The organism is Sphingobacterium sp. UBA2480 (assembly GCF_002341965.1).
Lineage (GTDB): Bacteria > Bacteroidota > Bacteroidia > Sphingobacteriales > Sphingobacteriaceae > Sphingobacterium > Sphingobacterium multivorum.
The window spans coordinates 173,014-230,684 of record NZ_DDPA01000010.1; the positions used below are offsets into that span (position 1 = coordinate 173,014).

The following is a 57,671-nucleotide window of genomic DNA, read 5'->3' on the forward strand; positions in this document are numbered from 1 at the left end:
GCGCAGGCAAGAAATTCGATTCAGTCCTATCTTCCTTATTTGCCATATCCCAATAAATTATTGTTGGTTCATAATACCTATACTTCTCTTAAAGATCTGGATTTTGTAGAGCGCATGGATCGTGATGTGATGTGGTGTCTTTGTCCAAAAGCCAACCTTTATATTGAAGGAACATTACCAAAGGTTCAGAATTTTATGAATGCCGGACAGCGTTTAGTAATCGGAACGGACAGTTTAGCTTCAAATGATACATTATCCATTTTGGAGGAGCTAAAGGTATTGCATGCGCACTTTGAGGATCTCGATTTCTTGCAAACTATTCAATGGGCTACGATTAATGGTGCTATCGCGTTGAACATTGAGGATGAATTTGGCTCACTTGAAGTGGGTAAAAAGCCTGGGATTGTATTGTTGCAAGGTATGGAACACATGCGCCTACATGAAGATGTTAAGGTAAAACGTTTAGCGTAGTATTTAATTCCCCAAAACTTCTGTACTTTTGCTCTTATTGAACCGTCCATGACTATAATAACGGAACTATAGTCATGGTAAGTTCCATCTGACCGATGGAAGAAAAAATAAGTTACAGATGAAACATTTGAATATTTCAATAAGAGGTAAAGTACAGGGAGTCTTTTTTAGATTGACAACCAAGGCGGTTGCAGATCAAGTTGGTGTTAGGGGCTTTGTTGTCAATTTAAAAGATGGTTCTGTCTATATTGAGGGCGAGGGCGACGAGTTTGCACTAGATTCACTGTTGGAGTTCTGCCAAGAAGGGCCCGAGGGTGCAATTGTTGAAAGTGTTGAAGTAAAGGAAGGCGAAATGAAGGGCTTTTCCAATTTTGAAGTAGTTAAAAGAGTTCAATCTTAAGTCTTTTCACCTTGTCAGTACTTAAAAAATTCGCTGGACAGACCATGATTTATGGCCTGAGTACGATTATAGCACGTATGCTGTATTTCGTTATGACGCCACTCTATGTCCTCAAATATCCACCTGCGTCCTACGGAATATTTACCAATATGTACGCCTGGGCGTCCATGATCAATGCCGTTTTGGCATTTGGTATGGAAACTACTTTTTTTAGGTTTCTCCAAAAAGTCGAAGAAAAGGATAAGAAGCAGGTTTTCAATAATAGTTTTATCGTCATTGCCACTCTGGCAACATTATTTTTTATAACGGCCATTGTCTTTGCTGGCACTATTGGTGGTTGGTTGAATAAGGGAACTTACAATGCCGATTACGAGAGCTATGTGAAGTATTTTGCCCTCATATTGGCATTGGATGCTTTAGCTATTGTTCCTTTTGCGAAATTGAGATCGGAGGGAAGGCCTATCCGATTTGGTGCTATTAAATTGGCCAATATCGGTATTATGGTTGTTCTTAACCTATTCTTTATTGCTCTGGTTCCCTATTTGATAAAAGATGGAGGTGCATTGGGCTCTTGGTGTTCCGGTTGGTACAGAAATGAATGGATAGGTTATGTATTTATTTCCAATATTGTGGCAAGTGCAGCAACCTTTCTATTTCTTCTGCCTGAAATGAGAGGTTTTTATTTTAAACCCGAAAAGCAGCTAATCTTAAAGATGCTATCCTATAGCTTTCCGATTTTAATAGCCAATATTTCTTATATCATCAACGAAAATTTAGATAAAATTGTATTGCCAATCTACCTGCCTAAGGATATTGGTGATCGCGATTTGGGGATCTATGGAGCCGTTGGAAAATTGGCGATGTTTCTGAGTATTTTTGTTCAGGCTTTTCGATTGGGGGCAGAGCCATTTTTCTTTTCTTATGCAAAAAATGCAAATGCGAAAAAGACCTATGCGTTAATTATGGAATATTTCGTCATTGCCATGATGTTAGTTATGTTGGGGATTACAGCGAATATTGACTGGCTGAAGTATTTTATTAAAGGAAATGTGGAAACACGTGACTTATATTGGTCTGGACTTTTCATTGTTCCTTTGTTGCTGTTCAATTATGTGCTGCTGGGCATCTATATGAATCTTTCGGTATGGTATAAGCTTTCTGATCAAACGCGGTACGCTTTGTATATTTCATTGGTAGGCGCAGGAATAACCATCGTGGCAAATTATTATCTGATTCCGAGATACAGCTATGTGGGAGCATCAATAGTCACATTTTTAGCCTACTTTGCTATGGTTGTGCTATCTTATGTATGGGGGCAAAAACATTACCCTATACCTTATAAATTGGGAAAGATCCTGATGTATATATTTGCGGGAATATGTTTCTCCTACCTTTCTTACTTTGTATTTCATCATAATGTTTTTATTGGTAATGGACTTTTAATCGCTTACCTGGGAGGTGTATTTTTGATGGAACGAAATCAGCTCAAGCGATTTATCAAGAAAGATGCTTAAAAGAAAAAAGGTCGTGCTAATGTTAACTTAGCACGACCTTTTTCTTTATAAATTGTAGACTTCAGGATTATACCATTTCTGCCGAAAAATTGTGTTCAATTTCATGAAGTACCTCAAGAATCTCTGCCTGGCTTTGTAAGCTGACTAATTTCATGCGGTGTTCTTTAAAGTTGGGGATTCCTTTAAAGTAATTCGCATAATGCCTACGCATTTCAAAAATACCCAATTTATCACCTTTCCATTCGATGGATTTGTTGAGATGTGTTCGGCAAACCTCGACACGTTCGGCAATGGTAGGTCCTTCTAAACGTTCACCAGTATTGAAAAAATGTTTTATTTCTCTAAAGATCCAAGGGTATCCGATTGCTGCACGGCCAATCATAATGCCATCCACTTCAAACTCCTGGCGCCATGCTGCAGCTTTTTCGACAGAGTCTACATCGCCATTGCCAAAAATTGGGATTTTGATACGCGGATTACGTTTGATATCCCGAATCATGGACCAGTCCGCCTGACCCTTGTACAATTGCGCGCGCGTACGTCCATGAATAGCCAGTGCTTTGATCCCCACATCTTGTAGTCTTTCAGCAACTTCGTATACATTTTTTGTGTTGTCATCCCAGCCAAGACGTGTTTTCACCGTTACGGGTAAATCCGTAGCCTCAACGACAGCTTTTGTCATTGCAACCATTTTATCGATGTCCTGTAGCAGGGATGAACCAGCTCCTTTACAGACTACTTTTTTAACTGGGCAGCCGTAATTGATGTCGATTAAATTAGGTCCTGCTTTTGTGCAGATTTCAGCAGACTGACGCATACTTTCAATATCTCCACCGAAGATCTGAATGCCAATAGGACGTTCATACTCAAAAATATCCAATTTTTGAATTGACTTTGCAGCATCCCGAATTAACCCTTCCGAAGAAATAAATTCAGTATACATTAAATCAACACCATTCTGTTTGCACACATAGCGAAACGGAGGATCACTTACATCCTCCATCGGAGCTAATAACAACGGGAATTTACCCAAATCAATATTTTCACCAATCTTGACCGACATCTTCGATAATTTTTTACAAAGGTACAAAATTTGGCATTAGTATAAAGTTAGCTAACTGTCACGAGTTTAGAGCCGATTTTTGATCTCTTCAGACCCTGTCGAACGTTGACTGTTCAAATCGCTAAGCCCGCCAAATCGATAATTAAAGGAGAGGATAGCCGTCCTGCTGTCGGGATTCGATTTCCCTACGAGCCTTATTGTTGAGGAAACGGTCTCATAACGCCGATTGTTGGTTCTCAAAATATCATTCACCACTAGTTTGACAGATGCTCTTTTATTGAGTATATTTTTTTGGATGCCAGTATATATTTGACCGTAACTCTTGATCTGACTTAACCCTATAGTCAGCCCGGATACATAGTTCCCACCTAGTTCTATCGACCAATCTTTAGGCAATTTGAATGTGTTCTGACTATTTAGTGTAAGCGTATTGCCTTTTCGGCTGATCAAGCCATCCTCTTGTGGAATATCATATTCATTCCGGTAATAATTTGCGAAGTGCGTAGCTGACCACCAAGCTGTCAATTGGGTAGGGGCGATAATGGACAACCCGTAATTTCTAAACGAACCAATATTCTCGGGTCGTTCGTAGGTAATGTATGGATTGGCTGGATCCGTTCCAATGATCTCGTTAACGACATTGGTTCTCTTCGCATAGTTTAAGGTAAAAATATATTTGCTGACAAATGTATAACCAAGTTCAAGAGAATGCTCATAAGCAGGATTAAGCTGAGCATTGCCTTCCGAATAGGAAAAAGGATCTGTATATACACGAAATGGATTGAGATCCCAAAATGATGGCCTTTGCACACGGTAGCTGTAGCTTGTCTGCAATTTGTTTTTTTCATTGAGGGTATAGGTTAGAAATGCCGAAGGAAATAGTTTGAAATATGATTTTACAAATTGCTCATTGAGGGTGATTTGATTACCTAAAGTATGGGTATGTTCTCCTCTAAAACCAACCTGAGCCGAAATTTTATTCCAGCTTTTGGATAGATTGATATAACCCGCTTGTATCGTTTCTTTGTAAATGAAGTGGTTGCTAGTTGTCAGGTCAGGGACGTATTGACCATTTTGTAAGGTGTCATAATGCAGGTCATTTTCTGTACGTACATGACTGGCTTTCCAGCCTGTCTCCAGTTTATACCCTTGGGCAAGGGGGAGCGTATAATCTAACTTGGCGACGTACACTTTATTGTCTGAAGGAATGTCTCCTCGACGTGAGGACGGTTGGTTGAGCGGGGTACCATCTGCTTTCGTATAATTCGTGTTCAGCTGCTGATCCATTTTGGAATAATGGTCGACAAGATCGAGGTCGATTTTTAGTTCGTGCCCTTTATCGTTAAATTTGAGCGTGTAGTTGATATTGTAGAGCATATCCCGCCAGCGTTCTTTCCCTTCCGTTATCGTAGATGAAGACCATACTAATTGATTATCGTCAAAGTTTCTGAAGTTATTTGTCGTCGGTTCATACTTCGGATATTTGCCAAATCCACCATTGATAAGCACGCCAAGTGTCTGTTTGGAATCTATGTTATAATCTATACCAGCCCTAAAGTTATTAGACCGTAGTTTGGGCCGTATGTTATTTTCCTGTTGAGCATAAGATTCTGGAACCTTGTGCTGATCCGGATAAAAATACCGCGTGAGGGAATTGAAATATTTGAGGTTCTGATGATATTGGTTGTAAATTCCAAATACATTAAGCTTCTCCGTGCGGTAATTTAAATTGAGACTACCGCCAAGATGCATGCCTCTGCCTGCTCCTCCATTGAGCGAGATGGAACCATTCCATCCTTGTTTTATTCCTTTTTTTAAAACGATATTGATAATTCCTGCTGAACCAGCCGCATCTTGTTTTGCACTAGGGTTGGACATAACCTCAATTTTGTTGATATCAATGGAAGATGTGCTCCGTAGTAAATTGGCCAATTGATCGCCTGAAAGATAGGTCATCTTTCCATTAATCATCAGGGTTGCTCCCGATTTCCCTTTCATGCTTAATACTCCGCTGTCATCTACAGCTATTCCTGGGATCTTATTCAGTAGTTCAAGTCCATTATTGCCGTCAGCAAGCATCGAGTTTTCTACATTGAATACAAGCTTATCCTGTTGTTGTTCGATGAATTGCTTTTTGCGTTGCACCAGTACTTCTGCTAAGTACGTATTATTCGTTAAGAGAATAATCTGACCGAGGTTAAATTCACCGAGTTGCTCAGTCAGACTGAAATGTGGGCTAAAAGTCTCTTGATGTGTGATATTTTTTATCTTTACAAAATAGCGACCTGCTTTTTCATTGGCGAATGTAAAATGGCCTAAGCTATCCGAAAGGATCGTGTGGGATAGTGTACTATCTTTAGCGTTATGAAGGCTTATAGTTACATAAGGAATAGCTTGTTTATCTTCACCTACAATTTGTCCCTTAATAGGATTGGTTTTTTGTGCATAGCAATTGAACGTTGTACAAATGAATAGAAAACTTACGATATAATGCAGGATATGACGCATAGTACTATGATTAAGAGATTACTAAAATTTAAGGAGCTACTAGCTGTGTACTTTTTGTTTTTTTTACCGTTTTTCTTTTCTTGCCCCACCAGATATAGCATCCTGTGATAGGCAGGGTCGCGCAGATCAATGAGGCCACGAAGTAGATGATTTTTGTTGTCATTCCTCCAATAAAACCCGTATGAAGTGCATAGTTGGATCGCATCAACCATTCTGTGGTATTTGCTTCATCAATAGGACCTTGTTTTCTGCCAGCTAGCTCAAGTGTATATCGGTCGAAATTGAGATCGCGCCAGGTACCACCTTCCATATCGGTACAAGCATACACTGTTTTGTCTTCCGGTTCAGGATAATGTACAATGACAGCCTCTTTGTTATACTTGGCATATTCATGACGTACCTTATACCAAATCTGATCAGCAACAACTAAAGCATCGTTTAAAGGTTGTTCAATCTGTTCTTCTTTAGTTGATTTCTCTATCTTAGGTTTACTGGGATACCCTCCAGTCAACGAGACCACTGCACTTCGGATCCATGGAAAGCTCATAATGAGTCCAGTAAAACACATAATCAGCGCTATTGTTAGTGAATAGAAACCGAGCACATTGTGAAGGTCGTAATTCACTCTTTTAAATTTCGCTTTCCATTTGATTGAAAAGCTTTGTTCTCTGGATCTCTTGTTCCATTTTTTTGGCCACCAAAGTATAAGCCCAGTGATCAACAATATAAAAAAGATGAATGTACTCCAGCCGACTACCTGTCGCCCTATTTTTACGGGCATCCAAAGGTGACGATGCCCTTCATCCATGAAATGAAAGAAATCTTCATGATCTACAATGGCGAGGATTTCTGCGGTGTAGGGATTTACGTACACTAGACTATCGGAATGGTCCAAACTCACTTTGACGGATTTGTCTAATCCATTATACCAGGAACTTGCGATTTTTTTATCAGGAAGAATATGGTTTACAGCTTTGTAAATGGCGGAAGGAGGAAGTTGTTCTTCGGCACTCCTGGGTTCGATGTGAATGTAATTTGTAGTCAATTCTTTGATGTCATGTTCAAAGACGAGTACACAACCTGTGATTGCTAAGATAATAACGGGAATACCGGCGGCAAGCCCTAACCAAAGATGCAGCCAGGCGTTGATTTTACTGAACATAATTTAATAATGATAATGGATCGTATGTAATCGAAGGGGCGACAATAGGCCGCCCCGGTTTAATAAGAGATTAATCTAAATTATAGAGCATTGGTGTATCTGCGTCACCACCAAGTATTTTGGCGCCTTTTGTTAATTTGTCAGTTGTTGGGTTATACTCCCAAATGTAGATGGCGTCTGCTTTTGGATCATTTACCGCTATGTATGCATTCCCATTGATGACAACTGCCGAACGGGAATTGCTGACCAATGGAAAGTCTAATTTTTTAACTACTTTTTGCGAGTTTACGTCAACGATCAAGTATTCCCACATAGCAGCATACCACCAATCGTTCCATTCTTTAACGTTATTGTTTGTGTCATGTGCACTGATCAGTAAAGCTTTACCGTTACCCAGGTAAGAAACACCTAGCTGGTTATCTCCGCCTTGATATTGACTGATATTGAAGAAGTAATTTGGATCAAGCTTGTCATCTCCATCTTTAATTCGGTAGAATCCAGTAGGTAAGTTTTTGCCCCCACCTAATGCAGGCATTGTATACGTTTGCAAATATGTATAACCATTTTCCTTGAATTTATGGAAATAGCCGTTTCTAACTGGACCGACAGGTGCTGAACGGTTGTCTTCACCTGTTTTTTTAAAGTTCTTAAACGATGGATAGTCAACCGAACCTGTATACGTAACGTCGTAGCTTACTTTTGTTATATTGTTATATAAGCAATAACCTAAGACAATTTTATTCCCTTGAGGAAGAAAAGCATAAATCCGCATATTATGGTCTTTCGGGATATCGGTATCTGATGTTATTGTACCACTTGCCTCTACAAGCATCGTATTTGTGTTGATTACAGCGTATTCGTTGCTATTGCGTGGACCGACGGCCAAGCGATCGTCATCAAGCCAACTATGCCATCCTATATATAAAGTGGTTAATTTGGTGAAAGGAATGACTTTAATAGCCTTTAATACACCATTTTCAAAGCTATATTTTCCGAACTGCGCTGCATTTGGATCAATCGAGTAGAAATATTTACCTTTTTGAATTACATTCTCTTCCCAAGGGAACATACTTGTCACATCAGTACCGGCGCCTACTGGAGAAATCGTACCCGACATGAGATCCTTTACAGGAAGCATAAATGAGCCATTGTCTGTACTGAACTTTATCGCAAAATTTCCACCAACTTCTTCCGTTGGATTTGTTGGCGTACTGTTGTCAGGCGTGGACTTGCTACAGCCTATTAACGAAATGCCTGCCAAAGCAATTAAACTAACGTTTTTTGTAATTGATTTTAACATGATATTATAGTATTAAATAATTTTTAATGTGAAGAGCGGATGAGGTACCGCAATTTTAGATAGACAGAACGACCGGGACGCTGTTGTTTGAAAATATCGTAAGCAATTTGATCAGTCATGTTTTTCCCCTCGACGGTGATGTTATAAGTATTGTTCTTGAAAGAATAGGTAGCGGCAATATTGTGTAGCCATTGGGCTGGAATATAATCTTTTGTTGATTTTTCCGCTAATTTGGACCAGCTTAACGAATAGTTATTGACAAACTGCAAGTAATAATTTAGCTGTATACGATTGTCTTTGGCGCTAAAAAGGTTATTTCGGCCATAACTGATGTCTAAGTTTCCAAATAGCCAAGGTTCATTGGGTGTACGATTTTTGTAGGTTATCTTTTCTCTATTATTTTTATCATACTTTTCGCGATCGACTGCATTATAATAGCTCATGTTTAATACGGCCATGAAATTGGATTTGTACCCATATTTAACTTCGAAATCAAGACCATTGACCTTCACGCCACCTTCGTTATCCGCTAGTTGTTTTTGCCCCTGCGGGGTATCGTAAGATTTCTGAATGATATAGTCCTTAACATTCCTATAATAGGTAGAAGCGTCAACATTTAGATAGTGGTTTCCAAAGGTTGTTCCATAGTAGAAATTCAGGTTATAGTTGTCGCTATTTGCAGGATTTAATTTTTCATTAGCCATCACGTTTAAACCATCTCCAAAGAGCTCTGTAAAAGTTGGTAGCTGATAGGCATGTTCATACGATAGTTTTATGCCGTAAGTCGCATCTAATTTAATGTTCGTCACAGCGCCATAACCAACGTAATTTTTGGAGGTTTTACCAGCTGTGTTGGTTTTGCCGGATAAGCCATACTCTTTGATGAAAAATGAATTATTTAGTCGCTCTTTCCAAAGAATCTGTTGATAATTGAGCCCAATAGTCGTTCTATAGATCTGATTTGTTATATTATAAAAATCATTGTAAGGATCTATTTCATTATAATTTTCGCGTTTATTGGTGTTTAAATTATAGTTGAAATTGAAAAGGTGCGATGCCGATAGCTTGTAATTTAAATTTGCCTGCGAAAAGCTGTTGTTAATCTTTTGATGGGTGATGGATTTGTAGCTATTCAGCTCCCCTGCATTAGGACTATATTCTGTCGCTATACCGTTCCAAAAGTAATATGTCCTCGAGCTCGTGTCGGTAATAATATTTTCGCCGCGTGAATAATTTGCATATACTGTCGCTGATAGATTCTCAAAAAGAAACTTGTCTTTTCTATAGCGCAAGCTTGGTGTAAACGTATGACTTTTACTGAATACATGCCCTAGCACACGTTCTTGTGTCGCTGCGGTTTGTTGTTGGTCATACACGTCATTATAAGTCAAGCCTAAGACAGCGATATCGGCCCATTTTTTATTACTTATACCCACTTCAACCTGTGTCATAAATGAGCGATAGTCATCATGAAAACGTCTTGCGGATTGAAGGGTGTCAAATAATTCATTTTTCGGAGGCATAGGTGCCTTTAGGTATACACCTGCTTTCGGATTGGTTCTCATGAGATAGTTATTATTTGAGTAATTGTAATAACTATTCAAATTGATCATCAAGCCATTTTTTGGATGTTTATAACCGGCGCTCATCGCAGCACGGTGTGTATTAAACGAACCAATACTATAACTGACGTCTAAAGATTTTTTATAATCACGATTGGTGACGATGTTGATCGCTCCACCCAAAGCATCTGATCCTAGGTGCGCCGGCACCACACCTTTATACACCTCGATGCGCTCAGCGATGTTGACCGGCATATTATTAAGACTCATGCCACTACCGAAAGACTCGATTGGTACCCCGTCGATGAAAAATTTAATGTTATTGCCAGATAAGCCATTTAGCGAAAAGGAATATCGGGAACCTAAGCCGCCTTGTTCTCGAATCTTTACGCCTGTACTTCGATTGAGTATTTGATTGATATCGGAATTGGTATTGGCATACTGTTTGGTTTCGATTACATTAACGTTGAAACCAGATTCTTTGATCTTTTTGCTGACAGTTTTTCCTTCAACTTGTACTTCATCCAATGAATTGCTTTCTGTACTTAATGTGATCTCTTTTAGAATTTCGGTTGATTTATTGACTTCGAGTTTCAGCGTTAAAGTTTTATAGCCGAGTGCTGAAATAATAAATTCATGATTTCCAAAGGGTACATGTTTTAGTATAAATGTACCGGTTCTATTTGCTTGTGCGCCTTTCTTGGTGCCTTTTTGTAAAATTGTAGCGCCTTCAATCGGTTCCTTTGCGCTATTTTTGATGCTACCTTCGATTTGAGCAAGTTGCTGAGAAAACGAGGGAAAAGATAGGGTTAAAAATAATAGTAACCATATCACTTTAAATTTGGACATTGTTTTATTTAGATTAATTACACACAAAGTAGTTGCGTAACTCTAAATTTACCGAAGGTCCTAAGGTGAAAAAAAAGGATAATTTTTGTAATGATCTGTTTTACAGGTGGAATTAATTTAGTCGGTCGATTCTTACAATGAAATCGGTCTCTTGGTCTAATTGAAGCCCTGGGGTAATTTGACCTGATTTGATATCATAGATCCAAACCTGATGCTTGTCTGAGTTATCATCAATGGTGATATATGCTTTACCATTTTCAACAAGTACAGATTCTTTACGGGTACCTTTGTCAAAGGGTAGGTTGAGTTTGCGTGTGGTTTTGGTACTGAGGTCAACAAGAAAATATTCAAATTGATAAGTAGAGTGGTGGTCACTGAAATCGGTATAGCGATCTTTACGTTCGCTCCGTACAATTGCTTGATGGTTTCCCAAATACCACATACCATAAGCGTGGTTATGAGTCTGTGCTGTTAAATCAAAGAAATAATTCGGGTCAATTTGAGTTGATTTCTGACCAATTTTAAAGATTGCAGTTGGCTTTGAGGGAATGTTTCCTAAAGCTATACCTGGACAAGCCATAAAATAATAGTTTCCTTCTTCATCATTGAAACTATAGGATTGTACCGTATTTATCCCTCCGGGATAAGTGGATCGGGTATCTTTTTGAATTCCCTTTAAATGTAATGTCGTTTTATCGAATGTTGCTACATAGAGGGTATCTATTGTGGTGAAGTCTGTTTCATTGATAATTTTATTGAAGGTATATCCAACGAGTAGTTGTTGCTGGTGTATGGTACTAAAGCCGATGGAAATAATATTGAAATTGGGTGCTGCGGAAGGTAAGATTACCTCTTGTTGCTGAATGATGTTAAACGCATTGACAGCGATCTTCGTGTACCATAAGCGACGGTTAGTTTTGTTGTCTGATGTGAAAAGGAGCAAGGTGTCATTGTTGAGCCAATTGATATTTTCAATATGTTGGTCAGGCATAGACAACTGAGCAATTTCTTTTAGGCCTGTTTTTTCAAGTGTATATTTTCTAAATTTCCCTTCTCTGAGGAAATAAAATCTACCATTTTTAACAATGATACTACGATCGAACTCTTGTGTTGGGATATCAACTCCACTTTGTCGAATCGTCAATTTTCCGCTATCAATGCTGTTGGTCGTGATGATGGTGTTTCCTAAATCCTTATCCATGGTATAGAAGCTATATTTTCCAGCTAAGTTTCTCTCAGCATGTTCTGATCGGCAACTTATCGTAAAGCTAAGAAGCAAGAGCGGTAAGAATAAGATAAGACGGCTTGTTAGCATGGTCATATAGGATGGGGGAATTGGGAACGATTAAATGATGTTAAATTGTAATTTAAGTTCGTGCTGTAATGTTGGTGCAAGGAAAGTCAGTTCGGATTTGGCAATGATAACCTGATTTCCGTTTTTTTGTGGTTGCAATACAAAATAGGTCTCACCGGTTTTTAGTTCTTTCTTTTTATCTCCCGAAAGGCTGAATGCAATGTTCTTTTTGGGTATAAAGAGCATATTTCCTGTCGTTTTGATTTCCCCGGTATCGGTATTGATCTGAGCAGTTGCATTCTTGCCTAAGACTATTTTATAATTATCCTGATTGATATATTTTAGACTAGCATTCGTTCTGTTGTCGAATGTAGCATCAGTCTTCTCCTGCATGTTATTGAACTGATGGAACCCAAAGCCAAGCAGGACTAGGAGGGAGGCTGCAATACCAACATATTTAAGTGGGTATTTTTTGCTCCTGATTTGTACTGGGGTTTCTGATTTTTCAATATAGGTGTTGATATCGGCCCAGATATCACTTTCTAATTTGTTTTTTTGAGCTGTAGAAATAGGCAATGGCTTAGTTTCGAAGGTGTCATCCAGCAACCATTGTTCTACCAGCAGTCTTTCTGTTGGCGAGCATTGGCCTAAATGATATTTCTCTATTAACTTCTGGTCTATGTTCATCCGTATATTCAACTTGCTAACAAAAATAAGAGATTTCTTTTTTTATGGATCAACTTACGATATATATTCTGTTAATTCTGTTTTTAAAGTTTTAAGCGCCCGCGAAATATGGTATTCTACAGCTCTTTCAGAGATCACCAGTTCCTGAGCGATTTGTTTGTTGGTAAGTCCCTGTTCCCTGCTCATCCGAAATACTTTTCGACATTGGTTAGGCAGTGTATTGACCAGACGAGAGATTTTATTTGCGAGTTCCTCGGCAATCAACGTATTATCCGTATAGTGGGATTCGGTGATGTTTGAAATATTGTTTAGGTGCTGCTGACGGGCGACCTTATTGCGAATGTATTCAAAAGCTTTGAGTTTTACCGAGCGGATCAGATAACGTTCAACTTCTTTCAGTCGAAGTTCATTCCGTCTTTCCCAAAGTGATTTGAAAACATCTTGAACGATTTCTTTTGCATGCTCTTCATCTTGGATATTACTAAGACAGAAAGCAAACATACCTTCCCAATGGCGAAGATATATTTGCTCAAAACTCTCTCGATCTATAATAAAAAAATCCGTTTCCAAAATACACTGACCTTAGCTTATACCTTGGCAAATATAACCTTATTTAGATCGATTTTAAATAACTTTCTATATTTCTTTTACAAAGTCTTTGATGGCTTGTCCAGGATCGGCTGTCTTCATGAAATTTTCACCAATTAGAAAACCTTGGAATCCAGCTTTTTTTAAGGCTTTAATTGTCGAAGGATCAGCTATGCCGCTCTCAGATACTTTAATATATTCTGTTGGTATTTTGTCTAGGAGATCATAGGAATGCTGAATGTCGACTGAAAAATCTTTCAGATTTCTATTATTAACACCGATTGCGTCAATGTCATCAAAAAGATTATCCAACAGTTCCTGTTCGTTATGCACCTCAAGTAAGACATTTAAGCCCAATTGATGTGCATAGGCTGCAAATTCCTGAACTTCCTCCTTTTTCAGACATGCTGCAATTAAAAGAATGATGTCTGCGCCATACGCTTTTGCTTCGGCGATCTGATACTTATCGACGATGAATTCTTTTCTTAAGATAGGAATGCTAATAGCCTTACGTGCTTTCGATAGATCTTCTAAATTGCCTTTGAAAAATTCCCCATCCGTCAGAACAGACACCGCTGAAGCACCTGCCTCCTCGTATGTCTTTACAACATCTTCCACTGCTGAAGTGCTATTGATGTCTCCTTTTGATGGCGATGCTCTTTTGTATTCAGCTATAATTCCTGTTTTTTCAGGATCAAGAATAGATTCTCTCAACGATAGACAAGCCACATTGAAATAGGGATAGTTTAATAATTCCTCCAAAGGAACTAAAGCTTTTGCCTGTTCTACTTCTATTTTTTTTCGTTCAATGATTTTATCAAGTATAGTCATTTTTCTAGATGTTAGATTCCCAACCAGTTTTCAATTAATTTCTTACCATTTGTGGTCAATACCGACTCTGGGTGGAACTGCATTCCCCTTACATCGTATTCAGTATGGGTTAAGGCCATAATGATGCCATTCTCGTCGATCGCCGTTACCTTGAGGCTAGCCGGTAAGGTGTCTTTGTTTACGGCCCAAGAATGATAGCGTCCTATTTTGGAATCTTTTGGGAAGTCGCGAAACAATTTTTCTGACTCATCAACAACGGTAATATTTGTTGCTACGCCATGCAAAGGTTTTTCCATATTGAATAGCGTACCACCAAAAACCTCTGCGATCGCCTGTTGGCCCAAACAAATGCCCAATATACTTTTATGTGGAGCGTAGGTACGGATAACATCAAGCAATAATCCAGCTTCTTCCGGAATGCCTGGTCCGGGCGAAAGAAGTATTTTATCGAAAGCATCAATATCTTCCAGTTTGAATTTATCATTTCTCCATACAACATACTCTTGATCTAATTCCTGTAACAAATGGACCAAGTTGTAAGTGAACGAATCGTAGTTGTCTATAACGACTATTTTATTGTTGCTCATAACCTTTTGCTATAAAATCTTGATTAATATAATTTTCAATTTCCTGAAATATGGATTGAATAAATTCGGTTGGTAAATTAAATCTTTTTGCCAGCACTCCATAATTACTGCCCAGGTTCCGAATAATACGCTGCTCTTCGTTTTGCTCATCCTTGAAGGCCTTACCTTTACCGATATAGGCTTTTCGTAATGCCAATAGCTCAACGATGCGGTTGTCAATAGTGTCTACCGAATCATGGATATGTTGCTTGTTGACACAGTATTCCAATGGTCTGATCATAATGTTTCTGCTAATTGTAATGCTTTTCGTAGCGCAGCAATTTTGTTATTTACTTCTTGTAGCTCCATTTCAGGATCTGAATCTAGTACAATACCACCGCCGGCCTGATAGTGTAGGGTGTTTTGTTTACTTAGGAAGGAACGAATCATAATGGCATGATTAAAGTCGCCGTTAAAACCCATGAATCCAATTGCACCAGAATAAAATGAGCGTTGTAATCCTTCGTAACGATCAATCAGTGTCAACGCCATATGTTTTGGAGCACCTGAAAGTGTACCCGCTGGATACGTATCGCCTACGATGTCAAATGGATTGATATTATCTTTTAATGTGCCCGTTACTTTAGAGACCAAGTGGATAATATGGGAGTAATATTGTGGTTCCATGTAGGACTCAACTTTAACTTGGGTACAATGTCTACTTAAGTCATTGCGGGCAAGATCTACGAGCATAACATGTTCTGAAGTCTCTTTTGGATCTTCTTTGAGTTTGGTGGCTATTTTTTGATCTTCTTCCATGTTGCCTGTCCGTTTAAATGTTCCTGCAATAGGGAAAATCGTCGCTTGTTTTCCGTGAATACGCAGTTGAGCCTCAGGCGAAGATCCGAAAAGTTTAAAGTCACCGTAGTCAAAATAGAAAAGATAAGGTGATGGGTTGATGGAGCGGAGTGCACGATAGACATTGAATTCATCACCAGAGAATGGTGTCTTAAAGCCTCTGGATGGAACAATCTGGAATACATCGCCACGTTGGATATGCTCTTTCATCTTCTTGACCAGCTGACGGTGTTCTTCATCGGTACGATTGGAGCTTTCCTCACCAGCTAGTTTGAAGGTATATTCAGGGAAGTTTTTGTTCTGAATAAGGAACTGCATTCTTTCAAGTTCTGATTCTTCGTCGTCCAGCAGATGTTCAAAAATATAGAGTTGATTACGGAAGTGGTCGATGGCAATGACATATTTGTAAACATGATATTGCATAAACGGTATTTTCCGTGCTGGATCTACCGTTGTTGTGAGTTTGATGTCCTCAAAGTGTTCAATACAATCGAAGGTGAAGTAACCAAATAGGCCATTGGAGATCAAGTTAAGTTCAGCAATTGTATGATCTTCGAACGAATTTCTAAAATCGGAAACTTCTTGACGTAATTCGATTTCGTGTGCACTTTTTGCGATACGTTCTCTACCCGGATAAGTGAGCGTCAGCTCTTCCTCATCGAGCTGGATTCCAGCTATTGGTTGACAACAGATATAACTTATGTTGTTGTCGCGACTATGGTAGTCGGAGCTTTCCAGTAACAAGGAGTTTGGAAAGATATCTCTTAGACGAAGATAGATGCTCACGGGGGTAGTTGTATCCGCAAGCAACTTTCTGGTTTGTGTTTTGAATGTATACTTCATTTTTTGTGTCTTATCTTCTTGTTGTAAATTATGTATAAAAAAACCCCGATACTGGTCAGCATCGGGGTTGGAATTTCCATAAATGGTTTTGGTTGATTATGAAATATTATGACAATACCAATTAGTTCCCGATGCTTATTGCTTCAGGCCACCACCAATTTGTATTTGTATATCTTCGTGTCATTATTACACAAATTTATAAAAAAAAATAAATAAGCAAACTTTTTGTGACAAAAAAACAAAAATTCACCTTATTTCTTAATCATTTAATAAATCAGGACGTCTTTCTTGTGTTCTTTTTAACTGTTGTTCATCTTTCCATGCAGCGATTTTTGCCTCATGACCACTAAGGAGAATATCAGGCACTTTGTGGCCTTTCCAGTCTGCAGGGCGTGTATAGATAGGTGCATCAAGTAATCCATCCTGAAAAGAATCTGAAAGCGCGGATGTTTCATCCGACAAAACTCCGGGAATCAGACGGATCACAGCATCTGTAACAATCGCCGCTGGAAGTTCACCTCCAGACAATACATAATCACCTACAGAAATCTCCTTTGTTACATAAATATCACGGATACGTTGATCTATTCCCTTGTAATGCCCACAGAGAATCATCATATTTCCTTTTGTCGATAATCCGTTCGCAATATCCTGATTGAATGTTTCACCATCGGGAGTCATGTAAATGATCTCATCGTATTCCCGTTCAGACTGCAATTCCTCAATACACTTGGCAAAGGGTTCTATTTGAAGGACCATGCCCGATCCGCCCCCGTACGGATAATCATCGACACTTTTGTGTTTATTTGTTGAATAGTCTCTTAAATTATGGACATATATTTCAGCCAAGCCTTTGTTCTTTGCTCGTTGCAAAATAGAGTGTGCAAATGGACTTTCCAAGAGGTCAGGTAAGACCGTAATAATATCAAAACGCATGGGGCAAAGATACACAAAAATGCACCATTGTCTATTTATAAGATTGATTCGCTTATCTTTGTGCCAAAATTAAGTGTATATACAGTGATTGACGTAAATAATATTTCTGTTTCCTTTGGGGGAACAACTCTTTTTTCAGATGTATCCTTCTCCATCAATGAGAATGATAAGATCGCATTGATGGGTAAAAATGGCGCCGGTAAATCGACTTTATTGAAAATTATCGCTGGAGTGGGTAAACCTACTACAGGTAATGTTGCTGGTCCGAAAGATGCCATTATAGCCTATTTACCGCAACATTTGCTAACAGAGGATAACGTGACTGTTTTTGAGGAAACGTCAAAGGCTTTCGAAGAAGTCTATGGTATGCGTGATGAGTTGGAAAACCTGAATGAGCAATTAAATATCCGTACAGACTATGAGTCTGATGATTATATGCAATTGATCGAACGTGTATCCGAATTAAGCGAAAAGTTCTATTCAATTGAGGAAGTTAATTATGATGCAGAAGTTGAAAAGGTCTTGAAGGGACTCGGTTTTGAGCGTTCTGATTTTACAAGACAGACTTCTGAGTTTTCGGGTGGTTGGCGGATGCGTATCGAATTAGCTAAAATATTATTGAAGAAGCCGGATTTGATTTTATTGGATGAGCCAACCAACCACATGGATATCGAGAGTATTCAATGGCTGGAAGATTTCTTGGTCAATTCGGCTAAAGCAGTTATCGTTATTTCGCACGATAGGGCATTTGTCGACAATATCACCAATAGGACCATTGAGGTGACGATGGGACGGATTTATGATTATCGTGCCAAGTATAGTCATTACCTGGAATTACGTCAGGAGCGTCGCCAGCATCAGCTAAAAGCATATGAAGAGCAACAACGCTTTATTGCGGACAATCAGGAGTTTATTGATCGTTTCAGAGGAACCTATTCTAAAACATTGCAGGTACAATCACGTGTAAAGATGTTGGAGAAATTGGAAATCATCGAGATTGACGAAGTGGATACTTCCGCATTGCGTCTTAAGTTCCCACCATCTCCGCGTTCGGGTCAATATCCTGTTATTGTTGAGGATCTAACCAAAGCTTATGATGAACATGTTGTGTTTCAAAAAGCAAATATGGTTATCGAACGTGGTGAAAAGGTTGCTTTTGTCGGAAAGAACGGTGAGGGTAAATCTACCATGATCAAAGCAATTATGGGTGAGATCGATTTCGAAGGTACGTTAAAAGTTGGCCACAATGCAAAAATTGGCTATTTCGCACAGAATCAGGCAGCCTTACTTGATGGTGAAATGACTGTTTTTGATACCATTGATCAAATCGCAGTAGGCGATGTACGTGTTAAGATGAAAGATCTTTTGGGGGCTTTCATGTTTAGCGGCGATGATACAACTAAAAAGGTGAAAGTATTATCTGGAGGGGAGAGAACGCGTTTGGCGATGATAAAATTGTTGTTGGAACCGGTCAATGTATTGATTCTTGATGAGCCCACAAACCATTTGGATATGAAGACAAAGGACATTATCAAAGATGCTTTAAAAGATTTCGATGGTACATTGATCCTTGTTTCGCACGACCGTGACTTTTTGGATGGTTTGGCAGAGAAAGTCTTTGAATTCGGAAATAAACGTGTACGGGAGCATTTTGAAGATATTAAAGGTTTCTTGGAATACAAGAAGATGAGTAGCTTGAAAGATATTGAACGTTAGCATCTAGATAAACGTCGTGTAAAACCCGATAGGGGCTCAGTTATAAAAAGCGGCTTTTTGATATAAAAGCCGCTTTTTTGTGTTTTAAAAGAATATTAATCGAGCCTTCAAGCTTTTTTTCCTTAATCCCAAAGTGTGTGAAAGACACCTTCCCGATCAATACCATTACGCCGAGTCCAACTATTCCAAAATCGTAGTTATTCTTTTTGTCTATACTCATCGTTTAATACCATTTTTCTAAGTTGAAATTTACCATTTATGTTGATACTACGAAAGACAATTATCAGCAGATCGGTATGCGGCGATTTTCTCGCTCCAATTACTTTGCTGGTATTGAGCCTTTTGTTGTAAGCTAACAGATATTCCGTATATTGAACTTTCCTAAACATCAATTTTATTTATGATCATTGGATTAGACATTGGGACATCATCTGCGAAAGCTGTTGCATTTGACCACGCAGGTAACATCTTATCCCAGCATAGTATACCTTATCCTATAATAAACCCGTTGGAAGGGTGGTATGAGCAAGATCCGGAGATTGTTTATGGCGCATGTATTGATTCTATTATGCATGTCATGATTAGCTTAAGGCAATCTAGTGGGGAGATACCGAAACCTGTATGTATTTCGGTGAGCAGTGCTATGCACGGACTCATCGCTGTTGACTCGGCAGGACAGCCACTTAGCAATTGCATTATATGGGCAGATCGCAGAAGTGAGCATATTGCGGTTGCCTTGGAGGCAAGTGAGGCGGGCAGGTTGCTTTATCAGCAGACGGGTACACCAATACATCCCATGTCTTTGCTTTGCAAATTAATGTGGATAGGGGCCAATGATCAAAAATTATTTGCTCAATCGTACAAGTTTATCGGTATCAAAGAATTTCTTTTTTACCGGCTCTTTGGCGTGTATGTGGTCGATCATTCCATTGCATCTGCAACAGGGCTTTTCGACATACATCACCTAAGATGGTCTGATCAGGCGTTAAGCTTGGCGGGCATATCGGAAGAACAGCTAGCATCTCCAGTTCCGGTCAATTATATTTTAAATATGCCTAGCCGAGAAATTGCGGCCTTGATGCATATCCCTGAAGATACCCCTTTTGTTATAGGTGGTAGCGATGGTTGTTTGGCTAATCTCGGAGTAGGAGCTATACGTCCTGGAGTGGCTTCGGTAACTGTAGGTACCAGTGGAGCTATTCGCGTAGCAAGCTCGCAGGCAAATCAAGAAAAAAAACAAAGACTATTTACCTACCTACTGAGATCAAATGAATATATAATTGGTGGTGCGGTTAATAATGGCGGTGTATTACGCAACTGGTTTCGAGACAACTTTTTGAACGAATATACCCAAATGGAAGCAGATGGAGATCTTTCGACGTCGTTAGATGCTTTGATCGGCTCCGTCGTTCCGGGGGCAGAGGGTTTGATATTCTTGCCCTATTTAACTGGTGAACGGGCACCACATTGGAATTCCAATGCTAAAGGTGTTTATTTTGGAATACAGTTGCATCATGGCAGGGCGCACTTTGCACGTGCCATGATGGAAGGGATGTTGTTTGCAATTTACAGTGTAGGAATCGCGTTAGAGGAGAACACCGGTCCCATTCATACGATCTTTGCAAGCGGCGGCTTGGCGCGGTCATCGTTGTTCGTGCAGATGCTTGCAGACATTTTCAATAAACCTGTATTCACCAAAAATACAGTAGAAAGCTCTGCATGGGGAGCAGCATTGATAGGCTTGGAAGCCTTGGGTATTCAGGGATGTGAGCCTACTATAAAAAACAAACAAGCGGAAGGAGAGCAAGAGACCGAGCATTATTATAAACCGAGTGCGGAGAATCACGCTGTATATATGAAAAACTTCCGGAAATTTGAACGCCTGTACCATATATTGGAAGGTGAGTTTTAAGTAAATATAAATTATTATGCCTCTAATCATCGTTATTTTGGGAGTAGCTTTACTACTTCTTTTAGTTACCGTCGTCAGGTTAAACACGATCTTTTCATTACTGATAACCTCTGTTGCGGTCGGTTTTGCTATGAATATGAGTGCCGTCGACATCCTTAAATCTGTTGAAAACGGAGTGAGTACCACTATGGGCCAGTTGGCACTATTGTTGGCTTTCGGGTCTTTACTGGGAAAATTGATGGCGGAGGGTGGTGCTGCAGAAAAGATTACAACGGTACTAACGGCTGTATTTGGCAAAAAGAACTTACCTTGGGCAATGGTTCTCACGGGCTTTTTAGTAGGAATTCCCTTATTTTACAATGTCGGTTTTATCGTCTTAGTACCATTCGTTTTCATGGTATGTGTTTCCAATAAAATGCCTTTGCTTTACATAGCCATTCCGTTGCTGGCAGCGCTGTCCGTGACACATGGTTATTTGCCACCACATCCGGGAGCTACGGCCATAGCGCTTACCTACAAAGCGGATATCGGTTTAACAATGGTCTATGGGATTATTGTGGCAATTCCTGCCATCATTATCGGTGGACCGCTCTTTGGAAGGATGCTTAAGCATATTCCGACCAACCCACCGACCGAGTTTTTTCCTGAACACAATCAAGCGGATAGGAAAGAGCTTCCCGGATTTGCAATTAGCATATTTACGGGGCTTTTTCCAATAATTTTAATTGCTTTTGGTTCATTTTCACATCTAATATTTCCAGAAGGCTCCTCTTGGCTGAAGGCACTACGTTTCTTGGGTGACCCGGTTGTGGCTTTAATGATTGCATCGCTAATGGCGATGTACACAATGGGTATCCGCCAAGGTAAAAGTTTGCGGGAGCAATCAGAAAGTGTGGAGGAAGCAATCCGCGGGATAATGATGATCCTTTTTATCATTGCGGCATCAGGCGCCTTTAAACAAATTTTGGTAGACAGTGGTGTAGCGAACTACATCGCTGACCTAACCGCAGACCTGAGCTTGTCGCCTCTTGTGCTTGCATGGTTAATAGCCGGTATCATTCGCCTAGTTATCGGTTCGGCTAGTGTTGCTGGGCTCACGGCAGCGGGCATTATGCTTCCCATTGTGCAGGCAGGAAAGGTTACTCCTGAATTAATGGTGCTAGCGACGGGAGCGGGTAGTCTTATGTTCTCACACGTCAACGATCCTGGGTTTTGGATGTTTAAATCTTATTTTGGAGTGAGCATGAAGGATACGTTTCGCTCATGGACGGTGATGGAAACGCTCGTTTCTGTTGTTGGATTGATTGGCGTCTTGATTTTACATTGGTTTGGTCATTGACAGCGAATGGGAAAGTTTCCTATTGTCATACATCTTTAGTTAATACTCTTGGCTTTCTAAGCATTGCTTTTTTATAAACAACATAAACACGATCGTGTACTGTCACGGTAGCTCAACAAAATGATGATATGAAGTAATCGTAAGGATGTATAGTAATAGCTCAAACGAATATTGAATTATACAGGCCCATAATCGGTTGATTATGGGCTTTTTTTTGACGGAAACCTTTGTTTGATTTTTTTTTCTTAATATCGTGACAATGAACCAAATTTTTGTTGTTCTAAAATTATGTGGAGATTACACCGATTTTATATACTTTGCTCAATCCTGTTGGTAAGCTGCCTATCTGGGTTACCGTCTTTTGGACAATCAATTGCTTATACAGTAGACAATTTGCCCAGTCCAAAAATAAAGGGGCAGGATTATTTTGTGTCCAATCCTGATGGGATTCTATCCTCAGGTACAGTGGCTGAATTAGATGGTTTATCGACGCAGATTGAGGCTACTACAAAAAGTGAATTTGCCATCGTTGTTGTGAACGATTACGTTGGCGACAGTGATTTCGAATTTGCTTTAAAATTATTCAATGCCTGGGGGATCGGTAAGAAGGAAAGTAACAATGGGCTTTTGTTGTTTATTGCTAAAGACCGCCATGAATACCGTTTTATCACTGGGTATGGTATGGAAAGTATTTTGCCCGATGCTTATTTAAAGCGCATTGGCGAAAAATATCTCGTACCTAATTTTAGGAATGAGGATTACGACCGGGGTGTTATGGAGGCTTCAGAATTTATAAAGACCATTCTCACCTCACCGGATAGTAAAGCCGAGCTGGAACGCTTAATGCCAGAGGCAACACCTGTCTGGAGCTTTAAAAGTCCAATCCTGCGAAATTCACTGTTGGTTTTAGGTTTGTTTGCAATCTGTTATATCTGGTTGGGTGAAGTGACCCGAGCGATCAAAGGGAAGTTGACCAAAAAAAGTAAATATTTCCCGCCTTTAGTCAGTGGATGCGGCTGTATGGGGATAGTAATGTTTATCTCGGTGTTTATCTGTGCATTTGCCCTCAATAATTTTGAGGAGGTCTATCAGTGGAAAAATTTACCTTATTTTATTGGTGTTTTTGGTAGTATCACCTTGGCGATGAAGTATAATGCAAGCCGCACGCAAATTGTCAATTCTTATCAGGACGAAGAAAATATACAAAAAGCTTTGCGCAAATTTCGTGTCTGGGGCTTAGTTCCGCTATTGCTTAGTCCATTGGCGCTATTTGATCTCATTGGATTGAATAAACGCATTCGGAAGAATCAACTTCGATTGGCTCCTCCAGATCAATCTGGACGTTGGTTGCGCATGAATAAGGATGATGTGTCTACCCGAGAAAGTGCATACCTGGATAAGGGGCAGCTTTTGGAGGAAAAAATCGGTAGTCGTTCGTACGAAATATGGATAGATCAGACGACCAATGAAACAAAGCTGGTTCCCTGGGATGAAAATGTTGGGTTCAGTGAATGTCCTGCATGTCATTATAGAACTTTTGAGACCGGGCGTACCAAGACAATACGTGCAGCAACGTATAGTTCGCAGGGAGTGGAAGAACGCTTTGACTTATGCAAGAACTGTGGCCATCGGGTATCCCATGGTGAACATTCAACTCCAGTTAAAGTGCGCTCAACATCGAGTAGCTCTGGCGGAGGATCGAGTAGTAGTGGCGGTGGTGGTAGTTTTGGTGGCGGATCTTCTGGTGGCGGTGGTGCAGGCGGAAGATGGTAATCCGTAATTTAGGGCAAAAAAAAGGTTTCCAAACGGGGAGAATGAAAACCTTAAATAACCAATTATAAACCTAAATTATGATGACACAAATATAGTGTATTTATTACACTATGCAAATTTTTTTTTAAAAAAATAAAAAATAAGTTACAGCTAGCGCTATATGATTTCTGTTTATAAATTGAAACCAAAATTTCAGCAGTTGCTGATGCCGATCTTGAACTTTTTGCATCAAAGGAAGATAACGGCCAATCAAATTACAATTGGATCGATCGTATTCTCGTTGATCATTGCTTTGTTTTTTTGGTATGCTGATCGTTTCCCGATTTTCTTTTTGGTCCTGCCAATCGGATTGTTATTACGCATGGCCTTGAATGCCTTAGACGGTATGATGGCGAGGCTTTTTAATCAGACAAGCAAGACCGGAGAGGTTTTGAACGAAGTCGGAGATATTGTTTCGGATGTCGTGCTATTTTTTCCTTTGTTGAAGTTTCATCCGGAAAGCGTGTATCCAATCGTCGCTTTTATTGTCTTGAGTGTTGTGAATGAATTTTGTGGATTGATAGGGAAGGTAATTGCCAATGATCGTCGTTACGATGGGCCGATGGGCAAAAGTGATCGTGCTTTGCTGTTGGGCGTATATGGAATTTTAGCATTATTGCATATTTCTATCGTTGCTATTTCGGGCTATATTTTTGGCGTTTTGTGCTTACTCTTACTTTTGAGTTCGGTAACTCGATTGAGAAAGGCTTTGGCGCATGGCTGATGCCAATGGCAAGTTTGCAGATGTTCCTGTTCGTGTTAGAAGCTGGGGTTATATTGTCTTGGTGCTGGCGGTTGCTTTCGTCCCACCAACATTATCACCTTTGTTTGTTGCCTGGATAACCTTTCAAGGGATGTGCGAGTTTGCGCGTATGTTTATCCCTGAATGGAAGGCGAATCCATTCGTATTTCTTTCCATGGCAATGTTGCAAGCGTTGCTCCTTTACTTTTGTTCCTATCAAGAATATTTAGTGTTGGCCAGCTTCATGTGTTTGGGGACTGCTTTATTTTTCAACTATGGTTTAAAGGTTAAGAAGGGAGCTGTATTTGGACTGTTTTTTGGAGCAGTAGCTTGTTTGCTTGCCTTTAGTCATTTAGCTTTTATCCGATCCATTAAAATGGATGGCAACGCGTTCCTAGGACTAAAATTAATCGGATATATCGTTGTGTTAACGGAACTGAATGACGTCTTTCAATACCTGATGGGCAAGTTTTTCGGCAAACGTAAAATCGTTCCGCGTATTAGCCCAAATAAGACAATTGCGGGATGTGTGGGCGGTATCGGCTTAACAATTATACTGAGTAATTTATTGGGGTATTTTCTACTGCCTTTTCAGAATTTTCTATACTTTTCGTTGTTCGGTTTGTTCTTCGGTATTTTGGGATTCTGGGGAGATGTTCTTTTTTCCTATCTGAAAAGAAAGGCAGGAGTGAAAGATACTGGATCATTGATTCCCGGGCATGGTGGCTTATTGGACCGTATCGATAGTCTGATCTTCAATGCACCACTGTTTTATGCTTTGATTATCCTGTTGTTGGGGAATTAATAAAATTTGACGAATGTAGTGGAGAGAAGGTTAATTAAAATTTCAATGTGATGGCTTATCAACGTGCTGTTTTATTTTCAGGGGGTGGAACGCGGTTCAGTCTATATCTGGGCATGTACGCTGCGTTAGATGAGCTGGGCTTAAAACCAGATCTGCTTATAGCGAGCTGCGGCGGTTCAATGGCAGTCGCTGTTATACAGGCCTTTGCTACACATGAAGCCCGTAAGTGCTATCTACAATCTGAAGAATTTTATCGGTTTTTCTTGCATCATCGGCTCACTGAACAGCGTCGTTTGGGGAAGCTGGGTGTGTATGTTTTGAAAAAACAGCTGAACAAAAAACGAGCGCCCTTTATCGAGGATGTTCTTAGTCGCTACCTGGTCGAGATGGAGCAGGACATCTCTTCTTTATTGCCTGCATTGGATAGACCATTCTCGGCAGCAATACCGGCACTGGTGGTCGGCGCTAAAATGCTGTTCAGCCCGTCTGAAGTAGGGCAGCGGCGTGGAGATCGGAAACTCTATCAAAAAATGCTGATGGGAACTAAGGATGTATTGGCCAATGTGCCTGTTGAGGCAATAGGTATTGCGGATGAGAATTATGTGCACAGTGCAGTGGCTGAAGAAGTTCATTTGAGCGCTGAATTTTCTGTGCTACAGGCGGCCCGTATTTCAATGTCCGATATGTTTTATATTGAACCTGTATGTTCCAATAATACCCATTACGCTGGTGGAGCAATTGATCTCGTTCCAATGGAGCTAGCAAATGTGCTTGCTGAAAACATTATATGTGAGCGAAAACAATCTTACAAACCACAAGAAGAAGCGTTGGTACGGGCAGTATTGGGCTTTAGTGGAAATAAACGGTTAGCAGATTTGGAACAACATTTTCCGTATGCACATTGGATAGATACACAGGATGCCGCGAAACAATTAGCTGGGAAATACTGTAAAAAAGGAATTGATTGGCGTAAATTTGAAGTTACGCTTTCTTTCCCGAGAGATCTGGAAGAATTTGCTGAAGCGATGGAAGCGCAATGGAGTTATGGTTATCAGGTGACTTTAAATTCGTTTAAGAAGTAATTGGATGAAAGTATTTATTGCCGGTGGTACAAGTGGAATAGGCCTTGCTTTGGCCAAGCGTTATCTTGATCAAGGAGCAGAGGTAGCGGTATGTGGACGTGATCTGCCGAAAATGTCAGCATATTCCTGGACGCATAGCCTTAAAAGTTTTGAAGTAGACGTATGTCAATTAAACAGTCTGCAGGATGCGGTCAGCACATTTTGTGCACATTCATCTTTGGACCTCTTTATCAATTGTACCGGGAGTTACGCAGATGACGTTGCTCAACAGATAAGTTATCAGGAGGCGGTTGCCATGCTACAGGTGAATATGATGGGTACGATAAATTGTTTCGAAGCGGCAAGAATGGTTATGCAGGGTCAGTCGGAAGGACAGATTGCAATCGTCGCATCGGTATCGGGAACGCTTCATTTTCCCAATTCAAGCCTATATAGTAAGACCAAGCGTGCTGCAATCCAAGTGGCTGATGCATATCGGAGGGCACTCCAGCCGTATGGAATTGCGGTTACTGTTATCGCCCCGGGCTATGTTGATACGGATAAACTGAGAGCGCTCAATAAGCAAGATTTGTCTAAAAAGCCATTTTTAATCCCCGTAGGCGATGCGGCACAGCGTATAATGGCAGCTATCGAACAGAAGAAGAAGCAAGTAGTGTTTCCGAAGCGTATGAAGTGGTTAATGGCATCGCTGGGACTACTTCCAAATATCGTATTGAATAAAATTATGTCGAGGAAGGCCAAATGGATGAAAAACGACTGAAAAATGGGGGACTGCAATTTGCTGTTTTCCTTTATTGTGCGCTATTTTTCCAGGTGACTTATTCTGCTGCTGCGGTCCATGCTGCAAATCAGACTACTGTATCTTCGTTTGTGTTTCCTTTTGAACACTTTATGCCGTTCGTTTCTTGGATGATTATCCCCTACATGAGCAGTGGTTTGTTCTTCGCTGTGGTTCCTTTCTGTTGTCGAAGTCGAGAAGAGCTTTGGGTCTATACGAAGCGTTTCAGTTTCATTACCATCTTCTCTATTTGTTGTTTTTTTATTTTTCCCTTGCGATTTTCTTTTGATAGGCCTAGCGTTGAGCATTCAGTTTTTGAATTTTTCTTCGCCTTTTTAGGGAAGTACGATTCCCCATTTAATCAAGCACCTTCGTTGCATGTGGCCTATGCATGTCTGTTTTGGTCGGTGCTCGGTAAGCAGCTAAAAGGCTGGAAACGCTGGGTAGTGGGAATTTGGCTACTACTCATGGGCATTGCTACACTCACCGTTTATCAGCACCATCTGGTGGATGTGCTGACCGCATTGATTTTGGTTCATATGGGATTCGTTCTATTCCCATCTCCATCGGGACTGCTTCATGACAGTGCATTATCTATGTTAAAGGCTGGGAATTTTCCCTTTTTGGCTGGTACCGAAAAGGCAAATTTATACGAAAAGACGAAATTAGACCTCGAAACGGAGATTTGTCGTAGAAACCAAAGAATTGGTAACGTTTACTATGCCATTGGCTGGAGTTTATTGTTACTGGCATTGTGGGGCGGAGCTCATGCTTTTGGATTATATCTTCTGTGTTGGCCATCCCTGGTCTGCATTGCGGTAGGAAGGAATTATGTTATCAATAATCCAAGGTTTTTAAAAAATGAAAAAGGTTGGATACCTAGATTTAAAAAATGGTTTTATTGTCCATATCAATGCATATATTGGTTACTGTGGCGTTTTGTCAGACGCAGCAATAATCCGCCTTTATTTGAAATTTTACCAGGTTGTTATGTGGGGCCGAGGATGACTGCAGGAGATCTCCGTGTGCTTGGTCTGAATAAGCATCTGGTTGTTTTTGATCTGGCTGCTGAATTGGAAGAAATACCTATTCTACATTTAGAGAAAAACTATCATTCGTTTCCATTGTTGGATATAGCAGCAATTAAATTGTCGGATGCCGAAAGGATATTGGCAGCGCTCGTAATCAGTTATCAACAATTGAAGCGAGGTGAAAATATGATTATACATTGTACAATGGGTTACAGCAGGAGTATGATTTTTGCTGTTCTATTGTCACAAAAAATATTATCTTTAGATTTAACGGATGCTATAGATCGGGTTAAATCTCATAATAAGCATTTTGTATTGCATAGACATGCACTTGAGTTGATGGAGGTGCTGGTCGAGAGAAATAGCTAGACGGTCCTTTGCATGATCTTTGTTATGAAATATACTATTTGATATTAGTACGTAAAAATTATACATGAAATCAGGTTACTTCAAGAGTTTTGATCAAGGAGAGTTATTATATCGCGTTTGGAATTATCAGGCCGGACAGCGGGCATTGGTCGTACTGCACCGGGGGCATGAGCATTCGGAACGTCTGCAGGAGATGGCTACGGATCCACAGTTTGCCGATCACTCCATCTTTGCATTTGATTTGCGCGGACATGGTTATACGAAAGAACCAGTTTCACCGATCTTTATGGATTATGTGCGTGATTTGGATAGTTTCTTTCATTATATAGGCCGTGAATATTTGGTTGATTCGAAAGACATCTTCGTTATCGCCAATAGTATTGCGGGGGTTGTTGTCAGTGCGTGGGTACACGATTTTGCGCCTAAAGTCGCAGGTATTGCATTGTTGGCACCTGCATTTGAAATTAAATTATATGTGCCCCTAGCCAATCGGATGATTGCTTTGGGAACAAAGCTAAAAAAAGATCTGATTATCCAGAGTTACGTCAAATCCAAGGTGTTGACTCACGATATCGATCAGCAGAAGGCTTACGATGCTGATCCGTTGATTTCCAAATCTATCAATGGCGCTTTGTTGGTTGATCTATTAAAAGCCGGCGAGCGTATCGTTGAAGACGCAGCGGCGATTGATATCCCAGTAATTGTCCTTTCTGCTGAAAAAGATTATGTGGTCAAAAATTCGGTGCAGAAAAAATTCTTTGTGACAATAGCTTCAAAGTTGAAGACTTTTATCACTTTACGTAATTTCTACCACGGGATTCTATTTGAAACAAATCGGCAGAAAGTTTATCACTATCTGCGAAATTTTATCGACAAAGCCTATGCCCGACAAAGTCCTGAACTGACGCTCGAACCCGATGATTTTTCGGTGAAAGAGTATGAACAATTATACCATAAATTACTTCCTGCAGGTGAAAAATTGAACTATGCTGTCCAGAAATGGGCATTGGGCAAAATAGGTTCCTTAAGTAAAGGAATGAATTTAGGCCTGCAGTTTGGATTTGATTCGGGGATATCGCTGGACTACGTCTATCGAAATGAATCGCATGGGAAAAACCGTTTTGGCCGTATCCTTGATCGCGGTTATCTGGAAGCTATTGGCTGGAAAGGGATTCGTATTCGGAAACAGCATCTATTGCAGCTGTTGGAAGAGGATATAGCGAAGGTCAAAGCTGCTGGAAAGACCGTGAAGATATTGGATATTGCAGGTGGCACCGGCAATTACTTATTTGATATCAAAGCGAAATATCCCGAAGCTGAAATCGTGATTAATGAATTCCTGTTGTCCAATATTGAGGTGGGAGAGAGGATTATCCGTAGAAATGGATTGCAGGGAATACGATTTACCAATTACGATTGTTTTGATCCAGCTACCTATTCCAAACTGGAATTCGAGCCTAATATTGTTATTATCTCAGGTATTTTTGAACTTTTTGGTGACAATGAAATGGCAAGTAGGGCTGTAAAAGGCGCAATTTCGATTTGCGAATCAAGCAGTCATTTGGTTTATACTGGACAGCCATGGCATCCACAGTTAAAGATGATTGCTTACGTGTTAAACAGTCATCAGAAAAAGGACTGGGTGATGCGTCGTCGTTCGCAGAAAGAATTAGATCGTCTGATGGCGTACAATGGAGTTGTTAAGGAACGTATGCTGATCGATGACTTTGGCATATTTACGGTGTCTTCAGGGACGGTAAATGGGTAGCCATTCCGCTATTCTTAGCAGTGAAAAGTTATGTCTTTGTTTAGGGTAATGATTATTCCAGCTGACGCTTCCAATTACGTCAGCTGGAATAATCAGGACGAATATTAATTCCTATAAGCACGGATAGCTTGTATGATGCCCTCCAGGTTTTCGTTAAAGTCCTGCATTTGTGCAAAGACCTTATCATCTTTGGCAAGTCCACCATGTTTATTGTTCTTGCGGAATATTTCTTTGATGTGTTCCCACCGTTCTTGTTCCACTGTATTGATTAATCCAGCAAGTTCTTTCAATTTTAAAAGATTACTTTCCGTATCGGCAGTAAGGGTTTGTGACTCACTTTCATAATGTGCGAGGAGAACTTGATCGATTTCCTGTTCGTTCATCATCGGCACAACTTGGGCGACGAGCTTACTCATATTCCGATAAGACCCTTGCAGTTTGAACGGCGGTTCTGTTCGGTAATTGTCCTGCATGGCCGCACTTTGAATATAATTTTGATTGACCTTGATGACAACGTTTCTGATCTTTAATACATGTTTTAATACTGTGATAAAATCATCGATATCTTGCTTCAGGTAATTGCCTTCTAAATCGGGAAGTTGATCTACAACCGATTGTGCATAGTTCACTAAAGCATAGAAATCGTTGAAAGATTTGCTTGCTATTTTTTCAAGGTAGCTGTTTTCAATTGCCGCATTTTCAATTAAGCTGAGATTGAAAAGTGCTTCGGTATCACCGATCACATCCCCAAGATTGTATACATCCGCACGGTTGGCCAACATATCTGGAATCTGAAATTTGGACCCACTTTCGGTGTAAGGGTTTCCTGCCATTACGATGCAGAATCTTTTCCCACGCAAATCGTATGTTTTACTCTCACCTTCAAAAATACCGTCGATCTTACGTTGCCCATCAGCCAATGAAATGAATTTCTGAAGGAATTCGGGATTCAAATGTTGGATATCATCGAGGTAAAGCATCACATTATCGGCCATTTCGAAAGCAAGATTGATCTTCTTAAGTTCCTCACGTTCACCAGAGGTTTTCGCTTCCACAGGATCTATTGAAGTAATGGAATGCCCTATTGTAGGTCCGTTGATTTTTACAAAATGTAATCCCATGGTTTTCGCGAGGTATTCCATTAATGTTGTCTTTCCGTAACCTGGCGGAGAAATGAGGAGAAGCATACCCATCCTGGCGGTACGTTTATTGTCGCCAGCTGCCCCCAGCTGTTTGGCCAAATTATTTCCGATCAATGGGAAGTAAACTTCGTTGATCAACTTATTTCGGACAAAAGATGTTAGGACTTTTGGTTCAAATTCTCCGATTTTCAGCTCCTTGGCGTATGTTTTTCCGAGCTGCTCCTTCAAAGAAGCGAATTCTTGAAAACGAGGAACATTCCATTCTGCAAAAGTCTTCAATCTACGCAGAAATTGATGGTATTGAATTTGCTCTTCTCCATTGTTCAAGATCACGTGATTTCCCTTTAATCCCTGGATGAGTGCATTGTCTTTGGCGATGATCAATTGGTATTCATCCTTCGAATAAAGAAGCGTGACTGCAGTTTCCTCCACGTACTTTTGGAAAGCCTGGTAATCGTCGTTCTCGTCGATAAAAGAATTTAGCCAATTTAAGGTCAAATAGAAGCGGTCTACGAGACTAAATTGTGTATGCTGAATATCTGCTTCAAAGAGTTTAAAACTCTTCTTGTTTTCCAATAGCCTGATGAAAGCCTTTTTAAGTTCATCCGATTGCTCACTGACGACAAACTTGCTGTAGCTTGTGAAAGTCTGGAAGAGATAGCTCGCGACGTCCTCCGCATGAAATGTCGAACGATCCAAATGGGTGTCCCAATTGATGAATAATTTTGTGAGTTCGTCCACGACAGATTGGTAGCGTGTGGAATTTGGAAATGCTTTTAATACCGAATGTGTAGATTGAATCAACGCTTTCTGTTTTTCCTGCTCGTCTTGCGCAAGTGAATGCCAAAACAATTGTGCCATAGCACGCAAATGAGCATCGTAACGTAAAAGATCAAGTTTGCTATCTAGCTGCTTGATGGTATCATAGATTACCAAGGCATCAAAGTTATGCACTCCTTTGACATAACCTTCCGAATAACTTTGCTCGACAGTCTGATTGATAAACAGGTTGGCATCAAAATCTAACTGTCCTTTGGAAGCAAGGAATGTTTTATAGGCGAGATATTCAGCCCGGTATACGTCCTTGTTTTCGGAAATCAGTTCCTGATCCCAAATATCGCTAAAGTTTTCGATCTCGGATCCTTTGACTTTTTGATAGAAGCTCGTTCCGGTAAGATGGAAGAATAGTTCGTCATTTTTGCGTACGAGTGTTAAACTGAGTGACTGACTATTGACGGCAAATTTATGCTTGCCAAGCGCAATAATGTTCTCTCCATCTACAAAAAGATCATTCTTGTCACGTAAAATGCGTAATGCATCCTCCTGAGATTTTTTGAGCAGGTTTTCAAGATTTTCGGCTTTTGAAACATCACTGAGCGTTTTCAGCTCTTGCACAAGCTGTCTGATTTTGTCAATCATCAAATCTGAAGCAAAGAAACTTAGGATTTCCTCACGCGTTGCAAATGTCTTTGATTTGTTTTCGATATTCTTTAATACGCGAAGTCCAATTTGCTCGAGTGAAGAGCTACGTTTGTTGATCTGTTCAACGATTTGCTCTCTGCGGGAATTAAATGCTTTGATGATCTCATCGCGTTTATCTGCTATTTTCAGGGCGAAGTCCTCAAATTCTGAAAACTTACTTTCGAGTTCTTCCAGTTGAACAATGACCTTGGTATAATACTCGTCTACTTTTTCAGTTGTCGTAGAGAGTTCAAGATAATTGGTGACAGACTGTTCCAGTAGCGTAAGTTGGGCGGAAAATTCTGCAATGGCTTCCGTACTTTTTAATGAATTGAGTTTACGCGTAAGCTGCGCCCGGACCTCATTCAAGGACGAGAAAATAACGGCTATCTTCTCGATGATTTTGGTGGTTTGGGTGGAGTCGTCAATTTTTAAACTGTTTAGAATATCGATCAACAGCTCCAATTCACTCGATATAGCCGAATTGGCTTCCTCAATCGCTTTGGCGTCATAGACTTTGACAATTGCAGCAACATTGTTTTTCTGCTGCTCCACTTTCTGCTCATAGGGTTGTAAAGCCTCGTCGCGGAGCAAGAAAGCAATTGTCTTTTCGGCGAGTTCGGTGGTGATTGACTGCAGCTTCTCGAGTAAAGCATCGATACGGACTATATCAATATATCTGACATTTTTGAGGTCAATGATTTCGCCCTGTAAACGTCGTGAATCTGCCAATTGATGAACAAGTTGGTCAAGCTTTTCGACTACAGTACTATTGATGGAAAAGGTAAGCTCTTCCATTTTCTTCTCGGCGCTGCTATTGAGCTCTGTGGCGTATTTACGTTGGGCTTGGACCTTAACAAATTCGTCAATTGCCGTATTGGCGACCTCCTTGATCTGAGCCAACGGCTGACCAAGGTTGGACAAGGCTTCATCCTTTATCCAAAAATAAGAGTCAAGAAGGACAGTCGATTTTTTGAGTATATCCTCGTAAAGGCCTTCATAACTATCTTCTTTGTTGATGAGCTGTATGACTTCTTGTGCTTCGGCCATGGCCTGTACGATCTGTTTATTACCAACCTTATAAAGCGGGTCGTCTTTTTTTAACTCATTTTCTTTGAGCACGGCCATGTAAGGGGTTTCCCAGATCTGAACCTGATGATGCCTTGTTGCTTCGGCCTCTGTATGGAAGTAAATTAAACTACCGTCTTTAAAAAGTGTGAATCCATTGCAGATGATCGGCGTTTCGACATGCTGCTGAATGATGTTATAAGACAGTAAGATGTAGGTATTCGTTTCCTCCTGACAAAAGATATAGAGAAAGTCTTCACCGTTTGGTGATGCGATGCGTCTAAGGAAACTAACCCGGTCAAACTGGACGTCAAAGATTTTATGGGTGCCATTCTGCAGGTAGTATCCGTTAGAAAAAATGATTCCTTGATTATCGGGTAGTAAAATGGCTGATTCATTAAGGGATTTAAGATTCACCACTTCTTTTGTCCGTTGATTAAAGACAAATGCACGGAAATCTTCTTGATACGGTTTGATGCGTACGGCAATCAAATTGCCAAGGTCTGCATAGTAGTAATCCGCATCATCCAATTGTTGGTCGGCGTTTGAAACTTTTTCGGAGAAGATTCCTTTCCCTGTATCGGTATTGTTTTCAATTTTGAAAGTAATATCGCCATTGATCGCTTCTATAAAGATCTTGTCCTTAATGGATATGTGTGGGTGTTTTCCGAGGCGACGGTCTTCCAAGGTTGTTTTTGTCCATTCAAATTCAAATTGGTTGGGCAATTTGACTTCGTGGATGCTGCGGTCGTCCTGATATTGGAGCGTTCCGTCTTTAATCAACCACTTGAATGCCTTCAGGTCAGCAGGATTTTTGCTGGTCTGAAAGATCATATAAAGATAGTTTTCCGTACGTCGAAACTTGGAAAAGATCGAGTCGCGATAGTATTTGTATAAATTTTGGTAATCGCCAATGAAATTAGGATCATTGATCAGATCGAGTGATTGTGGGATAAACTGATTGTTTTCGAATGTATATACACTGAAAACATCTTCGAGTTTAATTTCGGTGCGTAACCCAAAATGGACATTATAACCAAATATACATAGCTTGTCCAGGGCTAAAATACCACGAGCAACACAGTTATTTTCTGTGGTGATCCGTTGATTGGCCCTGAGTATAAAACTTGTCGCATTAAATACTTCCTTGCGAGCATTATTTAGTTGTTGGAGTTTGATAGAAAGCTCTTCCTTTTGTGTAAGAAGCCGCTTCCGAATAATCTCGTATGCACCTTGATCAAGGGAGTCGTTCTGATTTATTACGTTTTCTTCTGGCATAAAATGAGCTTTCTCGACTTGGTATATGTGATAAAATCTTTTGTTTATTGCCTGCAATGGTAATTATCATTGCAAGCAATAATGAATTGGGGAGGGACTAGGACAGTTTTTTGTTTGATATGCCCAAGTTTTTCGCCAATCCGAACAAAGAATTAATGAAGCCTGTATCTTCGCCATTTTCAGCATCAGTCGCCGCTTGTTGAAGTTTGATCAATGCTGCTGAAACGGTGAGGTTCTTAATATCGTTTGTGGAAATTCCATATTTATCGGCTAATCCACGCACCTTCTCTGCGAGGTCTCCTTGTCCATCTGGACCTATCAATGAATTTTTAATAGCTGTGGCATGTTTGGAGTTGTCAATCAAGTGATCAAAACCTTTGGAGTTGGATACTTGACGGACGATATTCTCAAAGAACATGGTTTCACCACCAACAATATCGATTTTTGCTGTTTTAAGTGCTTCCGATAATACGCCGGCTTGTGCTTGAGCAATGTCTTTTTGGATATTGATGTGTGCGAGTTCAATATCACGTTCTTTTTGCAATTGCAATTTGAATTCTTCGTGATCTCTGCCCACGCCGTCCAATTTCTTCATCGCCTCAGCTTTCTCTTCGATACCTTTTGCTTCAGCAAGTGCTTTCTCACGCACAACTTCCGCCTGTGCTAAGCCCTCTTTACGCATCGCTTCTGCTTTCTTCTCAATGACACTAGCTTCTACAGTACCTTGTTTTTCTTCAGCTTCAGCTTTGGCAACCATAACTTCGGCCTCGGATAAGCCAAGCGCAGCTTCTTCTTTGGCTTGTGCCTCGGCAATAATCTTACGACTTTCGGCTTCTTTGAGTGATGCTTCTTTTTTCGCTTCCGCATCGATCAATAGCTCTTGTGCACGCTTTTCGGCGATTTTACGAGCAGCCTCCGCGTCGATTACTTTTTTCTCTGCTTCCTGTTCTGCCGCAATTTTTGCAGCTTCGGCAGCTTTAACAGTTGAAATTAATTTTTCTTCTGCTTCTTGTGATGCCGCAATAACACCCGCTTGTTTTTTACGTTCTACTTCACGGAATACTTCGATGTCTTTGACGCCTTGTTGCTCTTCAACAACACCTTTTTCCAATTGTACACGTTCTTTGATAACGCCTTGGATACTTTTCTTTTCGGTTTCGATCGAGCGTTCTTTGTCGATCTGTGCTAAGGTAACAATGCGCTCGCGTTCTGTTTGTTCTAAGGCGCGATCTTTTTCTACACGTTCGGCCTCCACAGCATCGGTACGTTGTTTATTCTTTTCAGCAATGATAATCTGCCGCAGTTTATTTTCTTCTTGAACAGCGAGTTGCTCTTCGGTAGAAATCCGGACGCTTTCGTACTTGAGACGTTCTTCTTCGCGTACCTTTGCTATTTCTGCTTCTTCGCGTGCTCTGATGTTGTCAATTTCCCGTTTTTGTTTCTCTTCCTTTTCGGCAAGCTGACGGTCTAGTTCTAGAATCGCTTCCCTTGCTTCCACGTTTTGTTTTTTGATTAGTTTCTCCTCATCACGACGAATGAAGTTGGCATTTATATTTTGTTTGGCTGTTAATTCGGTGATCTTTTTGATACCCTCACTGTCTAGGATATTATTTGGATTGAGATGTTCGATGTCGGTCTGTTCAAGGTAATCAATCGCACAGTCGTCCAAAATATAACCATTAAGATCAGTTCCGATGACGTCGAGTATCTCATCACGGAATTCGCGACGGGCTTCGTATAATTCAATGAAATCAAATTTCTTACCTACTGTTTTGAGTGCTTCGGAGAATTTAGATTCAAAAATACTTTTTAATGTTTCTGGTTCACTGGCGCGGTCGCAACCTAAATTTTGGGCTACATTGATCACATCATCTACATTTTTATTGACACGAACAAAGAAAGCAACTTTGATATCTGCACGAATATTGTCCTTACAGATCAAACCTTCACCCTGCATACGGGCAATCTCAATTTTTTTGATTGAGATGTCCATGATCTCCATCTTGTGAAATACAGGTACAACATACATTCCCTTGTTAAATGCTACTTTTGTACCACCAACACCGGTTCGTACAATCGCTTTCCCTTGTGGAATTTTCTTGTAGAATGCACTCAATACAACAAAGAATGCAAAAATTAAAAAGACAGCCAAACCGACAATTAAAAGTATAATTCCGTTTAAGCCACTTAAAAATAAAAGAGGTTGATATAGCATATGATTTGTATTTATTTAGATTTTAATATTTGGGTTTACGATTAGAATTTAAAAGAATAAAGATTCGCTCTTTTAGGACAGTTGTTTAGTGTCGGGGCTTTGCGTTTATTCCTTTTCCATTAAATATTGTCTATCGTGATTTCTTTGGTCACATAATAATATTTCTTGTCCTTGGATTCGTCAACAATAATGACATCGTCTCCATAGCCTATTTTCTCCCCATTATGGCTGACAACATTGAGGCGAATAGGATCCTGTTGGATGATAAATTCGGCAGAACCTATTTTCTTGCCTTCAATACTGGCTCTCATTTTACCCATGCGACCAAGAAAATCGTGACTTTCTTCGCCATTGTAACCTATACTTTTGAACATTTTAGCTAAAGGTTTGGTCAGAAAATGCATTAAAATAAATGTAACAATAAAAACAGGGATCAGGATTAATACGGACTTTATCCCCCATGAAGCAACGTCGATAAAGAGCGAAGAAACAATGGTAATTATCCAGCCTATAAATTTGAACAGTGTTACAATAAGCATGATGGGTACTTTGCCAACATTGATGTAATCCATTGCTTTCGCAAAGAAGCCAGGTTCTGTATTAGCGTCCGTATCCGTATGATGATGGTGTGCATGATCGCCGCCCTCAGTTGCGATATCATGTGAGCCATCAACGTCCGTGACATCAGGTGTAGGATGGAGGTCTATATCTGCATCGGCATCAAATAGATGTACTCCATCACCCATCAGAAACATAAATAACCAATACACTACAGACATGCCAGTTAAGACTGTCATAATTCCATTGGACAATGGATTGAATAAGATATTGATTAGTTCTGTCATAGTGTTATTGTTTAAATTTTCTCTCTCTTGAAAGTATAATGAAAAGACCAGGAATTCCCATTGACTTCAAGGTCCTGCATGGTTACCAATTCCCAGCCTTGATTTCCAAGATCATTTAAGATTTCATCAATTTTTTCGGGATCCAACTTTGTTCCCCAAAAACCTTTAGGTTCAATTTTTAGCGTTTTATATTCAAATCTTTTCATCATTATTTAATTTTCTTTTTAGTTCTTCTAATTCGTTGTTGACGGCTTCAGACCCGCCGATGGTCTCGTTGATCTCATCAACTTTACTTTTGTTACCTAGTGCAATCTCACCATAGGCCTTTGCTAGTGCTTCATCTTCTTCGACCTTCTCTTTCATACGTTCTAACATGGAAATCGTACTATTGGAATCGATATTAGCGAGCTGACGATTGACCATTTTAGCTGCGTTGGATACCTTTACACGTGCCTTTAAAGTAGAGAGTTCACCTTCCCATTTCGATATATTGAATTTGAGAATATCTACATTTTTGTGTAGCTCATCCGATGAACTTTGATGAATCACGGCTTGTTTCTCCAATTCACCAGCTTCGATTAATAACTGTTTTTTCAACAACAGCGCTTCCTTTGCAAGACCTTCTGCCTTTTCTGTCGTTAATTCTCCCTTTTGTGCTTTTTGGAGTAATAGAATAGCTTTGTTTTCGAATTCATTGGCTTCTTCTTTTTTCTTTTCACAATTGTTTTGGGTACGTATGGCTAACGCTTTAACTTTAGCATAGGCTTCTAACGATTGTTCCAGGTCCTCTTTCATCTCACGGATACCCTGTTCCGTCATTTTGATGGGGTCTTCCATTTTGTCCACGACTGCGTGGATCTCGGCTTGACCAATTCTGAAAATTCTCTTAAAAATATTCATTATTCTATAATTTTGAAAAACTTATTAACTGATTATAATATTCACTCATCAAAAGACTCAGCGAATTAATGGCTGCATCAAACTCATTCTGATCGAGATTATGTATTTGTAAGGTATACCGAAATATAACTTTGGTACCATCTTCTGTTAATGCAAACCCACCGTGTATAATATCTCTATTTTTTATCAATAGTGATTTGAACATATCCATGGTGTCATTGCTGATTGTAAAAAGATATTGCTCAAAAATCAGGATGGGTTGGGCAATGCCTACAATCAGGTTACGGATTCCGTCATCTTCATTTTCGATGACAAAGATTCCTTCTTTTGTATCCTTATGGGTGATGGTGTAACCGATATTGGCGATATAATTTTCAATTTTTGAGAAGTACATAATCAAGTTTTTTATATATTGCACATATTCTTTGCATAAAGGTAATAAAAATGCAAAAATATTTTGCAATAAATATTCAATTTTTTTTAAAATGAGCAACGTAGGCAACAATATTAAGAAATTAAGAAAAGTGAAAGGAATGAGTCAACAGGCATTTGGGGATATTTTTAATCTTACTAGAGGTAATATTTCGTCTTACGAAGAAATGCGTGCAGAGCCAAAAATTGAGATTGTTCTAAAAATTGCAAATTATTTTGGCATTCCTGTGCAGCATCTTATTGAAAAAAATCTATCTGTCAATGAAATTCTTAATTTCAATGATTATTTTGATCCAAATGTTTCTCTTATTGGACGTAAAAGATTGTTACAAATCCCGCTGCTGGAACGAGATGGTATTTTTGAGGCGGGTAGTTATTTTTCGAAATTAGAAGAGCTTCCAATAATTGAATTTCCTTTGCAAAGTAGGAACCGCCTCATCGCAATCGAATACGCTGACGCTATTCCGGTGCCGAGTGATTTTTTGGCTGGCCCTCAATCCATTTTATTTTTTGAAGAGGTAGATGTTCAGAGCCTACATACGTTGGATAAAGCATTTGGTTTGTATTTTTCCGAAGAAGAGTTCTTTATTGGAAAATACAGTTTGCAGGAAAAGGAGATTAGTTTAGCCTTAAATGCCTGGAAGAAGATTGATCTCACTATGGGGGAGAAAGCATATTTCTGGAAATTGTATGGCAGGTTTGAGCGAATCTAATTGCGTGGAACTTTTTCCTATTGTTTATTCGGTTTTGCCGGTATCGGGCGTATTTCCATGTTGTTATCATATCCGTGGTTAATTATGTAATTGCAGTCCATTTACAAGGTATTAACAAGGGGTTTGCAGGGGTTTACCCTTGTAATACCCCTAATATGTACGGCCTTGGAGTTGATCTGATGTTGACTTGCCTACAAGAAAAGAAGACTCCTAACTCAGGCCTGCAGAATGTGAGTGTCCACAAAAAATTTCGTAGAGTCGGGCATTGTAATTAAATTAGTTCGATAATAAAGTAACGTTACAAAAAGGTAGGGTTGTGATTAAGATGATGGTGAACTTGTCGATCCGATAAAACTAGAGTGATTTATTTAGCTTTAGAACAACACGCATAAACGAATAAATGACCAGACTTAAAAAACTAAATTTAAATAAATGAAGAAAGTAGCCTTATCAGCATTAATTGCTGGATTTTTTGTTATTTCCTGCAATAATTCCACGACTAAAAAAGTCGAAGTAAAAGATACAACTGCCGCTATTGACTTAAAAAAAGATACGGCCGAAACGTCGGTAGAAAATAGCGGTGGCGAAGTGCCAATACCGAAATTTAGTTCTGCTGAGACACAAAAATTGGCGGAGGATTATACAAAATATATCAAAGAATTTATCGCTGTTGCTAAAAGCGGCGATGTTGTTAAACTCAAGGAGCTTGCAGCGAAGCGACAGGAATGGGCGGCCAAAGAAACTGAAGCTGTTGCTAAGTTTACGCCAGAAGATGCTAAATTATGGAAGGCTTATGCAGAGAACCTAGGAAGAGCGTTGACTGCAAGCCTGACAAAATAAGTTGGAAACAATCGACGAGGTAGGGGCTTGAAAACCTACCTCGTTGATCATACTAGAAAGGCAGATCGTCTTCATTTTCATCTCGAGGTGTTGGGATGTCATCTTTGGCACCGTTCGAATCAGATAAAATCATAAAATTATCTACTTTAATTTCTGTGACATATTGTTTTACCCCATCTGCGTTCTCATAGTTACGATAGGTGAGCTTGCCTTCAACCATGAGTTTGGTCCCACGTTGGCATTTCTTTTCAATGGTATTGTTTTGCTTACCCCAAACCACGAGTGTATGCCATTGAACTTCTTCAACCCATTCACCGGCTTTGTTCTTGAAAAGATCATTGGTGGCGAGACGTAATATGGAGTAATTGGTGCCAGTGGAAGTTGTTTTGATTAACGGGTCGTTTCCTAAATGCCCAACCAATTGTACTTTGTTGCGTAATGTGCTCATGTGTCTAATTTTTAAAAGTTTTTAATAATTCTTATTTTAGTTGATGGTCATTGGCTATGAACGCCGAATGATCTTAAGCAAAGGTGGGGTGGGGAAATAACTATAGTCGTCTATTTACCATTTGTATTCGACTATAGTCGGTTGTAACCGTTTGTTGTCGTTTAATCTTCCGTTATGAGTTCTGGAGAAAAAGTCTGCCTTGAATGTGGCAAAGTAATATATGGCCGTTCGGACAAGCGATTTTGTGATGATGCTTGCCGGAACGCCTATAACAATAAATTAAATAGCGACCAGACCAATCTGGTGCGCAATGTGAATAATATCCTACGAAAAAACCGCCGTATTTTATTAGATGCATTGAGTGGGGAGGGTATGGTGAAGATACAACGGGAAAAGTTAAAGCGGTTGGGATTTGATTTTAAGTTTCATACACATACTTTTTCCAATAACAAGGGGCAGACCTATAGCTTTATTTACGAAACAGGGTATCTGTTGTTGGAGAATGATTGGGTATTGATTGTTCAAAAGAAACCGCTGTGATATTGATCACAATAGATTCATTTGTATTGGTTTAGTTTGCAGAACTGAGCTTGGCTTTTCTTATTGCAATATAATTAAAAATAGTAAACGTTAGAATCAATATGTAATAGCATACTGGGATGAGTAAAAAATAGGCGCTATTAAAGATATTGGTTAAAAAAGACGGTAGTGCAATTTTAAAAAAATCTGCAATAATGATATAGCCTATGAAACTTCCGAGAAAAAATAGTCCAACAGCGTGTATTATAATTATTTTTTTTAGGTGCTTACTGTATAAGGCGTCTTTGTTTTGTTTCGTATAACCCATAATTGCTGGGACCAATAGCCCTAATAATGGATTGACCAAAAAGGTGAGCGATGCTAAATATAGCGCTTTAATACTTCCTGTTTGATTGTTGTCGATACTGATTTGATTTACATTTGGCATAATGAGTTGTTCTAATGGTATTTCCAAAATTTGACTGATCTGTTTGAGACTAAATCCACTGATTTCTTCCGTGCCTTTTTCTATGCGTTGCACTGTTCTTAGCGATACCCCCGCTTGATCGGCGAGTTCCTGCTGCGTTAGTCCCTTACGTTTTCTTGCTAGTTTGATTAATTGATTAGCTGATTGACTTTCCATAGTTCAAAGATGGGGAAATAGTCGGTGAATTTTAGTGAAATTGATGCGACAATAATATGCCAATATCGTGCTGAACAATATAACAGATTAATAATCAAAAGTTTTTGGAATTTGGTAAATATTTTGAATCTTTGCAATTCAATAGAGTAATTAATAAAAACGGAAGAATATGTTTGTAATATTAGAAAATCCCGCTTCGTCCACAGAGAAGATTCTCGGGAATATTCTTCGGAATACGGCCCTTTCCTAATCTTCTTCTTAATACGTTAAGTAACCTAGGTTGATATTGGCTAAAACGTGGCGCTCGAAATGGTAGTCCACTTTTCCAATATGCTTAGCTTATTCAGGAGTTTTAAAAATCCAGTTACTTTCAAGTTATCGTGAAAGCTGGATATGAATGTTATGTTTTAGAAAATTTTATGAATTCAGTAAATAAATATGTCCTTCAGGCGCTGGATAACTATCCGATGTATTTGGAGGAGACCATGGAATCCTTATCCTATGCGCTATCCTATGATGAGTCCAATACAATGGCGCTGTGTTTGATGGGAAGAGTTTATGCCGAACAGCTATTGGACTATGAGCAGGCAAAAAGGTATTTCCAGGAAGCTTTGGTGCATAATGTGCAGGCACTGGAAGTATATCCTTATTTTATTCAGACATTGATTGATATGGGGGAGTATGAAGCTGCAAAAAAGACGATCAAATTTGCTTTGACACTTCCGGCCATGCCCTTGACAGGAATCTGGATCAAGAAAGCACTGCTATTTGAAAAAATGAGAAAATACAAAAAGGCATTGAAGGCGTTAAAAAAGGCTAAATTTGAAAATGTTGACCTCGATTTTTCGTCAAGCCTGAAGGCGATTGAAGATCGGATTAAAGGAAAACAGGAAATTAAGAACGGGAACGAAAAGGAAAACAAGAAAGAACGGAAGAACAGCCGAAAATAACCGCACCTTATTCGGATAACAGTTTTTATTTTGAACGAAGCCCAATAAAGAAGCCCTAGCTGAAATTTCAGCTAGGGCTTTATCAATATAGTTTAAGAATTATTCTGCTCTTAAGATTTTCGCAGCCTCAACCATAGACTCTAAAGCCGCTTTGGTTTCTGGCCAAGCACGAGTTTTCAAACCACAGTCAGGATTAACCCAAAGTTGTTCTGCTGGAACTACTGCTTTTGCTTTGCGCAATAGATCTACCATCTCATCTTTGCTTGGAACACGTGGTGAGTGAATGTCATAAACACCTGGACCAATATCATTTGGATATTTGAAATCACCGGCGAAAGCATTCAATAATTTCATTTGAGAACGTGAAGTCTCAATCGTGATAACGTCGGCATCCATTGCAGCGATATCTTCGATCACATTATTGAACTCAGAATAACACATGTGTGTGTGAATCTGTGTATCGTCTTCAACATTTGATGAAGAGACACGGAAAGCACGTACTGCCCAGTTCAAGTAATCTTTTTGATCAGCTTTACGTAACGGTAATCCTTCACGGATAGCTGGTTCATCGATTTGTATGATTTTGATACCTGCTTTTTCCAAGGCTTGTACTTCATCCAAGATCGCCAATGCAATTTGGTAAGTCGTTGTTGAGCGCGGTTGATCGTTACGTACGAAAGACCATTGTAAGATTGTTACAGGACCAGTCAACATACCTTTAACCGGACGATTTGTCAATGATTGTGCATATGAAGACCAACGGACAGTCATATCTTCAGGACGGTATACGTCACCATAGATAATCGGAGGTTTTACACAACGTGAACCGTAAGATTGTACCCAACCATTTTGTGTGAAAGCGTAACCAGCCAATTGTTCACCGAAGTATTCAACCATGTCATTACGTTCGAATTCGCCGTGTACTAATACGTCGATATCCAATTGCTCTTGAAGACGGATGGTGTTTTCTGTTTCTTCTGCGATTGCTTTATCGTATTCTGCCTGCGTAATAGCACCCTTTTTCAGATCTGCTCTCCATTTACGAACATCTTTCGTTTGTGGGAATGAACCGATAGTTGTGGTCGGGAACGCCGGTAAGTTGAATTTCGCTTGTTGCGCTGCTTTACGGTCTGCAAATGCTGAAGTGCGTTTTGCATCGTCATCAGTAATATTGCTTGTACGTGTTTTAACCTCTGGTTTGTGGATCAATGGAGAGGTACGACGGCTTTCAGCAGCCGCTTTGTTCGCTTCGAAGCGTTTTGCTGTTTCAGCATCAACTTCTCCCTCCGCTAGTACGGCTAAGTCTTTTACTTCAGCTAATTTTTGTTTAGCAAATGCTAACCAGTTTTTTACTTCAGCTGGTAGCGATTGTTCATTGTGTTCATTGTCTAAGTCAAAAGGAACGTGCAACAAAGATGAAGAAGGAGCTACCCATACACGGTCTTTTCCTAATGCATCAACAGCCTGTTTGATTTTAACCAATGATTTTTCGTAATCATTTTTCCAGATGTTACGGCCTTCAACAATACCTAAAGATAATGTTAATGAAGCAGGAACTTTAGCCAATACCGTATCCAATTGGTTTTCACCGCGTACCAGATCCAAATGTAAAGCATGGATAGGTAGGTTAACTGCGATATCTTCGTTGTCTTTTAAAGCTTCGAAGTAAGTCGTTGCGATTAATTTGATATTTTTTGCTGCTGCAGCTAATTTTTCGAAAGTAGGTTGATATAAAGCTTTTACTTTAGCATCTAAATCCAATGCTAAGAAAGGCTCGTCAATCTGAACATATTGTGCACCAGCATCAGCTAATTTAGCTAGTATTTGCTCATATACTGGAATAAGTTTATCCAATAAATCGATACGGTCGAAGCCAGCTTCTTTTTCTTTACCGATCAAAAGGTATGTAATAGGACCTAATAGAACTGGTTTAGTATCGATGCCCAATGATTTTGCTTCGTTGTATTCATTTAAGAATTTTTCGGAAGTCAATTTGAATTCTTGATCTTTTGTGAATTCTGGTACCATGTAGTGGTAGTTCGTATCCAACCACTTGGTCATTTCCATTGCAGTCACGTCGATTCCTTCTTGTTGGAAACCGCGCGCCATGGCAAAATATAGATCTAAACTGTAATTGTTGTCTACTTTATTCAATAAAGAATGGTAGCGAGCAGGAATTGCACCAACAGTGAGGGTTAAATCCAATACTTGATCGTAAAAAGAGAAATCATTGGAAGGGATCAAATCTATTCCAGCATCTTTTTGTGTTTTCCAATTGCCTTCACGAATTTTTTTTGCTGTGTCCAATAATTCCTCAACAGAAGATTTTTTAGCCCAATAGGCCTCATTGGCTTTTTTCAATTCGCGGAACGCGCCCACACGAGGGTAACCTAAATTGTTAGTCAATAACATAATGAATGTTTTTAATATTTCTTTTTCAACTATATTTCTTGCTAGAGAGAGAAGGACACACTAGAATTTGGTGACTTCGGCTTATCATTCCCATATCAAGTAGGGTAGAATTTAGCACCTTGTCAAGGGACAGGTTGCTAAGGCTTCATCGGGTCTATTCCCTCTGCCTTTCTCTATAAGCGACGCTAAGTTAGAACATTTCTTTTTGAAATGCAAATTTTTTATAAAAGTGCGTCAATTTTTTATATTCTACTAAGGATGAAATTGTTTTGTTCTTTTATTTTCATCCACGAATTCGAGTAAGTCACGCTTGAATACGCGTGTAGCATAAAAAGGGGAATGACTATATTTTTCATTCCCCTTTTTTTAACTGACCAAAAGTTTGTAACCTTTTCCGTGCACATTGACAATTTCAACTTTGCTATCTTCTTTTAGATATTTACGAAGTTTACTGAGAAATACATCCATACTTCTACCCGTAAAATAGTTATCATCATGCCATATTTTTAACAACGCTTCTTCCCGGGTCAGCACATCATTTTTCTTTAAGCAAAGCAAGCGGAGTAGTTCAGCTTCTTTCGTGGAGAGTTTTTGCATCTGTCCTTTGTAAGAAATCTGCTGACTTGTATAATCAAAGAAATAATCGCCAATTTCAAATTTATCCGCAACCACTTCTTCTTCTTTGTCTCGAACACTGCGTTTCAGCAAAGCATTGATGCGGAGCAATAATTCTTCCACTCGAAAAGGCTTGGTGATATAATCATCTCCTCCTAGCTCAAAGGCTTCGGTCTTATCTTCCATCATCCCCTTTGCTGTGGCAAAGATAATAGGAACAGTATTGTTTGTTTTTCTGATTTCACGTCCAACTGTAAATCCGTCCTTTTTTGGCATCATGACATCAAAAATACAAAGGTCGTAGTTATTTTTTTTGAATTGAGAAATCGCTTCATCTCCATCCGTGCATAATGTGACGTCAAATTTTCCCTTTAATTCGAGATAGTCTTTTAAAAGATCCCCCAAATTAGGATCATCTTCTGCTAATAATATCTTTTGCATAATGAATATATTAATTTTCACCAATGTCCCTTGATGCTGATAAATCAGCCTTCCTCAACCTTTGAAATTTTTTAAAGAGGAAATATACAAAAAAGGAACGTTTTATTTTTTAATAGGCAAAATTACTTCAAAGGTCGTGCCTTTATCTTTTTCACTTTTAACTGTAATTTTTCCGTTCAGCCTTCTCAGAATGTCCTGTACATAACTTAAGCCAAGGCCAAATCCTTTGACATTATGAACATTCCCAGTTGGAATACGGTAAAACTGGTCGAAAATCTTTTGCAGGTGATCCCGGCTCATCCCAATACCATTGTCGGCTATGGTGACAACAATGGTGTCGCCAACATTTTTTGAATTGATGTTGACATGTAAATCTCCTTTGCTGTACTTGATGGCATTATCCAAAAGATTGTAAAATACATTGGAAAAATGTAACTCATCACCAACGACAACATCCTTGGTCGCTGCAAGATCTATACTGAATTTCCCGCCAATATTTTGCATCCGTAGCTGCATACTGTCCGTTACTGCCGAAACAAGATCATTGATGCATACTTCTACCTGGTCGAGTTTTAGCGTTTCTTTTTCTAGTCTTGCCAAATCGAGCACACGTTCAATATGATTTCCGAGTCTAACATTTTCGTCGTAGATGATATTAGCCAATTTCTGAACGCGCTTGTGGTCGGCATTGATGTCTGGATCTTTAAGTGACTCACTGGCAATCATAATTGTTGCAACAGGTGTTTTAAACTCATGCGTCATGTTGTTGATGAAATCCGTCTTCATTTCCGAAACTTTCTTTTGTCTGAAGATGATAATCAGTGTATAAGCAAAACACCCCACCAACAAGAAAAGCAGTGCCAGCATGGGCAGCAACAGATAGCCCATATTATCGGCAATTATCGCCTTTTTATTGGGGAAATAGATGGTTAATTTTCCTGGCGCAGCACCGATATCACCTTTAAAAAGTGCCGTTGAGTATTTGGTTGTATTTGTTGGGTTATTTAAAGCGGCTTCGTTTAAAATATTATTTAGTAATATATTGTTTGTGCTCCATATTTCAATATTGAAAGGAGCTTTAATGTCGCGTTGAGCCAACTCCTCTTTGATAAGTTCTTGAACGATGATCACATTCAATCGATCCTTTAATGGACGTTTAGCAAGCTCCATTCCAATAGCAATATCTTCGATGTAGTCTGCTTTTTTGCCGCCCAGCATGGCAACGGAATCATATACATTAAAGCCACTCCACGCGTTTTTTCTGTTGAGGATATCCAATCTTTTTTCCAAATCAGAAATTGTTTTCGCAAGTTTCGCATTCTCTCTTGGAGGTAATGTGGCTACCCGGAATTTTGTTTGTTGATTGACCAGTGGGTCCATTAGGGGGATAACAAACCGCGTGCTATCGTCCTTCCCATTGATCTGATCATCTACCTTTGAAGCATTTAACATGATAAAAGCCTGTACCAAATTATCGTCGGTAAGCTCATTTGAAACAGAAAATTTGATAAATTTCTGGTACTCCGGTCTTTTGATGTATGTTTCGTAGAATGAATTTTTGATTTCAATTACATTTGGATACAATGCACGTAATTGGTCTTCTTGCTCTTTAAAGTTTGAGAAAACAACATGTTGTTTGTTTTTTAATTCTTCAATTCTATACTGTATTTCGAGTTGCTCGGCCAAAAGACGTTGTTTGGCCTGTTCCTGCTTGGATTTTTCAATGTTACGCTCCTGTTGAACCTTAGCGAAGTCAACTACCTCCCGTCGTTCAAGCTTACCGGCAACAGCTGTAATCGCAGCATTGACGGACTCATCAAATAATTGAGACTTTTGGCGATAAGAATCTCTCAGAAAATAGAATTGCATGGCCAATACCCCAATTAGAGCGAGAGACATCAGTCCAATGATTAATACAATGCTATTTTTCTTCATTAGTATTGGGTATTAAATAAATGTATTTTGAATATATCAAAAAGTTTATAGCGCTCAGTTTATTTACCATTTGCGTATTCATCCCTTATGCCATGTGAGCGGCCATTTAAGGTGCGATAGCTCATTTTTTCTTAAATTGTTACAAATATAAAGATGCTAATGTGTTTTGTAGCTGTTTTAACAATGTTTAACAGCAATCTGTTTAAATATAGATGCTGTTCTTTGTAAATTAGTGAATAGAAATGGATTATGTGCTGAATTGCGCTGTGGACAAATTTTAATCTACGCGGTTGAGTCTAACTGCTGGAGAAGTGAATAAGCCGAATATGACGCGTTCATTGGTACAATGAGTGCTCTTTAATAACTATATAAAGATGAAAAGCTACGTATTATTATTGGTATTGTCTTCCATAGGGACCATTGCTTTAGGACAAGTAAAGGTGAAACCGCAGATTCCTTTAATGGAGGAAAAAGAATCAAAGATGCCTGTCTTTAAATTGGATTCTTCAGATGAAAAGTATCATATGCCCATTAAGAAGCCAAATCGTGTGGACGGTCTAGCCCCAATGCCAGGAACGGAAAAAATGCCCAAAGGTGATGAGAAAGAAAACAATCTTCCTTTTAGGCGCTTGAATGATTCGCTAAAGGTGAAGGACTTTAAATTAAAAATCGACTCCTTGTATCCAAACAAGCAAAAAAAATAGCGTTCTNNAGAACGCTATTTTTTTTGCTTTAATCCTTATTGTCCATTATAGCTGGGAAACACGGATTGTATTTGTTTTACCTTTTTCGATTAACGGTGTCGAAGCTGTATTGATAATGATAGATCCAGGTTTAACGTAGTTATTTTTTACAATAAATTTGTTAACATCATGAATAGATCCATCTGTGCTTTCGAACTTGTCGTAGATAAAAGTTTTTACTCCCCAAAGTAGGCTGAGTTGTTTCAGCAATTTTTGTGTTCCTGTGAAAACTAAGATATCTACATTTGGTCTATAACTTGTAATTTCAAACGCTGTTGCACCAGATGATGTCAATACCGCAATTGCAGATGCATTTGTTTTTTGAGCAAGATAAACCGAAGATGCGCAAATCGCGTCCGGAATAAGTGTTCCGTCGTGGATTTCACTAACTTTCTCATTATAATAAGGATAAGAAGTTTGTTCCACGTGGATAATGATTTTGCTCATTGTTTCGATAACGATTTCAGGGAATTCACCAACTGAAGTCTCGCCACTTAACATCACAGCATCCGCTCCATCCAATACGGAGTTGGCTACGTCATTTACTTCAGCACGTGTAGGACGTGGTGTAGTGATCATACTTTCCAACATCTGTGTCGCAATGATTACCGGTTTTGAAAGATCTCTACATTTCTGTACGATGATCTTTTGAAGTCCTGGTACCTCTTCCATTGGAAGCTCAACGCCCAAGTCACCACGAGCAACCATAACAGCATCTGTAGCTTCGATAATGGCATCAATATTTTCAATCGCTTCCGGTTTTTCAACTTTTGCGATGACACGAGCATGGCTTCCTTTTGCCTCGATGATTTTTTTACATTGAAAAATATCTTCTGCCGAACGTACGAAAGACATCGCGATCCAGTCTGCACCATGATCCAGGGCAAAATTCAAGTTGTCTAAATCTTCTTCTGTCAACGATGGGATAGATACTTTGGTGTTCGGTAAGTTAACGCCTTTACGTGAAGTAAGGACACCTCCGTGTACAACTTCACAGGTAACAGTATCTTTATGATTGGTCTCTAAAACACGAAGTTGAAGTTTTCCGTCATCAAGTAAAATGATTTCGTTGGCTTCAACATCGTTTGGAAAGTTTTCGTATGTAATGTAGATTCTGTTTTCGTCTCCGATGAGTTCTTGTGTTGTAATTTCAACTTTTGAACCATTCACGAGAATAGCGCCACCTTCTTTCATTTTTCCGATCCTAATTTTTGGACCTTGTAAATCGGCTAAGATGGCAACATTGAATCCTGTTTCATTATTTATTGCATTTATAGTTTCGATTACCTTAAGGTGATCTTCCTGGCTGCCATGAGAGAAATTCAACCGGCACACATCAACCCCTTTGGCAATCATGTTGGTCAAAACTTGTTTGTCTGCCGAGGCAGGGCCTAATGTTGCGACAATTTTAGTCCTTTTTTGAACTTTTTCCATCTGTTATTTTGTATTTTAAATGTTCTTCATTAATCACAACAAATAGCCTACTATATTGTTGTGTTTTGTCAAAACTAAATCGAATTAATTTAGATCTAAGTTGGGGTGTATTTGCTACACTAACCTACAGTTTGCTAAAATATGAGATTTTCTTTAGATTTCAATATTTTTGGTGATATTTCTTTTGCAATGACGACTTCGGGTAATTTGTTGATCCTTTTGATAATATGTTCCACGTCATCCTCACAGATGTAGTTTTTGATGATGATAAAAAAATCGAAGTGGGGGTTTTCCGGGATTAAATAAGTGCCTTCGATGCTCTTATTGTTGATCAGGAAATATTCGGTGTCGGCATCGGCGATAAGGTAATGAAAAGCAGTGAAGTGGTAGCTTATTTTTTTCTTTGGATCAAAGACAATGTGATATTCAAGCTCTTCTTCGGTTTTGTTTTTTTGTCGACCATCATGGTCGTACTTGCTTTCTTTTCCTCTGGAAAAATTCAGGTTAGTCTCCTTGTTGATGAAATGGCAGAGTCGGTAATCTTTCAACGAACAGGTGATGGCGAGTAGGGTAAAATCCAACTCTTCATTCATGTCCATATCCAATCTTGCTACTAACTTATTGACCACTTTAATGTTTAAATATATGTCCCTCTGCTAACGAAGGTACTAATAATTTTGAGGTAGGAATATACTTTTTGTGTAAAATTTGAGTTAATTAGCTGAGCGTTTGGAATACAAAATATTTTTTGTTATACTTGAACTAAGTTAATATAGAGTGGGTTAGCTAGTATAAGACGCGAATAAGTTCGGTCGCCTAACATGGTGACTTTCATCTAAATATCAATTTAGGTTTGAATTTTGATGAAATTTATTTTTCTTTGCACAGATTTATTAAACAATTAAACTATAAAATCATGTCAGATATCGCTTCAAGAGTAAAAGCAATTATCGTTGAAAAATTAGGTGTTGACGAAAACGAAGTAACACCAGAAGCTTCATTCACTAATGATTTAGGTGCTGATTCACTTGACACTGTTGAGTTGATCATGGAGTTTGAAAAAGAATTCAACGTTGCTATTCCTGATGATCAAGCAGAGACTATTGGTACTGTTGGTCAAGCAATCGCTTATTTAGAAAAAAACGTTAACTAACTAATTTAATTAGGCTAATCGTAATAAATGGAGCTTAAAAGAGTAGTAGTAACAGGATTAGGCGCCCTTACACCAATTGGTAATACCGTCTCAGCTTACTGGGAGGCGTTAATAAATGGTGTAAGCGGAGCTGCTCCTATTACGCATTTTGATGCGTCAAAATTCAAGACTCAGTTTGCATGTGAGGTAAAGGGGTTTGATCCGCATGAATTTATGGATCGAAAGGAAGCTCGTAAAGTCGATCCTTTTGTCCAGTATGCAATTGCGTCAACAGATGAGGCAATTAAAGATGCTGGCTTAGATTTTGAAAAATTAGATACAAATCGTATCGGAGTAATTTGGGGCTCAGGAATTGGAGGTTTAACAACTTTCACTGAAGAAGTTGCAAACTTTGCAAAGGGAGATGGAACACCTCGTTTCAATCCTTTCTTCATTCCTAAGATGCTCGTTGATATTGCTCCAGGACATATTTCAATGCGTCATGGCCTACGTGGCCCTAACTTTTCTGCCGTATCGGCTTGTGCCTCGGCTACCAATGCAATGATAGATGCTTTTAACTATATTCGTATGGGCAAAGCTGATGTGATTGTTACAGGTGGATCAGAAGCTACAGTCAATGAAGCTGGAATTGGTGGGTTCAATGCTATGCATGCGTTGTCAACCCGGAATGATGATCCTAAAACAGCATCACGTCCTTTTGATAAAGACAGAGACGGTTTTGTTTCGGGAGAGGGTTCGGGTGCATTGATCTTAGAAAGTTTGGAGCATGCCTTAGCACGTGGAGCAAAAATCTATGCAGAGATTGCAGGGGGTGGAATGAGTGCAGATGCACATCACATCACAGCCTCGCATCCTGAAGGATTGGGCGCAAAACTGGCTATGACAATGGCTGTAAATGATGCAGAGATGGATTTTTCAGATATTGATTATATCAATGTTCATGGAACGTCTACACCGGTCGGTGATATTAGTGAAACGAAGGCTATTGTTGACCTGTTTGGTGAACACGCTTATAAATTGAATATCAGTTCAACTAAATCAATGACAGGGCACCTTTTGGGTGCTGCAGGGGCTATTGAAACTATCGCTTCTATATTGGCTGTTCAAAATGATATTGTCCCTCCGACAATCAATCACTTTACAGACGATCCGGAAATTGATAACAACTTGAATTTTACATTCAACAAAGCGCAAAAACGTATCATTAATGCCGCTTTGAGCAACACATTCGGTTTCGGTGGGCATAATGCTACCGTTATTGTGAAAAAATATAAAGCTTAATGTTTGATCCTTCAAACATGGTTTGATAATATGAGCTAGCGACAGGTTCTTTAACTAGGACTTGTCGCCTTATTTTTAGAAGAGATGCCTTTTGCAAGGATATATAAATTATATTTTTCGCCAGATCGGGAATACGTTAGAAAACTAAAAAACCTGCTAGGATTTGTTCCCGGAAATGTACATCTGTACAAGATGGCGTTTAGACACAAATCTGTCGCCGTTACAATTAAAGAGGGCGCAAAAAATAGCAACGAACGTTTAGAATTCTTAGGTGATGCTGTTTTGGGTTCGGTTGTGGCTGAACTGTTATTTAAGAAATATCCTTATAAAGACGAAGGGTTCCTGACTGAAATGCGCTCAAAAATTGTCAGTAGAGCAAATCTAAACCAGCTTTCCAGAAAGTTGGGGTTTAATGAGCTTATCCAGTTTGATGCGCGAATGATCAGTTTTCCAAATAAACAAGGATCTTTATTGGGTGATGCTTTTGAGGCATTGATTGGGGCAGTTTATCTAGATAGGGGCTATGTTTTTACCAAGAGCTTTTTGTTGAATCGAATTATTAAACCGCACGTCGATATTCACCTATTGGAACAGACGGAAACAAACTTTAAAAGTCGGTTGATCGAGTGGTGTCAACATACTGGCAAAGAGATTGTATTTCGGCAAACAGACAACCCGGAAGGGGAATCTTCTAAGATGTTTAGTATTGAAGCGGTCGTGGATGGTATTGTTTGTGGACTTGGCCGTGATTTTAATAAGAAGTCTGCCGAGAAATCTGCCGCCGAAAAAGCCTGTGAATTCCTTAAAATTCTGGAAGTAGAATAAAGGATTTTATTAACTTTGCCAAATATGGCAGTAGTAAAACCTTCTTTGGCAAAAGGAACGCGTGATTTTTCGCCTTCCGAAATGATCAAACGCAACTATATTTTCGATACACTGAAAACGGTATTCAGAAAATATGGCTATAATGAAATACAGACCCCTTCATTTGAAAATTTGACGACCCTCACCGGTAAATACGGCGACGAGGGTGATAAATTGATCTTTAAGATTCTTAATTCGGGTGACTACCTGACAAAAGCGCCCGACAGCCTGCTTCAGGATAAAAATTCCAATAAGCTCATTCCGCATATAACAGAGAAAGCACTAAGATATGATCTTACGGTGCCCTTTGCGCGCTATGTTGTGATGCACCAAAATGATATTACTTTACCGTTTAAGCGCTTTCAGGTGCAACCTGTATGGCGTGCAGATCGTCCGCAGCGCGGAAGATACCGCGAGTTTTACCAATGTGATGTCGACGTTGTCGGGTCAGAAAGTCTATTGAATGAAGCGGAGTTTATTTTGATTTATCAAGAAGCCTTCGAACGGTTTGGACTGAAAGATTTTAATATCAAAATCAACAACAGGAAAATTCTTTCGGGTATTGCTGAAATCATCGGCAAACCGGAGCTGATCGTAGACATGACTGTCGCGATCGATAAATTGGATAAAATCGGGTTGGAAGGTGTTAACAAAGAACTGTTGGAAAGGGGTTTTACAGAAGCAGATCTTGCTATTTTGAAACCTATAATTTTATTGGAAGGCTCAAATGATGAGAAACTTGCTTCCTTAAAAGCGATTTTAGCAACTTCTTCTGTCGGCTTAAATGGTATTGCAGAGATTGAGGATGTGTTTGACTATGTGGCCAAATTAGGTGCTGAAGAAAAGTTGCTTCATCAAATTATAGATCTGGATATTACATTGGCCCGAGGTCTCAATTATTATACGGGCTGTATCTTTGAGGTCAAGACGAATGAGGTTGCCATGGGAAGTATCGGTGGAGGTGGCCGCTACGATGATCTTACAGGAATGTTTGGTTTGAAGGGACTGACCGGTGTCGGCGTTTCCTTTGGTGCAGACCGCATTTATGATGTGCTGGAAGAGTTGAACTTATTTCCTGCTGGGAAAGCTGATTCTACCAAGCTCCTGATCATCAATTTTGACAAACAGCTGGAAAGTTATACCCTGAGCTTACTCAACAAGCTTCGCAAGGAAAATATCGCTTCGGAACTCTATGCATCTCCTGTAAAATTGAAAAAACAAATGGGTTATGCGGATGGGAAGGGTATTCCCTACGTGTTATTAGTCGGTGAAGAGGAGGCTGCATCGGGGCAATTGTCCTTAAAGGACATGGAAAGCGGGGAGCAGGTAAAGGTAACTGAAAGTGAGCTGATCCAAAAACTTCGATAGCAAACAGTTTGCATAAAATAGATTAAGCCAAATGATTATTAAGTCCTTTGGCTTTTTTATTTTCATAAGTTTTTGATTTATTTGATTGTGCCGTTCATTTATTTGTAATCAAATGCTATATACTTTAAATCAAATGTCTTAGAAGTGTCTTAAAGTATAAATAAAATTGATTTTTGGGCAAGGAAATTCGTCCAAAATTATTAGATTTGTAGTCTAGAATAGTAAGAAAATCAAAACTTTGAAATGAGTTCAACACCTATAACAAAAGAGACATATTTGGAGTGGTATAAGTCTATGTTACTTATGCGTAAGTTTGAAGAAAAAGCAGGTCAACTTTACGGACAGCAAAAGATTCGTGGTTTCTGTCACTTGTACATAGGACAAGAGGCTGTAGTCGCTGGAACGATGTCAGTAATCAAACCTGAGGATTCTCTAATCACTGCTTATCGTGATCACGCCCACGCTTTGGCTAAAGGCGTTTCTGCAAATGCTTGTATGGCTGAATTATATGGAAAGATCACTGGTTGTTCAAAAGGTAAAGGAGGTTCTATGCACTTCTTCTCCAAAGAGCACAAATTCATGGGTGGCCATGGTATTGTTGGAGGTCAGATTCCTTTAGGTGCTGGTATCGCATTTGCTGAAAAATATCTTGGTACAGATAATGTAAATATCTGTTATATGGGTGATGGAGCTGTGCGTCAAGGTGCATTCAATGAGACATTGAACATGGCGATGTTGTGGAAACTCCCTGTTATCTTCGTATGTGAAAACAACGGTTATGCAATGGGTACTTCTGTACAACGTACAACGAACATGCAGGATATTTACAAAATGGGCTTAGGTTTCGATATGCCTTCTGCTCCGGTTGATGGAATGGATGTTGTTGCTGTACACAATGCGATGGACGAAGCTGTTCAACGTGCTCGTGCAGGTGAAGGTCCAACGTTCTTAGAAATTCGTACATACCGTTACAAAGGACACTCAATGTCTGATCCGGCTAAATATCGTACGAAAGAAGAGCTTGAAGCGTATAAAGACCGTGATCCATTGTTGTCGACTAAACATGCTATTTTAGAAAACAACTATGCGGATGACGCTTGGTTTGCAGAGGTTGAGGCTGATGTGAAAAAGGTCGTTGAAGAGTCTGTAAAATTTGCAGAGGAATCACCTTATCCAACTGCAGAT

At 39.4% G+C, this 57,671-nt stretch carries 50 protein-coding genes and 1 riboswitch (2 of these 51 only partly in view); of the genes, 23 read left to right on the top strand and 27 right to left on the bottom strand.

The window, feature by feature from the left end:
• The 3 genes from B3600_RS24660 to B3600_RS24670 form a co-directional block, all read left to right on the top strand.
• On the top strand, nt 1-471 hold the end of the coding sequence (locus tag B3600_RS24660) for an amidohydrolase family protein (RefSeq protein ID WP_070561620.1). The gene continues 705 nt to the left of window position 1, outside the view; the window shows 471 of its 1,176 coding nt (coding positions 706-1,176); its start codon lies off the left edge, out of view; the stop codon is at nt 469-471.
• Between the two features lie 118 nt (nt 472-589).
• Complete coding sequence (locus tag B3600_RS24665; protein WP_070561618.1) at nt 590-871, top strand: acylphosphatase; 282 nt, start codon at nt 590-592, stop codon at nt 869-871.
• A 44-nt stretch (nt 872-915) separates the two neighbouring features.
• Nucleotides 916-2,385: a lipopolysaccharide biosynthesis protein gene (locus B3600_RS24670; RefSeq protein ID WP_286754847.1), complete on the top strand. Its 1,470-nt coding sequence runs from the start codon at nt 916-918 to the stop codon at nt 2,383-2,385.
• A 67-nt stretch (nt 2,386-2,452) separates the two neighbouring features.
• On the opposite strand, the gene dusB is transcribed toward B3600_RS24670, so the two are convergent.
• The 13 genes from dusB to trmD form a co-directional block, all read right to left on the bottom strand.
• The gene (dusB, locus tag B3600_RS24675; RefSeq protein ID WP_046674816.1) at nt 2,453-3,448 is read right to left on the bottom strand and encodes a tRNA dihydrouridine synthase DusB; all 996 of its coding nucleotides are present in this window, start codon (nt 3,446-3,448) and stop codon (nt 2,453-2,455) included.
• 66 nt (nt 3,449-3,514) lie between these two features.
• Entirely contained in the window at nt 3,515-5,956 is a 2,442-nt protein-coding gene (locus B3600_RS24680; protein WP_286754783.1) for an outer membrane beta-barrel family protein, read from the bottom strand.
• A 28-nt stretch (nt 5,957-5,984) separates the two neighbouring features.
• Nucleotides 5,985-7,118: a PepSY-associated TM helix domain-containing protein gene (locus B3600_RS24685; RefSeq protein WP_286754784.1), complete on the bottom strand. Its 1,134-nt coding sequence runs from the start codon at nt 7,116-7,118 to the stop codon at nt 5,985-5,987.
• Between the two features lie 70 nt (nt 7,119-7,188).
• On the bottom strand, nt 7,189-8,418 hold the full coding sequence (locus tag B3600_RS24690) for a DUF4374 domain-containing protein (RefSeq protein ID WP_286754785.1): 1,230 nt from the start codon (nt 8,416-8,418) through the stop codon (nt 7,189-7,191).
• Between the two features lie 23 nt (nt 8,419-8,441).
• Nucleotides 8,442-10,829, bottom strand: coding sequence for a TonB-dependent receptor (locus tag B3600_RS24695; protein WP_286754786.1), 2,388 nt, complete (start codon nt 10,827-10,829; stop codon nt 8,442-8,444).
• Nucleotides 10,830-10,941: 112 nt separating this feature from the next.
• Nucleotides 10,942-12,030: a hypothetical protein gene (locus B3600_RS24700; RefSeq protein ID WP_286754787.1), complete on the bottom strand. Its 1,089-nt coding sequence runs from the start codon at nt 12,028-12,030 to the stop codon at nt 10,942-10,944.
• 144 nt (nt 12,031-12,174) lie between these two features.
• On the bottom strand, nt 12,175-12,810 hold the full coding sequence (locus B3600_RS24705) for a hypothetical protein (RefSeq protein WP_286754788.1): 636 nt from the start codon (nt 12,808-12,810) through the stop codon (nt 12,175-12,177).
• 54 nt (nt 12,811-12,864) lie between these two features.
• Nucleotides 12,865-13,380 carry an RNA polymerase sigma-70 factor gene (locus B3600_RS24710; protein ID WP_286754789.1) on the bottom strand — a complete coding sequence of 172 codons (516 nt, stop codon included), beginning with the start codon at nt 13,378-13,380 and terminating at the stop codon, nt 12,865-12,867.
• A gap of 66 nt (nt 13,381-13,446) precedes the next feature.
• Nucleotides 13,447-14,229, bottom strand: a complete 783-nt coding sequence (trpC, locus tag B3600_RS24715; RefSeq protein ID WP_286754790.1) for an indole-3-glycerol phosphate synthase TrpC — start codon at nt 14,227-14,229, stop codon at nt 13,447-13,449.
• 11 nt (nt 14,230-14,240) lie between these two features.
• Nucleotides 14,241-14,816: an anthranilate synthase component II gene (locus B3600_RS24720; protein WP_070561612.1), complete on the bottom strand. Its 576-nt coding sequence runs from the start codon at nt 14,814-14,816 to the stop codon at nt 14,241-14,243.
• Nucleotides 14,803-15,096, bottom strand: a complete 294-nt coding sequence (locus B3600_RS24725) for a chorismate mutase (RefSeq protein ID WP_286754791.1) — start codon at nt 15,094-15,096, stop codon at nt 14,803-14,805. The genes B3600_RS24720 and B3600_RS24725 overlap by 14 nt, the downstream gene beginning before the upstream one ends.
• On the bottom strand, nt 15,093-16,496 hold the full coding sequence (locus B3600_RS24730) for an anthranilate synthase component I family protein (RefSeq protein ID WP_070561608.1): 1,404 nt from the start codon (nt 16,494-16,496) through the stop codon (nt 15,093-15,095). The genes B3600_RS24725 and B3600_RS24730 overlap by 4 nt, the downstream gene beginning before the upstream one ends.
• A 258-nt stretch (nt 16,497-16,754) precedes the next feature.
• Nucleotides 16,755-17,432 (bottom strand): tRNA (guanosine(37)-N1)-methyltransferase TrmD, encoded by a 678-nt coding sequence (trmD, locus tag B3600_RS24735; protein WP_070561607.1) that lies wholly within the window; start codon nt 17,430-17,432, stop codon nt 16,755-16,757.
• 84 nt (nt 17,433-17,516) lie between these two features.
• Between trmD and B3600_RS24740 the strand changes: the two genes are divergently transcribed.
• Complete coding sequence (locus tag B3600_RS24740; RefSeq protein ID WP_046674822.1) at nt 17,517-19,148, top strand: ABC-F family ATP-binding cassette domain-containing protein; 1,632 nt, start codon at nt 17,517-17,519, stop codon at nt 19,146-19,148.
• Between the two features lie 40 nt (nt 19,149-19,188).
• On the opposite strand, the gene B3600_RS24745 is transcribed toward B3600_RS24740, so the two are convergent.
• Nucleotides 19,189-19,368 carry a hypothetical protein gene (locus B3600_RS24745; RefSeq protein ID WP_070561606.1) on the bottom strand — a complete coding sequence of 60 codons (180 nt, stop codon included), beginning with the start codon at nt 19,366-19,368 and terminating at the stop codon, nt 19,189-19,191.
• Between the two features lie 180 nt (nt 19,369-19,548).
• Here B3600_RS24745 and B3600_RS24750 point away from each other — a divergent pair, with 180 nt between their 5' ends.
• The 9 genes from B3600_RS24750 to B3600_RS24790 all read left to right on the top strand — a co-directional run bounded on the left by B3600_RS24750 (nt 19,549) and on the right by B3600_RS24790 (nt 30,786).
• Nucleotides 19,549-21,060: a gluconokinase gene (locus tag B3600_RS24750; protein ID WP_286754792.1), complete on the top strand. Its 1,512-nt coding sequence runs from the start codon at nt 19,549-19,551 to the stop codon at nt 21,058-21,060.
• Between the two features lie 16 nt (nt 21,061-21,076).
• Nucleotides 21,077-22,399 carry a gluconate:H+ symporter gene (locus B3600_RS24755; protein ID WP_286754793.1) on the top strand — a complete coding sequence of 441 codons (1,323 nt, stop codon included), beginning with the start codon at nt 21,077-21,079 and terminating at the stop codon, nt 22,397-22,399.
• Between the two features lie 288 nt (nt 22,400-22,687).
• A complete protein-coding gene (locus tag B3600_RS24760; protein ID WP_286754794.1) occupies nt 22,688-24,172 on the top strand; it encodes a TPM domain-containing protein in 1,485 nt (494 codons plus the stop codon).
• A gap of 178 nt (nt 24,173-24,350) precedes the next feature.
• Nucleotides 24,351-24,935: a CDP-alcohol phosphatidyltransferase family protein gene (locus B3600_RS24765; protein ID WP_204990926.1), complete on the top strand. Its 585-nt coding sequence runs from the start codon at nt 24,351-24,353 to the stop codon at nt 24,933-24,935.
• The gene (locus tag B3600_RS24770; protein ID WP_286754795.1) at nt 24,928-25,758 is read left to right on the top strand and encodes a phosphatidate cytidylyltransferase; all 831 of its coding nucleotides are present in this window, start codon (nt 24,928-24,930) and stop codon (nt 25,756-25,758) included. Before B3600_RS24765 ends, B3600_RS24770 begins: the two co-directional genes overlap by 8 nt.
• A gap of 50 nt (nt 25,759-25,808) precedes the next feature.
• Nucleotides 25,809-26,840: a patatin-like phospholipase family protein gene (locus B3600_RS24775; RefSeq protein ID WP_286754796.1), complete on the top strand. Its 1,032-nt coding sequence runs from the start codon at nt 25,809-25,811 to the stop codon at nt 26,838-26,840.
• Nucleotides 26,841-26,844: 4 nt separating this feature from the next.
• Nucleotides 26,845-27,600 (top strand): SDR family NAD(P)-dependent oxidoreductase, encoded by a 756-nt coding sequence (locus B3600_RS24780; protein ID WP_115047003.1) that lies wholly within the window; start codon nt 26,845-26,847, stop codon nt 27,598-27,600.
• A complete protein-coding gene (locus tag B3600_RS24785) occupies nt 27,582-29,018 on the top strand; it encodes a phosphatase PAP2 family protein (RefSeq protein WP_286709456.1) in 1,437 nt (478 codons plus the stop codon). Before B3600_RS24780 ends, B3600_RS24785 begins: the two co-directional genes overlap by 19 nt.
• Before the next feature lie 64 nt (nt 29,019-29,082).
• Nucleotides 29,083-30,786 carry a bifunctional alpha/beta hydrolase/class I SAM-dependent methyltransferase gene (locus tag B3600_RS24790; protein ID WP_286754797.1) on the top strand — a complete coding sequence of 568 codons (1,704 nt, stop codon included), beginning with the start codon at nt 29,083-29,085 and terminating at the stop codon, nt 30,784-30,786.
• Between the two features lie 104 nt (nt 30,787-30,890).
• On the opposite strand, the gene B3600_RS24795 is transcribed toward B3600_RS24790, so the two are convergent.
• The 6 genes from B3600_RS24795 to B3600_RS24820 form a co-directional block, all read right to left on the bottom strand.
• Entirely contained in the window at nt 30,891-35,735 is a 4,845-nt protein-coding gene (locus tag B3600_RS24795; protein WP_286754798.1) for a DNA repair ATPase, read from the bottom strand.
• Nucleotides 35,736-35,832: 97 nt separating this feature from the next.
• Nucleotides 35,833-37,950 (bottom strand): flotillin family protein, encoded by a 2,118-nt coding sequence (locus B3600_RS24800; RefSeq protein ID WP_286754799.1) that lies wholly within the window; start codon nt 37,948-37,950, stop codon nt 35,833-35,835.
• 119 nt (nt 37,951-38,069) lie between these two features.
• Nucleotides 38,070-38,795 (bottom strand): OB-fold-containig protein, encoded by a 726-nt coding sequence (locus B3600_RS24805; protein WP_046674834.1) that lies wholly within the window; start codon nt 38,793-38,795, stop codon nt 38,070-38,072.
• 11 nt (nt 38,796-38,806) lie between these two features.
• On the bottom strand, nt 38,807-39,004 hold the full coding sequence (locus tag B3600_RS24810; RefSeq protein ID WP_083295781.1) for a DUF4177 domain-containing protein: 198 nt from the start codon (nt 39,002-39,004) through the stop codon (nt 38,807-38,809).
• A complete protein-coding gene (locus tag B3600_RS24815; RefSeq protein WP_112373947.1) occupies nt 38,988-39,695 on the bottom strand; it encodes a PspA/IM30 family protein in 708 nt (235 codons plus the stop codon). Before B3600_RS24815 ends, B3600_RS24810 begins: the two co-directional genes overlap by 17 nt.
• Before the next feature lie 4 nt (nt 39,696-39,699).
• Nucleotides 39,700-40,089, bottom strand: coding sequence for a YbjN domain-containing protein (locus B3600_RS24820; RefSeq protein WP_046674974.1), 390 nt, complete (start codon nt 40,087-40,089; stop codon nt 39,700-39,702).
• Nucleotides 40,090-40,180: 91 nt separating this feature from the next.
• On the opposite strand from B3600_RS24820, the gene B3600_RS24825 reads away from it, so the two are divergent.
• A complete protein-coding gene (locus B3600_RS24825) occupies nt 40,181-40,840 on the top strand; it encodes a helix-turn-helix domain-containing protein (RefSeq protein WP_070561585.1) in 660 nt (219 codons plus the stop codon).
• Between the two features lie 432 nt (nt 40,841-41,272).
• On the top strand, nt 41,273-41,680 hold the full coding sequence (locus tag B3600_RS24830) for a hypothetical protein (protein ID WP_115047011.1): 408 nt from the start codon (nt 41,273-41,275) through the stop codon (nt 41,678-41,680).
• A gap of 52 nt (nt 41,681-41,732) precedes the next feature.
• Here B3600_RS24830 and B3600_RS24835 read toward each other — a convergent pair whose 3' ends face one another.
• Nucleotides 41,733-42,128 (bottom strand): single-stranded DNA-binding protein, encoded by a 396-nt coding sequence (locus B3600_RS24835; protein WP_286754800.1) that lies wholly within the window; start codon nt 42,126-42,128, stop codon nt 41,733-41,735.
• A gap of 174 nt (nt 42,129-42,302) precedes the next feature.
• On the opposite strand from B3600_RS24835, the gene B3600_RS24840 reads away from it, so the two are divergent.
• Nucleotides 42,303-42,668, top strand: coding sequence for a hypothetical protein (locus B3600_RS24840; protein WP_286754801.1), 366 nt, complete (start codon nt 42,303-42,305; stop codon nt 42,666-42,668).
• A gap of 31 nt (nt 42,669-42,699) precedes the next feature.
• Here B3600_RS24840 and B3600_RS24845 read toward each other — a convergent pair whose 3' ends face one another.
• Nucleotides 42,700-43,290: a helix-turn-helix domain-containing protein gene (locus B3600_RS24845; RefSeq protein WP_115047015.1), complete on the bottom strand. Its 591-nt coding sequence runs from the start codon at nt 43,288-43,290 to the stop codon at nt 42,700-42,702.
• A 419-nt stretch (nt 43,291-43,709) separates the two neighbouring features.
• On the opposite strand from B3600_RS24845, the gene B3600_RS24850 reads away from it, so the two are divergent.
• Nucleotides 43,710-44,240 carry a hypothetical protein gene (locus tag B3600_RS24850; RefSeq protein WP_286754802.1) on the top strand — a complete coding sequence of 177 codons (531 nt, stop codon included), beginning with the start codon at nt 43,710-43,712 and terminating at the stop codon, nt 44,238-44,240.
• Nucleotides 44,241-44,339: 99 nt separating this feature from the next.
• Here B3600_RS24850 and metE read toward each other — a convergent pair whose 3' ends face one another.
• The 3 genes from metE to B3600_RS24865 form a co-directional block, all read right to left on the bottom strand.
• Nucleotides 44,340-46,652: a 5-methyltetrahydropteroyltriglutamate--homocysteine S-methyltransferase gene (gene metE, locus B3600_RS24855; RefSeq protein WP_112373942.1), complete on the bottom strand. Its 2,313-nt coding sequence runs from the start codon at nt 46,650-46,652 to the stop codon at nt 44,340-44,342.
• 78 nt (nt 46,653-46,730) lie between these two features.
• Nucleotides 46,731-46,834, bottom strand: a riboswitch (SAM riboswitch).
• A gap of 184 nt (nt 46,835-47,018) precedes the next feature.
• Entirely contained in the window at nt 47,019-47,708 is a 690-nt protein-coding gene (locus B3600_RS24860; protein WP_172840643.1) for a response regulator transcription factor, read from the bottom strand.
• 102 nt (nt 47,709-47,810) lie between these two features.
• The gene (locus B3600_RS24865; protein ID WP_115047017.1) at nt 47,811-49,643 is read right to left on the bottom strand and encodes a sensor histidine kinase; all 1,833 of its coding nucleotides are present in this window, start codon (nt 49,641-49,643) and stop codon (nt 47,811-47,813) included.
• A gap of 374 nt (nt 49,644-50,017) precedes the next feature.
• On the opposite strand from B3600_RS24865, the gene B3600_RS24870 reads away from it, so the two are divergent.
• On the top strand, nt 50,018-50,347 hold the full coding sequence (locus tag B3600_RS24870; protein WP_070561571.1) for a hypothetical protein: 330 nt from the start codon (nt 50,018-50,020) through the stop codon (nt 50,345-50,347).
• Nucleotides 50,348-50,392: 45 nt separating this feature from the next.
• On the opposite strand, the gene pyk is transcribed toward B3600_RS24870, so the two are convergent.
• A complete protein-coding gene (gene pyk / locus B3600_RS24875) occupies nt 50,393-51,820 on the bottom strand; it encodes a pyruvate kinase (RefSeq protein WP_070561569.1) in 1,428 nt (475 codons plus the stop codon).
• A gap of 134 nt (nt 51,821-51,954) precedes the next feature.
• A complete protein-coding gene (locus tag B3600_RS24880) occupies nt 51,955-52,449 on the bottom strand; it encodes an IPExxxVDY family protein (protein WP_236560104.1) in 495 nt (164 codons plus the stop codon).
• A 287-nt stretch (nt 52,450-52,736) separates the two neighbouring features.
• On the opposite strand from B3600_RS24880, the gene B3600_RS24885 reads away from it, so the two are divergent.
• The 5 genes from B3600_RS24885 to pdhA form a co-directional block, all read left to right on the top strand.
• Nucleotides 52,737-52,973 (top strand): acyl carrier protein, encoded by a 237-nt coding sequence (locus B3600_RS24885; protein WP_028070665.1) that lies wholly within the window; start codon nt 52,737-52,739, stop codon nt 52,971-52,973.
• A 27-nt stretch (nt 52,974-53,000) separates the two neighbouring features.
• A complete protein-coding gene (fabF, locus tag B3600_RS24890; RefSeq protein WP_286754803.1) occupies nt 53,001-54,254 on the top strand; it encodes a beta-ketoacyl-ACP synthase II in 1,254 nt (417 codons plus the stop codon).
• 84 nt (nt 54,255-54,338) lie between these two features.
• Nucleotides 54,339-55,079 carry a ribonuclease III gene (gene rnc, locus B3600_RS24895; RefSeq protein WP_046674848.1) on the top strand — a complete coding sequence of 247 codons (741 nt, stop codon included), beginning with the start codon at nt 54,339-54,341 and terminating at the stop codon, nt 55,077-55,079.
• A 24-nt stretch (nt 55,080-55,103) separates the two neighbouring features.
• On the top strand, nt 55,104-56,486 hold the full coding sequence (hisS, locus tag B3600_RS24900; protein ID WP_286754804.1) for a histidine--tRNA ligase: 1,383 nt from the start codon (nt 55,104-55,106) through the stop codon (nt 56,484-56,486).
• 243 nt (nt 56,487-56,729) lie between these two features.
• On the top strand, nt 56,730-57,671 hold the 5' portion of the coding sequence (gene pdhA, locus B3600_RS24905) for a pyruvate dehydrogenase (acetyl-transferring) E1 component subunit alpha (protein WP_046674850.1). Its footprint extends 54 nt past the window's final position; 942 of the gene's 996 nt are visible here — the first part of the coding sequence; it begins with the start codon at nt 56,730-56,732; its stop codon lies beyond the right edge, outside the window.

Coding starts and splice junctions, on each gene's coding strand:
- B3600_RS24665 (WP_070561618.1), top strand. CDS start 590: ATGAAACATTTGAATATTTCAATAAGAGGTAAAGTACAGGGAGTCTTT.
- B3600_RS24670 (WP_286754847.1), top strand. CDS start 916: ATGATTTATGGCCTGAGTACGATTATAGCACGTATGCTGTATTTCGTT.
- dusB (WP_046674816.1), bottom strand. CDS start 3,448: ATGTCGGTCAAGATTGGTGAAAATATTGATTTGGGTAAATTCCCGTTG.
- B3600_RS24680 (WP_286754783.1), bottom strand. CDS start 5,956: ATGCGTCATATCCTGCATTATATCGTAAGTTTTCTATTCATTTGTACA.
- B3600_RS24685 (WP_286754784.1), bottom strand. CDS start 7,118: ATGTTCAGTAAAATCAACGCCTGGCTGCATCTTTGGTTAGGGCTTGCC.
- B3600_RS24690 (WP_286754785.1), bottom strand. CDS start 8,418: ATGTTAAAATCAATTACAAAAAACGTTAGTTTAATTGCTTTGGCAGGC.
- B3600_RS24695 (WP_286754786.1), bottom strand. CDS start 10,829: ATGTCCAAATTTAAAGTGATATGGTTACTATTATTTTTAACCCTATCT.
- B3600_RS24700 (WP_286754787.1), bottom strand. CDS start 12,030: ATGGATAAGGATTTAGGAAACACCATCATCACGACCAACAGCATTGAT.
- B3600_RS24705 (WP_286754788.1), bottom strand. CDS start 12,810: ATGAACATAGACCAGAAGTTAATAGAGAAATATCATTTAGGCCAATGC.
- trpC (WP_286754790.1), bottom strand. CDS start 14,229: ATGACTATACTTGATAAAATCATTGAACGAAAAAAAATAGAAGTAGAA.
- B3600_RS24720 (WP_070561612.1), bottom strand. CDS start 14,816: ATGAGCAACAATAAAATAGTCGTTATAGACAACTACGATTCGTTCACT.
- B3600_RS24725 (WP_286754791.1), bottom strand. CDS start 15,096: ATGATCAGACCATTGGAATACTGTGTCAACAAGCAACATATCCATGAT.
- B3600_RS24730 (WP_070561608.1), bottom strand. CDS start 16,496: ATGAAGTATACATTCAAAACACAAACCAGAAAGTTGCTTGCGGATACA.
- trmD (WP_070561607.1), bottom strand. CDS start 17,432: ATGCGTTTTGATATTATTACGGTCTTACCTGACCTCTTGGAAAGTCCA.
- B3600_RS24745 (WP_070561606.1), bottom strand. CDS start 19,368: ATGAGTATAGACAAAAAGAATAACTACGATTTTGGAATAGTTGGACTC.
- B3600_RS24750 (WP_286754792.1), top strand. CDS start 19,549: ATGATCATTGGATTAGACATTGGGACATCATCTGCGAAAGCTGTTGCA.
- B3600_RS24755 (WP_286754793.1), top strand. CDS start 21,077: ATGCCTCTAATCATCGTTATTTTGGGAGTAGCTTTACTACTTCTTTTA.
- B3600_RS24760 (WP_286754794.1), top strand. CDS start 22,688: ATGTGGAGATTACACCGATTTTATATACTTTGCTCAATCCTGTTGGTA.
- B3600_RS24770 (WP_286754795.1), top strand. CDS start 24,928: ATGGCTGATGCCAATGGCAAGTTTGCAGATGTTCCTGTTCGTGTTAGA.
- B3600_RS24775 (WP_286754796.1), top strand. CDS start 25,809: ATGGCTTATCAACGTGCTGTTTTATTTTCAGGGGGTGGAACGCGGTTC.
- B3600_RS24780 (WP_115047003.1), top strand. CDS start 26,845: ATGAAAGTATTTATTGCCGGTGGTACAAGTGGAATAGGCCTTGCTTTG.
- B3600_RS24785 (WP_286709456.1), top strand. CDS start 27,582: ATGGATGAAAAACGACTGAAAAATGGGGGACTGCAATTTGCTGTTTTC.
- B3600_RS24790 (WP_286754797.1), top strand. CDS start 29,083: ATGAAATCAGGTTACTTCAAGAGTTTTGATCAAGGAGAGTTATTATAT.
- B3600_RS24795 (WP_286754798.1), bottom strand. CDS start 35,735: ATGCCAGAAGAAAACGTAATAAATCAGAACGACTCCCTTGATCAAGGT.
- B3600_RS24800 (WP_286754799.1), bottom strand. CDS start 37,950: ATGCTATATCAACCTCTTTTATTTTTAAGTGGCTTAAACGGAATTATA.
- B3600_RS24805 (WP_046674834.1), bottom strand. CDS start 38,795: ATGACAGAACTAATCAATATCTTATTCAATCCATTGTCCAATGGAATT.
- B3600_RS24810 (WP_083295781.1), bottom strand. CDS start 39,004: ATGATGAAAAGATTTGAATATAAAACGCTAAAAATTGAACCTAAAGGT.
- B3600_RS24815 (WP_112373947.1), bottom strand. CDS start 39,695: ATGAATATTTTTAAGAGAATTTTCAGAATTGGTCAAGCCGAGATCCAC.
- B3600_RS24820 (WP_046674974.1), bottom strand. CDS start 40,089: ATGTACTTCTCAAAAATTGAAAATTATATCGCCAATATCGGTTACACC.
- B3600_RS24825 (WP_070561585.1), top strand. CDS start 40,181: ATGAGCAACGTAGGCAACAATATTAAGAAATTAAGAAAAGTGAAAGGA.
- B3600_RS24830 (WP_115047011.1), top strand. CDS start 41,273: ATGAAGAAAGTAGCCTTATCAGCATTAATTGCTGGATTTTTTGTTATT.
- B3600_RS24835 (WP_286754800.1), bottom strand. CDS start 42,128: ATGAGCACATTACGCAACAAAGTACAATTGGTTGGGCATTTAGGAAAC.
- B3600_RS24840 (WP_286754801.1), top strand. CDS start 42,303: ATGAGTTCTGGAGAAAAAGTCTGCCTTGAATGTGGCAAAGTAATATAT.
- B3600_RS24845 (WP_115047015.1), bottom strand. CDS start 43,290: ATGGAAAGTCAATCAGCTAATCAATTAATCAAACTAGCAAGAAAACGT.
- B3600_RS24850 (WP_286754802.1), top strand. CDS start 43,710: ATGAATTCAGTAAATAAATATGTCCTTCAGGCGCTGGATAACTATCCG.
- metE (WP_112373942.1), bottom strand. CDS start 46,652: ATGTTATTGACTAACAATTTAGGTTACCCTCGTGTGGGCGCGTTCCGC.
- B3600_RS24860 (WP_172840643.1), bottom strand. CDS start 47,708: ATGCAAAAGATATTATTAGCAGAAGATGATCCTAATTTGGGGGATCTT.
- B3600_RS24865 (WP_115047017.1), bottom strand. CDS start 49,643: ATGAAGAAAAATAGCATTGTATTAATCATTGGACTGATGTCTCTCGCT.
- B3600_RS24870 (WP_070561571.1), top strand. CDS start 50,018: ATGAAAAGCTACGTATTATTATTGGTATTGTCTTCCATAGGGACCATT.
- pyk (WP_070561569.1), bottom strand. CDS start 51,820: ATGGAAAAAGTTCAAAAAAGGACTAAAATTGTCGCAACATTAGGCCCT.
- B3600_RS24885 (WP_028070665.1), top strand. CDS start 52,737: ATGTCAGATATCGCTTCAAGAGTAAAAGCAATTATCGTTGAAAAATTA.
- fabF (WP_286754803.1), top strand. CDS start 53,001: ATGGAGCTTAAAAGAGTAGTAGTAACAGGATTAGGCGCCCTTACACCA.
- rnc (WP_046674848.1), top strand. CDS start 54,339: ATGCCTTTTGCAAGGATATATAAATTATATTTTTCGCCAGATCGGGAA.
- hisS (WP_286754804.1), top strand. CDS start 55,104: ATGGCAGTAGTAAAACCTTCTTTGGCAAAAGGAACGCGTGATTTTTCG.